This is a genomic window from Micromonospora sp. NPDC049101, from assembly GCF_040648675.1.
In the GTDB taxonomy this organism is placed as follows: Bacteria; Actinomycetota; Actinomycetes; order Mycobacteriales; family Micromonosporaceae; genus Micromonospora.
In genome coordinates this window covers 258,756-314,533 of the sequence record NZ_JBEZED010000005.1, presented here as the reverse complement: position 1 = coordinate 314,533, position 55,778 = coordinate 258,756, and the positions used below count along the sequence as shown (strand labels likewise).

The 55,778-nt window shown below is 71.6% G+C and carries 55 protein-coding genes and 2 pseudogenes (1 of these 57 only partly in view); 28 read left to right on the top strand and 29 right to left on the bottom strand.

Features of this window, described 5'->3' with window-relative positions:
* Window positions 1–83, bottom strand: partial view of a CBS domain-containing protein gene (locus AB0B57_RS09345; protein WP_357067067.1) — the 5' end (the start) only. 334 nt of this gene lie to the left of the window's left edge; 83 of the gene's 417 nt are visible here — the first part of the coding sequence; it begins with the start codon at window positions 81–83; its stop codon lies beyond the left edge, outside the window.
* 73 nt (window positions 84–156) lie between these two features.
* On the bottom strand, window positions 157–855 hold the full coding sequence (locus tag AB0B57_RS09340; protein WP_357067065.1) for a TMEM175 family protein: 699 nt from the start codon (window positions 853–855) through the stop codon (window positions 157–159).
* 299 nt (window positions 856–1,154) lie between these two features.
* On the opposite strand from AB0B57_RS09340, the gene AB0B57_RS09335 reads away from it, so the two are divergent.
* Window positions 1,155–1,736, top strand: a complete 582-nt coding sequence (locus AB0B57_RS09335; protein ID WP_357067063.1) for a nucleotidyltransferase family protein — start codon at window positions 1,155–1,157, stop codon at window positions 1,734–1,736.
* Window positions 1,737–1,754: 18 nt separating this feature from the next.
* Here the strand turns inward: AB0B57_RS09335 and AB0B57_RS09330 are convergent, their stop codons facing one another.
* The 4 genes from AB0B57_RS09330 to AB0B57_RS09315 form a co-directional block, all read right to left on the bottom strand.
* Window positions 1,755–2,195, bottom strand: coding sequence for a PPOX class F420-dependent oxidoreductase (locus AB0B57_RS09330; RefSeq protein ID WP_357067061.1), 441 nt, complete (start codon window positions 2,193–2,195; stop codon window positions 1,755–1,757).
* A gap of 188 nt (window positions 2,196–2,383) precedes the next feature.
* Entirely contained in the window at window positions 2,384–3,409 is a 1,026-nt protein-coding gene (locus tag AB0B57_RS09325; RefSeq protein ID WP_357067059.1) for an aspartate-semialdehyde dehydrogenase, read from the bottom strand.
* Between the two features lie 254 nt (window positions 3,410–3,663).
* Window positions 3,664–5,001, bottom strand: a complete 1,338-nt coding sequence (locus tag AB0B57_RS09320) for a pitrilysin family protein (RefSeq protein ID WP_357067057.1) — start codon at window positions 4,999–5,001, stop codon at window positions 3,664–3,666.
* A complete protein-coding gene (locus AB0B57_RS09315) occupies window positions 4,998–6,287 on the bottom strand; it encodes a pitrilysin family protein (RefSeq protein ID WP_357067055.1) in 1,290 nt (429 codons plus the stop codon). The genes AB0B57_RS09320 and AB0B57_RS09315 overlap by 4 nt, the downstream gene beginning before the upstream one ends.
* A gap of 100 nt (window positions 6,288–6,387) precedes the next feature.
* Here AB0B57_RS09315 and AB0B57_RS09310 point away from each other — a divergent pair, with 100 nt between their 5' ends.
* Entirely contained in the window at window positions 6,388–7,125 is a 738-nt protein-coding gene (locus AB0B57_RS09310) for a phosphodiesterase (protein WP_357067053.1), read from the top strand.
* On the opposite strand, the gene AB0B57_RS09305 is transcribed toward AB0B57_RS09310, so the two are convergent.
* Window positions 7,092–7,310 (bottom strand): hypothetical protein, encoded by a 219-nt coding sequence (locus tag AB0B57_RS09305; RefSeq protein ID WP_357067051.1) that lies wholly within the window; start codon window positions 7,308–7,310, stop codon window positions 7,092–7,094. The genes AB0B57_RS09310 and AB0B57_RS09305 overlap by 34 nt on opposite strands.
* 274 nt (window positions 7,311–7,584) lie before the next feature.
* Between AB0B57_RS09305 and AB0B57_RS09300 the strand changes: the two genes are divergently transcribed.
* From AB0B57_RS09300 to AB0B57_RS09290, 3 genes are all read left to right on the top strand, one after another.
* A complete protein-coding gene (locus AB0B57_RS09300) occupies window positions 7,585–8,679 on the top strand; it encodes a 3-deoxy-7-phosphoheptulonate synthase (RefSeq protein ID WP_357067049.1) in 1,095 nt (364 codons plus the stop codon).
* A gap of 520 nt (window positions 8,680–9,199) precedes the next feature.
* Window positions 9,200–9,424, top strand: a complete 225-nt coding sequence (locus AB0B57_RS09295; protein ID WP_357067047.1) for a hypothetical protein — start codon at window positions 9,200–9,202, stop codon at window positions 9,422–9,424.
* Between the two features lie 59 nt (window positions 9,425–9,483).
* Window positions 9,484–9,678, top strand: a complete 195-nt coding sequence (locus AB0B57_RS09290; protein WP_091405645.1) for a hypothetical protein — start codon at window positions 9,484–9,486, stop codon at window positions 9,676–9,678.
* 56 nt (window positions 9,679–9,734) lie between these two features.
* Here AB0B57_RS09290 and AB0B57_RS09285 read toward each other — a convergent pair whose 3' ends face one another.
* The 3 genes from AB0B57_RS09285 to AB0B57_RS09275 are packed head-to-tail and all read right to left on the bottom strand — an operon-like array spanning window position 9,735 to window position 11,012.
* Window positions 9,735–10,277 (bottom strand): DUF1360 domain-containing protein, encoded by a 543-nt coding sequence (locus AB0B57_RS09285; RefSeq protein ID WP_357067045.1) that lies wholly within the window; start codon window positions 10,275–10,277, stop codon window positions 9,735–9,737.
* A gap of 55 nt (window positions 10,278–10,332) precedes the next feature.
* The gene (locus tag AB0B57_RS09280) at window positions 10,333–10,671 is read right to left on the bottom strand and encodes an SRPBCC family protein (RefSeq protein ID WP_357067043.1); all 339 of its coding nucleotides are present in this window, start codon (window positions 10,669–10,671) and stop codon (window positions 10,333–10,335) included.
* Window positions 10,671–11,012 carry a DUF6158 family protein gene (locus tag AB0B57_RS09275; RefSeq protein ID WP_357067041.1) on the bottom strand — a complete coding sequence of 114 codons (342 nt, stop codon included), beginning with the start codon at window positions 11,010–11,012 and terminating at the stop codon, window positions 10,671–10,673. The genes AB0B57_RS09280 and AB0B57_RS09275 overlap by 1 nt, the downstream gene beginning before the upstream one ends.
* A 131-nt stretch (window positions 11,013–11,143) precedes the next feature.
* On the opposite strand from AB0B57_RS09275, the gene AB0B57_RS09270 reads away from it, so the two are divergent.
* A complete protein-coding gene (locus tag AB0B57_RS09270; RefSeq protein ID WP_357067039.1) occupies window positions 11,144–11,566 on the top strand; it encodes a hypothetical protein in 423 nt (140 codons plus the stop codon).
* A 26-nt stretch (window positions 11,567–11,592) separates the two neighbouring features.
* On the top strand, window positions 11,593–11,922 hold the full coding sequence (locus AB0B57_RS09265) for a DUF3817 domain-containing protein (RefSeq protein ID WP_357067037.1): 330 nt from the start codon (window positions 11,593–11,595) through the stop codon (window positions 11,920–11,922).
* 49 nt (window positions 11,923–11,971) lie between these two features.
* Here AB0B57_RS09265 and AB0B57_RS09260 read toward each other — a convergent pair whose 3' ends face one another.
* Complete coding sequence (locus AB0B57_RS09260; protein WP_357067035.1) at window positions 11,972–12,472, bottom strand: DUF6232 family protein; 501 nt, start codon at window positions 12,470–12,472, stop codon at window positions 11,972–11,974.
* A 509-nt stretch (window positions 12,473–12,981) separates the two neighbouring features.
* Here AB0B57_RS09260 and AB0B57_RS09255 point away from each other — a divergent pair.
* Window positions 12,982–13,959: an NlpC/P60 family protein gene (locus tag AB0B57_RS09255; protein ID WP_357067033.1), complete on the top strand. Its 978-nt coding sequence runs from the start codon at window positions 12,982–12,984 to the stop codon at window positions 13,957–13,959.
* A gap of 74 nt (window positions 13,960–14,033) precedes the next feature.
* Here the strand turns inward: AB0B57_RS09255 and AB0B57_RS09250 are convergent, their stop codons facing one another.
* From AB0B57_RS09250 to AB0B57_RS09235, 4 genes are all read right to left on the bottom strand, one after another.
* Entirely contained in the window at window positions 14,034–15,023 is a 990-nt protein-coding gene (locus tag AB0B57_RS09250) for a sigma-70 family RNA polymerase sigma factor (protein WP_357067031.1), read from the bottom strand.
* A 377-nt stretch (window positions 15,024–15,400) separates the two neighbouring features.
* Window positions 15,401–16,342: an N-acetylmuramic acid 6-phosphate etherase gene (gene murQ / locus AB0B57_RS09245; protein WP_357067029.1), complete on the bottom strand. Its 942-nt coding sequence runs from the start codon at window positions 16,340–16,342 to the stop codon at window positions 15,401–15,403.
* Complete coding sequence (locus AB0B57_RS09240; RefSeq protein WP_357067027.1) at window positions 16,339–17,253, bottom strand: MurR/RpiR family transcriptional regulator; 915 nt, start codon at window positions 17,251–17,253, stop codon at window positions 16,339–16,341. Before AB0B57_RS09240 ends, murQ begins: the two co-directional genes overlap by 4 nt.
* A gap of 75 nt (window positions 17,254–17,328) precedes the next feature.
* The gene (locus AB0B57_RS09235; RefSeq protein ID WP_357067024.1) at window positions 17,329–18,345 is read right to left on the bottom strand and encodes an NAD-dependent epimerase/dehydratase family protein; all 1,017 of its coding nucleotides are present in this window, start codon (window positions 18,343–18,345) and stop codon (window positions 17,329–17,331) included.
* Between the two features lie 173 nt (window positions 18,346–18,518).
* Between AB0B57_RS09235 and AB0B57_RS09230 the strand changes: the two genes are divergently transcribed.
* Window positions 18,519–19,211, top strand: a complete 693-nt coding sequence (locus AB0B57_RS09230) for an SDR family NAD(P)-dependent oxidoreductase (protein ID WP_357067022.1) — start codon at window positions 18,519–18,521, stop codon at window positions 19,209–19,211.
* Here AB0B57_RS09230 and AB0B57_RS09225 read toward each other — a convergent pair.
* Window positions 19,196–19,867: a thymidylate kinase gene (locus tag AB0B57_RS09225; RefSeq protein WP_357067226.1), complete on the bottom strand. Its 672-nt coding sequence runs from the start codon at window positions 19,865–19,867 to the stop codon at window positions 19,196–19,198. The two genes, AB0B57_RS09230 and AB0B57_RS09225, sit on opposite strands and share 16 nt — an antisense overlap.
* 182 nt (window positions 19,868–20,049) lie before the next feature.
* Between AB0B57_RS09225 and AB0B57_RS09220 the strand changes: the two genes are divergently transcribed.
* The 5 genes from AB0B57_RS09220 to AB0B57_RS09200 all read left to right on the top strand — a co-directional run bounded on the left by AB0B57_RS09220 (window position 20,050) and on the right by AB0B57_RS09200 (window position 22,485).
* A complete protein-coding gene (locus tag AB0B57_RS09220; protein ID WP_357067020.1) occupies window positions 20,050–20,634 on the top strand; it encodes a nucleotidyltransferase in 585 nt (194 codons plus the stop codon).
* Window positions 20,631–20,906 carry a hypothetical protein gene (locus AB0B57_RS09215; RefSeq protein WP_357067018.1) on the top strand — a complete coding sequence of 92 codons (276 nt, stop codon included), beginning with the start codon at window positions 20,631–20,633 and terminating at the stop codon, window positions 20,904–20,906. The genes AB0B57_RS09220 and AB0B57_RS09215 overlap by 4 nt, the downstream gene beginning before the upstream one ends.
* A gap of 10 nt (window positions 20,907–20,916) precedes the next feature.
* Entirely contained in the window at window positions 20,917–21,693 is a 777-nt protein-coding gene (locus AB0B57_RS09210) for a metallophosphoesterase (protein WP_357067016.1), read from the top strand.
* Window positions 21,684–21,827, top strand: a complete 144-nt coding sequence (locus tag AB0B57_RS09205) for a GPGG-motif small membrane protein (RefSeq protein ID WP_007464364.1) — start codon at window positions 21,684–21,686, stop codon at window positions 21,825–21,827. Before AB0B57_RS09210 ends, AB0B57_RS09205 begins: the two co-directional genes overlap by 10 nt.
* 163 nt (window positions 21,828–21,990) lie before the next feature.
* Window positions 21,991–22,485, top strand: a complete 495-nt coding sequence (locus AB0B57_RS09200) for a TspO/MBR family protein (protein ID WP_357067013.1) — start codon at window positions 21,991–21,993, stop codon at window positions 22,483–22,485.
* Window positions 22,486–22,533: 48 nt separating this feature from the next.
* On the opposite strand, the gene AB0B57_RS09195 is transcribed toward AB0B57_RS09200, so the two are convergent.
* Window positions 22,534–23,307, bottom strand: coding sequence for a peptidoglycan DD-metalloendopeptidase family protein (locus tag AB0B57_RS09195; RefSeq protein ID WP_357067011.1), 774 nt, complete (start codon window positions 23,305–23,307; stop codon window positions 22,534–22,536).
* Window positions 23,308–23,554: 247 nt separating this feature from the next.
* Here AB0B57_RS09195 and AB0B57_RS09190 point away from each other — a divergent pair, with 247 nt between their 5' ends.
* The 5 genes from AB0B57_RS09190 to AB0B57_RS09170 all read left to right on the top strand — a co-directional run bounded on the left by AB0B57_RS09190 (window position 23,555) and on the right by AB0B57_RS09170 (window position 29,808).
* Entirely contained in the window at window positions 23,555–24,901 is a 1,347-nt protein-coding gene (locus AB0B57_RS09190; RefSeq protein ID WP_357067009.1) for an ABC transporter substrate-binding protein, read from the top strand.
* Between the two features lie 70 nt (window positions 24,902–24,971).
* A complete protein-coding gene (locus AB0B57_RS09185) occupies window positions 24,972–26,018 on the top strand; it encodes a sugar ABC transporter permease (protein ID WP_357067007.1) in 1,047 nt (348 codons plus the stop codon).
* Between the two features lies 1 nt (window position 26,019).
* Window positions 26,020–26,988, top strand: coding sequence for a carbohydrate ABC transporter permease (locus tag AB0B57_RS09180; protein ID WP_357067005.1), 969 nt, complete (start codon window positions 26,020–26,022; stop codon window positions 26,986–26,988).
* Between the two features lie 67 nt (window positions 26,989–27,055).
* Window positions 27,056–28,102: a LacI family DNA-binding transcriptional regulator gene (locus AB0B57_RS09175; RefSeq protein WP_357067003.1), complete on the top strand. Its 1,047-nt coding sequence runs from the start codon at window positions 27,056–27,058 to the stop codon at window positions 28,100–28,102.
* A gap of 32 nt (window positions 28,103–28,134) precedes the next feature.
* Window positions 28,135–29,808: a glycoside hydrolase family 13 protein gene (locus AB0B57_RS09170; protein WP_357067224.1), complete on the top strand. Its 1,674-nt coding sequence runs from the start codon at window positions 28,135–28,137 to the stop codon at window positions 29,806–29,808.
* 341 nt (window positions 29,809–30,149) lie between these two features.
* On the opposite strand, the gene AB0B57_RS09165 is transcribed toward AB0B57_RS09170, so the two are convergent.
* From AB0B57_RS09165 to xylA, 3 genes are all read right to left on the bottom strand, one after another.
* Window positions 30,150–31,583 (bottom strand): MFS transporter, encoded by a 1,434-nt coding sequence (locus AB0B57_RS09165; protein WP_357067001.1) that lies wholly within the window; start codon window positions 31,581–31,583, stop codon window positions 30,150–30,152.
* Window positions 31,584–31,711: 128 nt separating this feature from the next.
* Complete coding sequence (xylB, locus tag AB0B57_RS09160) at window positions 31,712–33,139, bottom strand: xylulokinase (RefSeq protein ID WP_357066999.1); 1,428 nt, start codon at window positions 33,137–33,139, stop codon at window positions 31,712–31,714.
* Window positions 33,140–33,148: 9 nt separating this feature from the next.
* Window positions 33,149–34,336 (bottom strand): xylose isomerase, encoded by a 1,188-nt coding sequence (gene xylA / locus AB0B57_RS09155; protein WP_357066997.1) that lies wholly within the window; start codon window positions 34,334–34,336, stop codon window positions 33,149–33,151.
* A 78-nt stretch (window positions 34,337–34,414) separates the two neighbouring features.
* On the opposite strand from xylA, the gene AB0B57_RS09150 reads away from it, so the two are divergent.
* Together AB0B57_RS09150 and AB0B57_RS09145 are read left to right on the top strand one after the other, a co-directional pair.
* Entirely contained in the window at window positions 34,415–35,653 is a 1,239-nt protein-coding gene (locus AB0B57_RS09150) for an ROK family transcriptional regulator (RefSeq protein WP_357066995.1), read from the top strand.
* Between the two features lie 211 nt (window positions 35,654–35,864).
* On the top strand, window positions 35,865–37,469 hold the full coding sequence (locus AB0B57_RS09145; RefSeq protein WP_357066993.1) for a GAF domain-containing SpoIIE family protein phosphatase: 1,605 nt from the start codon (window positions 35,865–35,867) through the stop codon (window positions 37,467–37,469).
* A 126-nt stretch (window positions 37,470–37,595) separates the two neighbouring features.
* Here AB0B57_RS09145 and AB0B57_RS09140 read toward each other — a convergent pair whose 3' ends face one another.
* Window positions 37,596–38,261, bottom strand: a complete 666-nt coding sequence (locus AB0B57_RS09140; RefSeq protein ID WP_357066991.1) for a MarR family transcriptional regulator — start codon at window positions 38,259–38,261, stop codon at window positions 37,596–37,598.
* A 58-nt stretch (window positions 38,262–38,319) separates the two neighbouring features.
* On the opposite strand from AB0B57_RS09140, the gene AB0B57_RS09135 reads away from it, so the two are divergent.
* Window positions 38,320–39,450: a PP2C family protein-serine/threonine phosphatase gene (locus tag AB0B57_RS09135; protein WP_357066989.1), complete on the top strand. Its 1,131-nt coding sequence runs from the start codon at window positions 38,320–38,322 to the stop codon at window positions 39,448–39,450.
* Between the two features lie 10 nt (window positions 39,451–39,460).
* Here the strand turns inward: AB0B57_RS09135 and AB0B57_RS09130 are convergent, their stop codons facing one another.
* The 7 genes from AB0B57_RS09130 to AB0B57_RS09100 form a co-directional block, all read right to left on the bottom strand.
* Window positions 39,461–40,942 (bottom strand): sugar transferase, encoded by a 1,482-nt coding sequence (locus AB0B57_RS09130; RefSeq protein WP_357066987.1) that lies wholly within the window; start codon window positions 40,940–40,942, stop codon window positions 39,461–39,463.
* A gap of 210 nt (window positions 40,943–41,152) precedes the next feature.
* Window positions 41,153–42,910, bottom strand: coding sequence for a substrate-binding domain-containing protein (locus tag AB0B57_RS09125; RefSeq protein WP_357066985.1), 1,758 nt, complete (start codon window positions 42,908–42,910; stop codon window positions 41,153–41,155).
* A gap of 128 nt (window positions 42,911–43,038) precedes the next feature.
* Window positions 43,039–44,076, bottom strand: a complete 1,038-nt coding sequence (locus tag AB0B57_RS09120; protein WP_357066983.1) for a lactonase family protein — start codon at window positions 44,074–44,076, stop codon at window positions 43,039–43,041.
* 87 nt (window positions 44,077–44,163) lie between these two features.
* Entirely contained in the window at window positions 44,164–44,766 is a 603-nt protein-coding gene (locus AB0B57_RS09115; protein ID WP_357066981.1) for an ATP/GTP-binding protein, read from the bottom strand.
* Window positions 44,747–45,136 carry a DUF742 domain-containing protein gene (locus AB0B57_RS09110; RefSeq protein ID WP_357066979.1) on the bottom strand — a complete coding sequence of 130 codons (390 nt, stop codon included), beginning with the start codon at window positions 45,134–45,136 and terminating at the stop codon, window positions 44,747–44,749. The genes AB0B57_RS09115 and AB0B57_RS09110 overlap by 20 nt, the downstream gene beginning before the upstream one ends.
* Window positions 45,126–45,548 carry a roadblock/LC7 domain-containing protein gene (locus AB0B57_RS09105; RefSeq protein WP_357066977.1) on the bottom strand — a complete coding sequence of 141 codons (423 nt, stop codon included), beginning with the start codon at window positions 45,546–45,548 and terminating at the stop codon, window positions 45,126–45,128. The genes AB0B57_RS09110 and AB0B57_RS09105 overlap by 11 nt, the downstream gene beginning before the upstream one ends.
* A complete protein-coding gene (locus AB0B57_RS09100) occupies window positions 45,548–47,896 on the bottom strand; it encodes a nitrate- and nitrite sensing domain-containing protein (protein WP_357066975.1) in 2,349 nt (782 codons plus the stop codon). Before AB0B57_RS09100 ends, AB0B57_RS09105 begins: the two co-directional genes overlap by 1 nt.
* A 368-nt stretch (window positions 47,897–48,264) precedes the next feature.
* Between AB0B57_RS09100 and AB0B57_RS09095 the strand changes: the two genes are divergently transcribed.
* From AB0B57_RS09095 to AB0B57_RS09075, 5 genes and pseudogenes are all read left to right on the top strand, one after another.
* A complete protein-coding gene (locus tag AB0B57_RS09095) occupies window positions 48,265–48,858 on the top strand; it encodes a hypothetical protein (protein WP_357066973.1) in 594 nt (197 codons plus the stop codon).
* Between the two features lie 356 nt (window positions 48,859–49,214).
* Window positions 49,215–49,403: pseudogene (locus AB0B57_RS09090) on the top strand (hypothetical protein); the annotation flags it as partial.
* A gap of 627 nt (window positions 49,404–50,030) precedes the next feature.
* Complete coding sequence (locus AB0B57_RS09085) at window positions 50,031–51,689, top strand: sodium:solute symporter family protein (protein ID WP_357066971.1); 1,659 nt, start codon at window positions 50,031–50,033, stop codon at window positions 51,687–51,689.
* A 15-nt stretch (window positions 51,690–51,704) separates the two neighbouring features.
* Entirely contained in the window at window positions 51,705–52,013 is a 309-nt protein-coding gene (locus AB0B57_RS09080; RefSeq protein WP_357066969.1) for a hypothetical protein, read from the top strand.
* A gap of 89 nt (window positions 52,014–52,102) precedes the next feature.
* Complete coding sequence (locus AB0B57_RS09075) at window positions 52,103–52,489, top strand: hypothetical protein (protein WP_357066967.1); 387 nt, start codon at window positions 52,103–52,105, stop codon at window positions 52,487–52,489.
* A gap of 122 nt (window positions 52,490–52,611) precedes the next feature.
* Here AB0B57_RS09075 and AB0B57_RS09070 read toward each other — a convergent pair whose 3' ends face one another.
* Window positions 52,612–54,414 carry a glycoside hydrolase family 6 protein gene (locus AB0B57_RS09070; protein WP_357066965.1) on the bottom strand — a complete coding sequence of 601 codons (1,803 nt, stop codon included), beginning with the start codon at window positions 54,412–54,414 and terminating at the stop codon, window positions 52,612–52,614.
* 615 nt (window positions 54,415–55,029) lie between these two features.
* Between AB0B57_RS09070 and AB0B57_RS09065 the strand changes: the two are divergent.
* Window positions 55,030–55,778 (top strand): annotated as a pseudogene (locus tag AB0B57_RS09065) (hypothetical protein); the annotation flags it as partial.

Genomic DNA, 55,778 nt, shown 5'->3' with positions numbered 1-55,778 from the left:
ATCTCCTGCGCGGCGGCGATGAGCGTCTCGTTGCCGTCCATCGTCACCAACCGGGTCGTCATGAACTCTCCGACCGTTGTCATGGTGCTCCCCTCTCGGTGTCGGCACGACCCGTCTACCCGCCGCCCGGGAGGGGGTAACGCCGACCGCCGGTGGCTATCCGCGCGAGTGCGGGTGCCGTGGGTGCCGCAGGCGCCGCAACTCGTACAGGCCGCTGCTGGTCAGCGAGAAGAAGATCGGCAGCAGCAGGAAGATCACCAGTGCGAGCAGCGGGTTGGCCAGGTATCCGACGAGAACCGCCAGCCCGTACCCCAGGACACCGGCCGCGGCCCGCGCCCGTTCGCTGGGAAAGAACGCATCCGACACGGCCTCGTCCAACAGATCACGGTTTCGGGCCAGGTAGTGGTACAGCCCCAGCCAGGTCAGCGAGAGAAACCCGCCGGCCAGGCCGTAGAGGACCACGCCGGCCCGCTGGTCCGCCCGGTCCCCCTCCCGCAGCGCCTGCGAGAGCACCGAGGTGGCGAACGGCAGCAGCGCGGTGCTGAACAGCACCCCGAGGTTGTACCACTGAAGGCCCTTACCGCTGCTGGTCACCCGGTTGAAGGTGGCCCGGTGGTTGATCCAACTGACCGCCACGAACACGTACGACGTCACGTAGGCGAGGTACGCCGGCCACTGCTCGATCAACGCGGCCAGCAGTTGACCGCGTCCGACCCGAGGTGGCTGGAGGTCGAGCACCAGCAGCGTGATGATGATGGCGAAGACACCGTCGCTGAACGACAGCAGACGGGACGTTTCCCGGCGCAGGGGCGGGCCCCCGGGGCGGGCCTCGTCGCTGCTCGTGTCGGCACCCATCCCGCTCCTCCCCGCGTTACCGCCTTCCTGCGGTCCTGCCTTCCTGCGGTCCTGGCCTCCTACGGACCTGCCTTCCTACGGTCCTGGCCCCCGCGTCCCGTGGCCGCCGGGTTCACGGCCGCCCCGTGCCCTGGCCGCCGGGTTCACGGCCGCCCCGTCCCCCGGCCGCCGGGTTCACGGCCTCCCCCTCCCCCGGCCGCCGTGTTGGCGGGTCGGCGCGGCAGCGCGTTATACCCGTCGCCGGCCGGCACACCCACCCGTGGGCGACAGACCTCGGCTCCGCTGCCTACCGTGGGCGGATGATGCCGGGCGAGGAGGACTTGCGGGAACTGGTCATCGGCAGCCGTTGGCTGACCCGGGCGCTGGGCGTGGTGCGTGACTCCGGGCTGCCGGACGCCTGGATCGGCGCGGGCGCACTGCGCGACCTCGTCTGGGGCGAGCGCTACGGCGACGGGTTCGACCCGACGACGGTCCGGGACGTGGACGTGGTCTTCTTCGACCCGACGAGGCTGACCCGCGACGACGACCAGGAGGCCACCGCCCTCCTCGCGCGGGCGTGGCCGCAACCACCGTGGGAGGCACGCAACCAGGCGGCGGTACACACCTGGTACGCGGCGAAGTTCGGCGGTGACCCGATCAGCCCGTACCGCAGCGTGGCCGAGGCGATCGCCACCTGGCCGGAGTACGCGACCGCGGTGGCCGTCCGCCTGGACTCGGCCGATCGGCTGGAGGTCTGCGCCCCGTACGGTCTGACGGATCTGCTGGGCGGGATCTGGCGGCACAACCCGGCCCGGGTGGACGTTGCCGCGTCTCGACAACGGTTGGCCCGCCTGCGCCCGACCCGGCGCTGGCCCGGGGTGACCGTGATCGAACCAGGCTGACCAGCAGAGCCGGGCGCGTCAGCTCTGGGGCGACATTCCGTAGATCCGCTCCACGTGCAGGCGCAACACCAGCCGCCTGTCGTCGACCATGGCCTGGCGGTACTCGTCCCAGTTCGGGTGTTCGCCGCGCAGCCCCCGGTAGAGCGCCACCAACTCCTCGACCGTCGCGTCTCCGGGCTCGACGGCGGGCGGGGTCAGCTCGGCGCGCCCGTCGACCACCGCGTACGCCCAGCCGTCCTCGCTGCTGACGTGGAAGGTGGCCCGCGGGTCCCGGCGAAGGTTGGCGGTCTTGGCCCGCCCGTCGGTGACCGACACCCGGATCAGGCCCGCGTCTCGGTCGAAGGCGTGGACCACCGTGGACAGTTGTGGCCGCCCGTCCCGCCTGATCGTCGCCAGCACGCCCATCGGACGGGCAGAGATCAGGTCGGTCAGCGCCTGCTGCGTGCGGTCATCCGGCACGGTTTCCTCCAGGGGTCGGCTTCATCCCATCCAAGCACGCCCGGCCGGCCACCGCCTCGCCCGAACACGACCCCAGCCTCGCCGACCGCCTCGCCCGGACGTGGCCGAGCCCCCGCCGACCGCCGCCTCGCCGGGACACGACCGAGCCCTCGCCGGTCGTCGGCGAGGGCTCGGAGTGACCGTGCCGGTCAGCGTCGTTCGGCGGCAACCAACTCGGCAAGTTGTACCGCATTGAGTGCGGCGCCCTTGCGCAGGTTGTCGTTGGAGCAGAACAGGGCCAGCCCGTACTCCACGGTTTCGTCGGCGCGGATCCGGCCGACGTAGGTCGGGTCCTGCCCGGCGGCCTGCAACGGCGTCGGCACGTCGGTCAGCGCCACCCCGGGCGCGTCGGCCAGCAGCTCGTGGGCGCGCTGCGGCGTGAGCGGCCGGGCGAACCGGGCGTTGATCTGGAGCGAGTGGCCGGTGAAGACCGGCACCCGGACGCAGGTGCCGGAGACCCTGAGATCGGGAATCTCCAGGATCTTGCGGCTCTCGTTGCGGAGCTTCTGCTCCTCGTCGGTCTCGAACGAGCCGTCGTCGACGATCGAACCCGCGAGCGGGAGGACGTTGAAGGCGATCGGCTGGGCGAACGAGCGCGGCGCGGGAAACTCCACGGCCGACCCGTCGAAGGCCAGCCCTGCGGCGTGCTCCGCGACCTTGCGGACCTGCTCGTCCAGCTCGGCAACGCCGGCCAGGCCGGCACCGGAGACCGCCTGGTACGTGGAGACGACCAGACCGATCAGCCCTGCCTCGGCGTGCAGTGGGCGGAGCACCGGCATCGCGGCCATCGTGGTGCAGTTGGGGTTGGCGATGATGCCCTTCGGGCGGTCGAGGGCCGCGTGTGGGTTGACCTCGGCGACCACCAGCGGCACCTGCGGGTCCATCCGGAACGCCGAGGAGTTGTCGATCACCACGGCCCCGGCCTCGGCGACCCGGGGCGCCAACTCCCGGGCAGTGCCCTTACCTGCCGAGAAGAGCACGATGTCCAGCCCGGAATAGTCCGCGGTCGCGGCGTCCTCGACGGTCACCTCGCCGTCGCGCCACGGCAGCGCACGCCCGGCGGACCGCGCCGAGGCGAACAACCGCACCTGCTCCGCCGGGAACTCCCGCTCCGCCAGCACCTGCCGCATCACGCCACCGACCTGGCCGGTGGCCCCCACAATGCCGATCCTCATGCCCCGGAGGCTACCGACCCCACCCCCGAACCCGGCACCCCTTTCCCACGCCCGGGTCCGGCATCACACCCACACCCACACCCACCCCGAACCCCCCAACCCCCAACCCGTCCCACCCCCTCCCACCCCCAAACCCTCCGTTGATCATGGAGTTATTGCCGCGACACGCCGGTCGGACGGGCAATAACTCCATGATCAACCGGGCGAGGGGGCGCGGGCGGGGGGCGGGGGTGGGCGGGGGGCGGGGGTGGGTGTTAGGGGAGGAGGGTGCCTAGGGCGGCTGCCGTTAGGTCGTCGCGGATTACTGCCGCGTCGCCCTCGATGACCAGGGTCAGCGCGTCCGGGTGCAGGTGGGTGGCCGCCGCCGCGGAGACCTGGTCCACATCGGCGGCGAGCAGCGACTCCCGCAGCCGGGCGTGGTAGTCGTCCGGCAGGTCATGCACCACGAGCGTGGTCAGCGCGGACGCGATCGCCCGGGGGCTCTGCAACTCGACCGAGAGCTGCCCGGCCCGCCAGGACCGGGCCACCTCCAGCTCGTCCTCGGTCACCCCAGCGGCCTGGGTACGGCTGATCTCACCCACCGCCTCGACCAGGGCCGGCACGGTGACCGCGGTCTGTACGCCGGAGCTGACCCCGAACCGGCCGAAGCGCCGGGACGAGGCGAAGTCACCCCGAACGCCGTAGGTGTAGCCGTGCACCTCGCGCAGCAGGTGGTTGAGCCGGGAGGTGAACGCACCGCCGAGCACCGTGCCGGCGAGCGTCATCGCCACGTGGTCGGGGTGCGCCCGGTGCGGCGACGGGTGGCCCAGCCGCAGCGTCGACTGCACCGAACCGGGCCGGTCCACCAGGATGATCCGCCGTCCGGCCTGCAGCGGCACCTCGATCGGGCCACCCCGCTCGGCCGGGCCGCCGCCGGTGCCGGCGAACGCCGCGGCGGCCAGCGCGTCCAGGTCGATCCGGTCCAGGTCGCCGGCGACGATCAGGGTGCCGGGGCGCAGGAACCACTCGGAGTGGAAGACCGTCACGTCCTCCACGTCCAACGCGGCGACCGACTCCGGGTCGCCGTACATCGGCCGGCCCCAGCGGTTCTGGGCACCGAACAGGTCCGCGCGCAACGCGGCGTCGGCCCGGGGGCCCGGGTTGGCCCAGTCCATCCGCAGCGCGGTCGCCTCGTCGTCGCGGACCCGACGTACGTCGGCGGGATCCAGCCTGGGCGTCCGGACCGCCTCGGCGAGCAGCTCCACGGCGGCGCTGAGCCGGTCCACCGGGACCACCACGCTGGCCTGGAACGAGTCCCAGTCCAGTCCGGTCGTCAACGCGGTGCCGAGCCCCTCGACGGCGAGCGCGTACGCGGCGGCGTCCCGCTGTGCGGTGCCCTCCTCCAACGCCTTGGCCAGTACCCCGGACAGGCCCTCCTTGCCGACCGGCTCCTGGCTCGCGCCCACGTCGAGCAGCAGCAGGGCCACGGCGAGGTTCTGCCCCGGCAGGTGCGCGGCGACGACCCGGCCGCCGGCCACGGCGCGGCGAACCACCGGCGGGAACCGGTACGGGCGGGCCGCGCCCGGGCCGGGACGGTCGGCGATCAGCGTCATGAGGTCTCCTCGGGCAGGTAGGTCAGCAGCACCCGGTCGGTGGCGAGCACCTCGGCGGCGGCCTCGGCGATCTGCTCGGCGGTGACCGCGAGCAGGCCCGGCAACTGGTCCGCGATGCGGGCCGGGTCACCGAACTGCGTGGCGTACCGGCCGAGCAGGTCCGCACGACCGTCCACGGTGGACAGCTGACGCCACCAGCCGGTGCTCAGCAACGCCTTGGCCCGATCCAGCTCGGCGGCGGTGACCGGCACGGTGGCCAACTCGTCGACGACCTCGGCCAGCCCCTCGGCGAGGCGCTCGGCGCTCACTCCGGTGCGGGCGGTGGCGGTGGCGATCAGTGGTGCCGGGGCGTGCGCGAGGTCCACCCCGTACGCCCCGACCAGGTCCGGCTGGGCGATCCGTTCACCGTCGGCGAGCCGCTGGTAGAGCCGGCTGCCCCGGCCGCTGCCGAGGATGCTGGCGAGCACGGTGACCACGTCGTACCCGGGGGTGCCGAACGGGTAGGTGCGGTGGGCGATGTAGACCCGCGGCGCCGGCACGTCGGCGCTCACCGACTCGATGGCCGTCTGCCCGGTCGCCGGGACGCTGCGCCCGTCCGGGGCCGCCGGGATGTCGACGCGTGCCGGCAGCGCGCCGAAATACTTGTCGGCGAGCGCGAACACGTCGGACGCGGTGGCGTCGCCGACGACGGTGAGCACCGCGTTGTTGGGCGCGTAGTAGGTCCGGTGGAACGCCTGGAAGGTGGCCAGGTCGGCGGCGTTCAGGTCGGCCATCGAGCCGATCGTCGCGTGATGGTAGGGGTGCCCGGGCGGGTAGAGCAGCGGCAGCAGGCGCAGCCAGGCGTCCCCGTACGGGACGTTCTCGTACCGCTGCCGGCGCTCGTTCTTGACCACGTCGCGTTGGTTGTCCAGCGTCTCCTGGGTGAGCGCGGGGACCAGGCCGCCCATCCGGTCGGCCTCCAACCAGAGCGCCAACTCCAGGTGTTCGGCCGGGACCGTCTCGAAGTAGTTGGTGCGATCCGGATTGGTGGTGGCGTTGAGCGAGCCGCCGGAGCCCTGGATCAGCTTCATGTGCTCGGTCTTCGCCACGTTCACCGAACCCTCGAACATCAGGTGCTCGAAGAGGTGGGCGAAGCCGGTCTGCCCGGCCGGCTCGTGCCGGGAGCCGACGTCGTACCAGAGGTTGACGGCGACGGCCGGGGCGGTGCGGTCCTCACTCACCACCACGCGTAGGCCGTTGTCCAGTCGGGACGTCTCGATGGGCCATGGGTAACCGCTGTCGGGCATACCCCGACGCTATCCGATCTCGCGGGCCGAAAGGTGACGTGTGGTCGGCCGGCGAGGCGACCCCGGGCATCGAGGCCGCCGCTCGGGGTACCGGAGGGCCATGACCGTCACTCCGCGCCCGTCCCGGGCCGCCGCCGCCGTCGAACGGGCCAGCGCCGCGCTCGGCCGGCTGCGCCGCGGCCGGCTGCTGCATCCGGCCGGTCGCTCGTTCGCCGGCGAGGTGGTGATCTGGGGTACGCCCGGACCACCCACCGGGGTCGATCTGCTGGACGCCCCCGGCCGGTATCGGGCCGCCGTCCGGCTCTCCAAGGGCACCCCCACCCCCGGCGGTTGGCCGGACGTGCTGGGCCTGGCGCTGCGCCTGCACCGGGACACCGGCCGGCCGTTCGACCTGCTGGTCAGCTCCAGCGGCGCGGCCCCGGTGCTGCGTCACCTGCCGCTGCCGCGACGCGCGTTCACCGGGACGTACAGCACGATCGTGGGGTTTCGCGTGGGCCGGCGCCGGCTGTGGCTGGCCGCGCTGCCCGACCCCGATTCGGTCGGCCTCGGGCGCAGCCTGAGCACGGTGGCCGCCGCGACCCGGACGGACACGCCGCGCCTGGTGCTCGCGGTCGCGTCCGCCGTCGGGCCGTGGCGGCCGGTGGGGCAGGTCAGCATCGGTACCCAGCTCAGCGCCGAGGAGGACGCCGCGCTCGCGTTCGACCCGGTGGGCAACCTGCCGCCCGAACTGCGGGCGGCAGGCCTGCTCGCCTGGCTGCGCGAGCAGACCTACCGGGGGTCCCGCCGGGCACGCGGGGCCACTGCTCAGTCCGGCGGCTCGACCGCGACCACTGTCTGATCCGAGGTACGACGTTCCAGCACGGTGTCCGGCGCCGCGTTCTGGTCTGCCTCCCGGATGTCCGACTCGGCGAGGATGGCCGCGGCCTGCGCCTCCGGGTCGTCGCTGCCCACGGCGGCCTCTTCGGGCAGGAGGTGGTGGGCGCGGGACTCCACCCGATCCTGATCGCTCTGCTCGTCAGTCATGGCACCCCTGTTACCCCGACCGCACCTCGGGCACGCGGTGTCCGCCCCGCATCTTGGGACGACGGACCGGTCGATCGCGCCGGGTCGGGTACGCTTGCCCCCGTGACGCGTTCCTATCGATGGTTTAGGCAGCCGGCTCGCACGCCGGTGACTTCACCATGAACTGACGTCACCGCGGACCGAGCCGGCTGGGCAGGAGCTGTCGTTCCTGCCCTTTTGCGTACGAGCAGCCGGCTCGTCCCGGGCACCGGCCCCGGGCACGGTCGGCGGAAGGATGCCCACCGTGACGACCCCGGAGACCGATCGGGTCAGCGATCAGCGGATCGACCGTGTCGTGCCGTTGACCACGCCCGCCCTGCTGCACCACGAGTTGCCCCTGGACGCCCCGCTCGCGGCGGCCGTGCTGACCGGCCGTCGTGCGGTGAGTCGCGTGCTGGACCGCGAGGACGACCGGCTGCTAGTGGTGGTCGGCCCCTGCTCGGTGCACGACCCGGCGGCAGCACTCGACTACGCGCAGCGTCTTCGTACGGCGGCCGACCGGCTGGCCGACGACCTGCTGATCGTCATGCGGGTCTACTTCGAGAAGCCACGCTCCACGGTCGGCTGGAAGGGCCTGATCAACGATCCGGGCCTGGACGGCAGCGGGGACGTCAACACCGGCCTGCGGCTGGCCCGGGCGCTGCTGCTCGACGTGCTGCGCGTCGGTCTGCCGGTGGGCTGCGAGTTCCTCGACCCGATCACTCCGCAGTACATCGCGGACACGGTGGCCTGGGGCGCGATCGGTGCCCGCACCGTGGAGAGTCAGGTGCACCGCCAGCTCTCCTCCGGTCTGTCCATGCCGATCGGCATGAAGAACCGCCCGGACGGCAGCATCGGCACGGCGGTGGACGCGATCCGCGCCGCCGGGGTGCCGCACGTCTTCCCCGGCATCGACTTCTCCGGCACCCCGGCGATCATGCACACCCGGGGCAACACGGACGGTCACCTGGTGCTGCGCGGTGGGGGTGGCCGACCCAACTACGACGCGGATTCGGTGGCCGGAGCGCTCGACCTGCTTCGCGCGGCCGACCTGCCGGAGCGACTGGTGATCGACGCCAGCCACGCCAACAGTGGCAAGGACCACCGCAACCAGCCCAAGGTCGCCGCCGACGTGGCCGCCCAGTTGGCCGCCGGCCAGCGCGGGATCACCGGCGTGATGTTGGAGTCGTTCCTGCTGCCCGGTCGCCAGGAGCTCGACCCGACCCGCGAACTGGAGTACGGCCGGTCGGTCACCGACGCCTGCCTCGGTTGGGACGACACCGCCGAGGTGCTCGACCACCTGGCCTCGGCCGTGCGGGCCCGTCGCGCCACCCTGCCGACGGCGGTGTGACCGTCGACACTTCGCCGCACGGAACACGAGCGGGGGTCGGCTCGTTGACAGGGGTGTCGGTGTGTCCAGTGTCCCCGGGCCTCACCTAAATAGCCTTCGCGGAATACCGTCCGGCTGGAGCCGCGTAGTGCCACTCGCCGAGAGGCGACCTGCACACCGACACCAGCGCCGCCCCCGGCTCACGAGGCCGGGGGCGGCGCTGTCTCTGTCGACCTGCCCGAACTCAGGCCTGCTCGACGGCCTGCCCGAACTCCGGCCAGACCGGACGGGCCGAGACGACCGGAACACCCACCATCCGCTCCCGCTCCCTTTGCTCTGCACCCGCCCATGCACCGCCTACGGTCCGTAACCGGCGCATCCGCGGGTGCAGAGCAAAGGGGGCCCCGTGGCACGGGTGCAGAGCAAAGGCACCCCCGTGCACGGGTGCGCAGCACAGGGAGCCTCGCAGGGCCATCGTCCGGCGGCGCAGACGAGCCACCGGGGTAGGTTTGACCGATTCCGACCCGGGTAGCTGATCGGCGTGACCGACGACGCATCCCAGGCAGGCGAGCCGGACACCCGAGCCCTCGACGACCTGCTCGACGACATCTACCGGGCGCAGGAGCGGGTCGAACAGGCGGAGATCTACCGCCACGCGGTGGCCGCCGAACTCCCGCCGGACCTGCTCGCCCGCATCGACGCGCTGCCCGAGGGCGAGTACTCGGTGGACGAGGCCAGCGACCTGCTGGGCGGTTCGATCGGCTGAGCGACCTGGGCGATTCCACCGCTGGGGCCCGCCCGAGCCACCGCAGAAGGGACACCGACATGACGCACCACGAGGACCACGACGAGAAGGTGCCGGCGCTGGGTCAACCGCCGAAGGGCAGGGACACCACGCCCGAGCCGGACTTCGCCAACGAGCACGACCGCACCGCGGTGGACCGGGACATCATCACCGGGGCGGACGAGGACGAACGGGAGCCGGAGTCGCCGCACGGCTGGTCCGGCATGCAGCGCTGAGGTACGTGCGACGAGGGGGGCCGACGTCTGCCGGCCCCCCTCGCGCGTCTACTCGATCAGTCGTCGTCGTGGTGCCCGCCCTCGGCGGCCTGCTGCGCCATCGCGTACGCCATCTGAAGGAAGTCGGATGCGGCGACCGCCGTCAACGCGGTGGCCACCAGCCGGGTCAGCCGGGGCGCGAGCACCAGGCCACCGGTCAGCCCGGTGGCCACCCAGACCGCCAGGCAGAACGGGCAGCTCAGCAACTCGCCGATGGCGTGCCGGGTGGGGCTCCCCGAGTCGCGGACCTGCTCCATCACCTCACCGCTGCCGATCGGGCGGTCGTAACGGGTGAACGGCGCCCGCAGCGGGCTGGTCACCGCGTCCTTGGACAGCAGCCGGCTCAGCTTGTGCGTGGCGATCGAGAGCAACACCACGTCGGACGAAGTGGGACGCTCCGGCACCGGTCGACCGGTCGCCTTGACCAGACCGGCGAGTGCACCGGTCACCCCGGCGTAGGCGCCCATCGCCACGAGGTAGCCGCCGAGCGGCCGGTGTTCGTGCGGCGCGTACGCCCGGCGCAGCCGCGTCGCCTTCTGTCGCAGGCCAGTGTCGCTCACCCGGTCTCCTTACCTTCTTGTGATGGGGTGCGGGAGCGGCGGCCGCGTGGCCGCCTCAGCCGGCCTGGAGGTTGTCGGCGACCTCGCGCGCCAGGTTGGTGAGCGCCTCGTCGGCCAACTGGTCCGGGGCCGGCCCGCTCGATCCGTCGGCAAGGTCGAGCTGGATCCGGGCACCGCCGGAGTCGCCCGGCTCCACCCGGATCTCGGCGGACCAGTCCTCGGCGTCGCCATCCCCCCACCGGGCCCGCAGCTCCGCAGCGCTGATCTCCGCGGCGGGACTGCCGTCACCGCGCAGCGGCTCCGGCAGCCAGGCCGAGGCACGGTCGGGGTCGGTGGCGGTGTTGAACACCACCTCGGGTGGCGCGGACATCCCGCGCACCGCACGCGCCGGCATCAGGAGTCCCGCAGACGGTTGGGGTCGACCTCCCGGCCCGGGTGACGCGCCAGGTATTCGGTCTCGAGCTCTGCGGTGCGCCGCAGGTGGTTGGCGAGCGCCGAGTCCGCCGCGTGCCGCAGGGTGTCCAGGCGGGTGCGGTGCAGGCTGTGCATCTCGCGGATCAGATCATCGTCGGTCAACTCTGTCGGGTCGATGCCGAGCACGTCGCCGTCGAGATCCGTGGTGCCCGCCGGGTCGGCGAGCTGATCTCCGCCCCACTCGGGCACCCGCTGCTCCGGGCTCATGTCCGTGCTGCCGCTGGACGCAAAGCCGTCCTCACGTACCGATCCGGTCATCATCGCCCCCCTTGATCTCGTTTGGGCTGGCGTCTAGACGATTGCCCAGGCGTGGTGACGCCAAACCATCCCGGCCGCGCGACAACTACGACACGGTGTCGGAGACCCACGGCGCCCCCGGTACCCTCGGTGCCATGAGGCGGCTCTGGACCCCGGCGTGGATCGCACGTCACGTGGCCATGGTCGTGCTGGTCGTGGGCTTTCTCGGGCTGGGCTGGTGGCAGATCAGCCGGGCCGCCGCAGGCAACAGTCTGAGCTGGGGGTACGCGGTCGAGTGGCCGATCTTCGCCGGCTTCGTGGTCTACGTCTGGTGGCGTGAGGTGAAGTTGGCCCGCCGCCGGGCGGCCGACACCGACGCGCCACCGGCGCAACCGGCCGCCGAGCCCGAGCCAGCGGTCACCGCGGGATCCCGACCGGCGGTACGCCGACCGGTGCGGGTGTCCCGGGTGCCGTCCGGTGGCGACGCCGTCGAGGACAGCGACCTGGCCGCCTACAACGACTACCTGTCATGGTTGAGCGCCAATCCGGGCGCCCGACCCGGTGACTATCCCGGCTGAGCCGGGCTCGGAAGGACGGAACCAAGGTGGGCGCTGCCCTTACCCGGTACCGCGCGATCGCCTGGATCGTGGGTGTCGTGCTGATCCTGCTGGTCGTGATCGGTATGCCGCTGAAGTACGTGTTCGACAACGCGGTGGTGGTGGAGACGGTGGGGCCGGCGCACGGCTTCCTCTACATGATCTACCTGGTGGCCGCGTTCGACCTGAGCCGTCGGGCGGACTGGCCGCTGAAGCGGATGCTGCTGGTGATGCTGGCCGGCACCGTGCCGTTCGTCTCGTTCTACGCCGAGCGTCGGGTCAGCGCCTGGGTGGCCGCGCCGCAGGAGCAGCGGGCTCCGGAGCCGGTCGCCCGTTGAGCGCCGGGTGGGCCGACGCCCCGCCCGGCGCGGGCCCACCGTCGTCGCGTCAGCGGCTGGGCCGCCACGGTTCGGTCGAGGCGAGCGGGTCGACCCAGCCGCCGTACCGGTTCATCTCCCGGGCCCGCAGCAACGCCCGGGTGACCTGACCGAACTGCCGCTCGTCGTCGGCGCTGAAGAGCAGCGTCTCCGCTCCCCCGTACCACCCCCACAGCTCGTGTGGCGGCGGACGCCAGCGATCGCCGGCCAGGGCGAGCGCACCGGGCAGCAGGAAGACCGCGCCGAGGATGAGGTACGCCCCGGCGGTCAGGTGTTGCAGCCCACCGGTGAAGCCGAGCAGCAGCCCGACGCCGCCGATCATGCCGGCGGTGATCGCGACGGCCCGGACGGCGATCCGGTCGTGCGGGCCCCGGGTGGTACGCAGATGGGTGAGGTCGGCGACCCGGTAACTGGTTCGGCCGACGGTGAACCGGTCGACGGTCACGATGATGCCGGGCCGCGCGTACAGCAGGGTCGACCGGGCGCCCGGCACCGTTCGCGGCGGTCGCACGTTTGCGCCTTCACGATTCACGGTTCCTCCCGCGGGGGACGGTTGGCCGAGTGACCCGGCGGTGGCAGATATCGATACCTGCCGACGGGATTCCCGGCTTCAGCCTCATTGTGTTGGGGCGCGGCCAGCCGACCTGGGCATTTGCCGGCTTCCCAGCGCTCACCCCGGCGAGGGATATCGTCAGGAAACCGCGTCCATTTCGTCTTTTATCGGTTATGGCGGTCGGGGATCCGGCGGTATACGCCCGGAACGACGAAAGTCGTATATCCGTCACCAGCCGCGAAACAGGCTTTGTCCGCGTCCCAGCAGGTGTCAGCAGCGCCACGGACCGCAGCGGCACGAGCCGCCACTCTTCCCACATTCGCCCCTGCTTCAACTGCGAGCGACATCCGTCCCGGGTTAGGTTGGGTGAGCCGGTCTGGCCCAGTGCCGTCCGCCCGGGTGGCCCCGGCCGGTGTCGCCGAGGGCGTCAGCAGCCCCAGCGGCCGTGGGAGAGGGGCCTTCCGCTCTTGTCATCCCTGAGAAACCTGCTGCGTACCGTGGCGCTGGCCGGCATGTCGGCCGCGCTGATCGCTCCGACGGCGGTGGCTCACGCCGAGCCGTCCCCCGCCGACCTGACCCGCCGGATCGAGACGTCCTCGGCCGAGTTGGAACGGGTCGTGGAGTCGTACAACAAGTTGCGTGAGGAGATCAAGACCAACGAGGCATCGGCGGCCCGATTACAGGCCCGCATCGGCCCGCTGGAGCAACAGGCCGAGCAGAGCCGGGCCGACGTGACCGAGTTGGCCACCACCGCGTACAAGAGCGGCGGCCTGCGCACCGCGGACGCCCTGCTGCGTCCCGGCGGCTCCGCCGCGCTGCTGGACCGGCTGAGCACGCTCGACCAGCTGACCCGTCAGCGGCAGGAGCGCATCTCCGGCTTCACCGCGGACCAGCGGCGACTGCTGGACGAGAAGGCCGGCCTGGACGCCACACTGAAGCGGCAGGCCGCGCGGGCCCGTCAGCTCGCGGCGGGCAAGAAGCAGATCGAACAGGACCTGGCCAAGCTGTACGAGCTGCGTCGGCAGGCATACGGAGCGGCGACCGAGCGTCCCGAGCCCAAGGCGGCGGTGGCCGAGGCCAAGAACGTGCCCGCGGTGGCCGGTGCTGCCGGCACCGCCGTGCGCTACGCGTTCGGAGCCGTGGGCAAGCCGTACGTCTGGGCAGCCGACGGGCCGAACGGCTACGACTGTTCCGGGCTGACCTCGGCGGCCTGGCGGGCGGCCGGAAAGTCCCTGCCGCACAACACCCGAATGCAGTGGGGTGCCGTCGCGCACATCGGTCGGGGCGACCTCCGCCCCGGTGACCTGGTCTTCTACAGCGGGCTCGGGCACGTCGCCCTCTACGTGGGCGACGGCCAGGTGATCGACGCGCCAAGCGCCGGCCGTAACGTGCTCAGGCGAGGCATGAACATGATGGCGATCCAGGGCTACGGCCGGGTTCGCTAGTCACCCGACCGGCAACGGCGAACGGCCGGCGTCCCCCTATCGGACGCCGGCCGTTCGCCGTCATTACTACCAGGTCAGGCTGCCTGCAGCCCCTCCGCCCGGGCCAGCTCGCGCAGTCGGCCGAGGGCCTGGATCTCCAACTGTCGGATCCGCTCGCGGGACAGCGAGAACCGGGAGGCGACCTCGGTGAGCGAGTGCTCCCGGCCGTCCTCCAGCCCGTAGCGGGCCCGCATGATGCCGGCGGACCGGTCGTCGAGGTGGTTGAGCAGGCCCTCGATGCGCTGCCGCTCCAGACCGCTGAGGACGATGTCCTCCGGCGACGGCGCGTCACTGTCGGCGACCAGGTCGCCGAGGCTGGTGTCGCCGTCGTCGCCGACCGGGGTGTCCAGCGACACGGTGTCCTGCGACCAGCGACGCAGCTCGTTGACCCGCTCGACGGTTACGCCGAGGGAGGCCGCGATCTGCTCCGGCTCCGGGTCGGAGCCCAGCTCACGGGTCAACTGCCGGGCCACGTTGCGCATCCGGTTGACGTCCTCCACCAGGTGCACCGGCAGGCGCACGGTGCGCTCCTGCTGGGCGATCGCCCGGCTGATCGCCTGGCGGATCCACCAGGTGGCGTAGGTGGAGAACTTGTAACCACGCTCGTAGTCGAACTTCTCGACCGCCCGGACCAGGCCGGTGTTGCCCTCCTGGATCAGGTCCAGCATGGGCATGCCCGAGCGCACGTAGCGGCGGGCGATCGACACGACCAGTCGGAGGTTGGCGCGGATGAAGAGGTCCTTCGCGCGCTCGCCCTCGACGACCAGCCACTCCAGGTCGGCCCGGTCCACACCGGCGCGGACGGCTTCCTCACCGAGCAGGTGCTCGGCGTAGAGGCCGGCCTCGATCGCCTTGGAGAGTTCGACCTCCCGAGCGGCGTCCAGCAGTGGCGTCCGGGAGATCTCGTGCAGGTAGACGCCGACCAGGTCGCGCTCTTCGGCCACCTGATCGGTTCGCATGCCGATGTTCTTGTCCACGTTGCCCACGGTCCCCTCGCTCGCGCCGGTTGCCCGGTTCCTTGCCATTCCCCACGTCCGTCAACCCCTGGTAACTTCTGCTGTGCCCACCGGTGCTGACACCTACACAACAGATGAGACGTGTCGGGGATTCCATGTCGTGAGTCGAAAGTGTCACGAATGCCTGAGTAATAGCTGAGAGCCCGGTCCATGTTTGCTGTCAGCATCCCGCCGGGTGGCTCGCCGCTGGGCACCACGCACGGGTTACGCTCCATGGCAACACCGCCCGCCGTGGGGGCACAGCGACCCGGGTCACCACCACGCTGCGATCCTGGTCACTGCCAGATACGCACCGAAGGACCGCTCGGTTCATCCTCGAGGGTGTTATTACCCCCCGGCCAGATGAACAATCCGAGGCTTTGTTCGCTTCCCGGGGGCGCGTGCGGCTAGGACGCGAGCAGGGCGAGCGCCCCGCGTACCTGGTCGGCGGAGCGGGCCAGCGCGGCGCGGGCGGCGTCCACCTCGGCACCGGAGACCAGGGCGACAAGTGCCGTCTTCAGGTCACCGTCGGCCGCCACGAGCGCCTGCCGGGAAACCTCCTCCGCGCAACCGGTGGCCTCGACCAGAATCGAGATCATTCGGCCGCGGAGTTTCGCATTGGTGGCCACCATATCGATCATGAGGTTCGAGTAGACCCGCCCCAGGCGCACCATGACGGCTGTCGAGAACGTGTTGAGCACCAACTTCTGCGCCGTGCCCGCCTTCATCCGGGTCGACCCGGCGACCACCTCGGGTCCGGTGTCCACCCCGATGAACACGTCCACCGACCGGGCGGCCTCCGCCTCCGGATTGGCGCACAGCAGCACCGTCGAAGCGCCCTTGGCGCGGGCCGCGGCGAGCGCCCCGAGGACGTACGGGGTGCGTCCGCTGGCCGCCAGACCGACCACCAGGTCACCGCCGCGTACACAACTGGCCGCCTCGACCGCGGCACCCCGGTCGTCGTCCTCGGCGTCCTCCACGGCCCGCCACATGGCGTCCGGGCCCCCGGCGAGGTGGGCGCAGAACCAGTGTCGGGGCGAGTTGAAGGTGGGGGCCAGTTCGGCCGCGTCGAGCACACCGAGCCGACCGGAGGTGCCGGCACCGAAGTAGTGCACCCGATGGCCGCCGCGCAGGGCCTCGACCGCCAGGTCGACGGTGGTGGCGATCTCGTCGAGCACCGCGGCGACCGCCGCCGGCACCCGCCGGTCGGCTTCGTTGATCACGGTGAGGACGTCCCGCGTCGACATCAGGTCGAGGTCGACGCTGAGCGGGTTGCGCCGTTCGGTGGGTGCGCCCACCCGGACCGTCGGGCGAACGGGCGTTGCGGGCAGGTCCGCACCGGCCGTCATGCCCGCCTCCGGTTCGCACCCACCCGGTGCGACTGGACCGCCTCGGCGGTCGCCTCCAGGGCCTTGCGGGCCCGCGCCCGGTTGCGGGCGGCCACCCCGACGAAGAGACAGTCGACCACGGTGAGCTGGGCCAGCCGGCTGGCCGTCGCGCCGGAGCGGTAGGTGGTCTCCCGAGCCGCCGTGGTGAGCACGAAGTCGGCCACCTCGGTGATCGGCGAGCGGGGGAAGTTGGTCAGCGCCACGGTGCCGGCACCCCGCGTGCGGGCCTGCTCCAGCACCTCGATCACGTCGGAGGTCGTGCCGCTGTGCGAGATGCCGATCGCCACGTCGCCCCTGCCGAGGAGAGCGGCCGAGGTCAGCGCCGTGTGCACGTCCGGGAAGTAGAAAGCGATCCGACCGATGCGGTGCAGCTTCTGCTGGAAGTCCGACGCGACGAATCCGCTGGCACCGGCACCGTAGATGTCGATCCGGCCGGCGCTGTTGATCGCCTCGACCACCTGCTCACAGACGGCGGGGTCGAGCTGCTCGGCAGTCTCCTCGACGGCGCGGGCGTCGTTGAACGCGATGGTGGCGATGATCTGGGCGAGGTCGGCGCCGGGCGGGATGTCGCCGCCGACCACCCGGGCGTCGGGTGGCTCGATCCGGCGGGCGGCCTCGGCGGCGAGCCGGATGCGGAGTTGGGGATAGCCATCCATGCCGACCGAGCGACAGAACCGGATGACTGTCGCCTCCGACGTCTCCGCCGCGGTGGCGAGGTCGGTGATGGTCCGCCGGGAGGCGGCGGCCGGGTCGGACACGACCAGCCGGGCAACCCGCTGCTCGGCAGGAGACAGCGACGGCAGCAACCCGCTGATGTGGACGATCAGCCCACCGGGCTCCTGACTCGCAGAAATCTTCGGACTCTTCGCCACGGGTGAAACTTACTTTCACCAAGCGTGAGCGTCAACCATGACTGGCCGGGACGAACGAAACGGCCGACGGCCCGATCACCGATCCCGCACAGCCTGCCACTCCCGCAATACCGCCGCCTCATCCGCCGGGTCGAGTCCGCCCTGCCGTACGGCGGCCGGCTCCGCTGCCATCCAGGCCGCGGTCGCCCGAACAGTGTCCGACAGTGGACGGATCGCCAGCCCGGCACCCAGAGCCGGTGCGGCGTCCCGGTCCATCAGACCACCGGTCTCCGGCAGCCGCACCCAGAGTGGCAGGGCCCGCTCCCCGGACCACTCGCGGACGTCGTGGGCCAGCAGGAACTCCTGGTCGACCCAGGTGAGGACCGGATCGGTGACACCCAGCCCGGCGGCCACCCCGTGCAGCAGGTCAGCCCGGGACATCGCCGGCCCGGTGCCGTCGTACGTGCCGGTGAGGCCGGTGCTGGCGGCGTGCAGCAGCCAGCCCGCCAGATCGGCCACGTCCACGAACTGCACCCGGTCGGTCGGGCGGCCGGGTGCGAGCACCTCCCCACCCGCCGACAGCCGCCGCACCCAGTACGGGAAACGATCGCTCGGGTCCTCCGCACCGACGATCAACCCAGCCCGGCAGATGAACGAACGGTCCACGCCCATCCGCTCCCGGACCAGCTCCTCGATGCTCACCTTGCACTCGCCGTACCAGCGGTGGTCCGGGCCGACCGGACCGTCCACCTCCGGTGGTGCCGGCGGCAGCACCGGTGCGTCCGAGGCGGTCTGACCGGGGGTGGTGTGGTCCGCGTACACCGAGATCGTCGACACGAAGGACCAGTGGCCGACCCGCTCGGCGAGTGCGTCGAGCGCGTACCGGGCGTGACTGATCTGGCGGGTCACATCGATCACGGCGTCGAAACCCTCGCCGGCGAGCTGCGCCAGAGCCTGGGGACCGTCCCGGTCCACCGGCACGAACCGGGCCCCGGCCGGCGCGACCCCGGACACGCCCCGGGCCGCGCAGGTCACCTCGTGACCCTGCTCGACGGCGAGCTGGGCCGTCGCCCGGCCAAGGAATCGAGTGCCACCCAGAATGAGAGTTCGCATCAACCGATCCTGCGCCCCCAAGGTCCGTTTCAACGACCCACTCTGCCCACGGCAGACCGTGATCATGAAGTTGTTGCCACTCACCTCGGCGTATCGCAGCAATAACCCCATGATCAACGGAGGGGGCTGAGGGGGAGGCGGTCGGGGGTGGGGTGGGGGGTTAGCGTGGGTGCATGGTGGCGCGCAGTGTTTTGGTTACTGGGGGTTCTGGTGGGCTTGGTGGGGCGGTGGTGGGCGCCTTTGTCGAGGCGGGTTGGCGGGTGGTCGTACCGGAGCGGACCGCCCGGCCCGGAGCGGAGCCGGCGGCGGAGGGGCTGGTCCGGCTGGTCGCGGACCTGACCGAGCCGGCGGGCGCCGCGCGGGCGGTCGAGGTCGCCGCCGGTGAGTCGGCGGCGCCGCTGCGCGCGGTGGTCAACCTCGTCGGTGGGTACGCCAGCGGCGGCCTGGTGCACGAGACACCGGTCGAGGACTTCGAGCGGATGCTCACCGTCAACCTGCGGCCCACGTACCTGGTCACCCAGGCCGCGTTGCCGCACCTGTTGGCGGCCGGCGGCGGCGCGGTGGTCTGCGTCGCGGCCCGCGCGGCGCTCACCCCGTTCCCCGGCGCGGCCGGCTACGTGACCGCCAAGGCGGCGGTGCTGGCCCTCGCCAACGCGGTCGCGGTGGAGTACAAGTCCCGCAACGTGCGCTGCAACACAGTGCTGCCCAGCGTCATCGACACCCCGGCGAACCGGGCCGCCCAGCCCGACGCCGACCACTCCCGTTGGGTGGCCCCGGCCGAGATCGCGTCGGTGATCCGGTTCCTCGCGTCGGCGGAGTCCGCGCCCACCAGCGGCGCCACCGTGCCGGTCTACGGGCGGGCCTGAGCCACCAGCGGGCCCTCGTCCCCCCGCGCCGCCCCGGGGGACGCCGGCAGCCAGGTCCCCAGGTGCGCCTGGATCTGCTCGGTCACCTCCTCGGCCGGGCGACCCGCGTCCACCAGCACGAAGCTCGGATATTCGGGTAGCGCCCGGTAGGCGGTGTCCGCCGCGGTCAGCCAGCCCATCGTCTCGTGGTCGGTGCCGCGCTCCTCGATGCGCCGGTACGCCTCCGCCGGGTCGACGGCCAGCAGGAAGGTCACCTGCGGGGTCGGGAACAGTCGGTAGCCGGCCCGGGCCAGTCGCTCCCAGCGGTGCCCGCCATGCGCGCGGATGCTCGCGTACTGGCAGGCGGAGTAGCGGTCCATCACCGCCGTCCGGCCGGTGAGCAGGCAGCTCACCAGGGCCATGGCGATGGCGAGCCAGCGCAGCACGGACTCCACCGCCAGCACACCGTCGCGCCCGACGAGCCGCTGCGCGTCCGGTCGCCCGAGGCGGTGGGCGAGGCGGCCCAGCCAACGACGGCCGCTGGCGTTGCGGCGGTACTTCGCGGGGCGGCCGGCGGCGGTCAGCGCGTCGGCCAGTCGGTGTGCCTGAGTGGTCTTGCCGGAACCGTCGATGCCGATCAGGGCGACGGTGCGCAACCGGGCCCTGCCGCGTCGCATCCCCGATGATCTGGCCACCCTCCACAGGTTATCCGACCCATGCACCTACTCCGTGAGTTTTGTACTGTTTCGTTCCTGTTGGCACCTCACCGCGACACAAGGAGGTGTGGCCGACCGGAATGCCGGGTACCGGACCTTTGAAACCCAACCGCCGGTCCACCACATGACGACGGGAGAAGCAGATGGCTGAGCGCGGGGACGAGAGTCTGGTGCACACGCTCAAGAAGGTCGCCGCCGTGCTCAAGCAGTCCGAGATCCCGTTCGCCCTGGGCGGCAGCTTCGCCGTCTACGCCCACGGGGGCCACTCCAGCGAGCACGACGTCGACTTCCTGATCCGGGAGGCCGACGTGGAACAGGCGCTGGAGGCCCTGGTGGCCGCCGGCTTCGTCGCCCAGCGCCCCCCGGAGGACTGGCTGGTCAAGGTCTTCGACGACGGCCGGATGGTGGACCTCATCCATCGGCCGATCGAGACGCCGGTAACCGAGGAGACGTTCGCCGACACGGTCATCCGGCCGGTGGACGCGATCCACATGCCGGTCCTGTCGGCCACCCAGCTGATGGTGCACAAGCTGCTGAGCTTCTCCCAGCACTACTGCGACTTCGCCCGCGGTCTGCCGCTGGCCCGCTCGCTGCGGGAGCAGATCGACTGGGAGAGGGTACGCAAGGAGACGCAGCACTCGCCGTACGCCGAGGCGTTCCTGGTGCTGCTGGACCGGCTGGAGGTGGTGCCGGCCGTCGGCACCCAGCCAGGAGAGGGGACATCGTGACCCATCATCGCGACATCGGCGCCGGGCCACCGGACGAGTACGTCGACGCGGAGATCCAGCGGCTGCTCGCCGAGGACCCCGCCGTCGCCGAGCAGGGGATCACCGTGGTCCGACGCGAACGCGCCCTCGTGCTGCACGGCGAGGTGGAGAGCCCGCACCGGCGTGCGGAGATCCTGCGCCTGGTGTCCGAGCGCTTTCCCGACGTACCGATCACCAGCGACATCGGGGTGATCCGCGCCCAGGCGCCCACGGAGATCGAGCAACTGCCCTGAGGGAGGTTCCATGGTGATCCGGATCGCCGCGGTGGGTGACGTGCATCTGGACGAGGACGTGGTCGGACGGTTCCGACCGGCGTTGGAAGAGCTGCCGGAGTGCGCCGACGTGCTGCTGCTGGCCGGGGACCTGACCCGGCACGGCACCGAGGCCGAGGCGCGCTGCGTGGCGGAGGAGTTCGGCGGGCTGGCCGTACCGGTCGTGACCGTGCTGGGCAACCACGACCACCAGTGTGACCAGGTGCCCCAGGTGGTCAAGGTGCTGGAGGACGCGGGCATCACCGTGCTGGAGGGCAACGGCGTGGTGCTGGACTGTGCGGGCGGCCGGCTCGGCATCGCCGGCGTCAAGGGCTTCGGCGGCGGGTTCGCCGGGCGCTGTGCGAGTGACTTCGGCGAGCCGGAGATGAAGGCTTTCGTGCGGACCACCACCGAGAGCGCCGACAGCCTCGGTGCCGCGCTGCGCGCACTGGACTGCGACATGCTCGTCGCCCTCACCCACTACGCGCCGGTGCCGGACACGCTTGTCGGCGAACCGCTGGAGATCTACCCGTTCCTCGGGTCGTACCAGCTGGGGCAGGCGATCGACTCGGCACCCACGGCGCTGGCGCTGCACGGGCACGCGCACGCCGGCAGCGAGCGCGGCACGACCCCCGGCGGGGTACGCGTCCGCAACGTCGCGCACCCGGTGATCAAGCAGGCGTACAGCGTCTTCCACGTTGGCGATCAACTTGATACGGATCAGGTTTCCCCGCTCGGACCGTCGGGTATTCAGAGGTCATGGAGCTGATTCTTTGGATTCTCGCAGTCGTACTCGTGGTCGCCGGCATCCTCGCGCTGTTCCGCCGGCAGATCCTGTGGGGCATCGTCCTCATCGTTGTCGGGCTGTTGGTCGGCCCGGGTGGTGTCAGCATCTTCAATTAGCGCTCGTACGTCATAAAACCGGGACCCGCCGGGGTCGCCGTGGCCGGAGCTTCGTCCTCCCGACAGAAGCATCGGCCGTGGTGATCCCGGCGCTTTTTGTCGGCGGTCGGGCCGCGGTCGGCGGCGGCGTTTGAGCTGACGCCAGGCGGAAATTATCTCGACCATGGAGATAACCCGGAACGCCACGAGGACCTCCGGACGGCGACGGTGGTGGGCCCTCGTCGGCTTCGCCGCGGCCGTCTTCGTCGCGGCCGCGATCGGCGGGCTGGGGGTGCAGGGCACCACCGACGAGTACGCGAGCCTGCGACAGCCCGACTGGGCGCCGCCCTCGGGGCTGTTCGGGCCGGTCTGGTCGGTGCTCTACGCGCTGATCGCCGTGACCGGCTGGCTGGTGTGGCGCCGGGTCGGTTTCGCTCCCGCCCTCTGGGCGTGGACCGCCCAGTTGGTGCTCAACGCGATCTGGACCCCGCTGTTCTTCGGCGCGGGGCAGTACGGGCTGGCGTTCGCCGAGATCGTGGTGATGTGGCTGGCGATCGGGCTCACCGTGGTGCTCTTCGCCCGGGTGTCCCGGGTGGCGGCCGCGCTGCTGCTGCCCTACTGGGCCTGGGTCACCTTCGCCGCCGCGTTGAACCTGTCGATCTGGCAGCTCAACAACTGACCCACCGGCCCCCGGCGACTCCCGCCGGGGACCGGTGCCGTCTCCGGGTCAGCAGCGGGGCACGCCCGGGATGTAGCCGTCGGAGCCGGTGTACACGTACGCGTCGGCGATGTACCGACCCGAGCCGATGCGGTCCCAGATCGAGCTGGTGCCGTACGTGCCGGTGACCGTGGTGCCACTGGTCTGGCAGGCGATGGTCACGCGGGTGCCGTCGGCGACGGTGCCCACCGAGGCGTACCCGGTGCCGGGGCCGGAGCGGACGGTCAACGCGGTGCCGCTGGTGTCGACAGTGCCGTTGCCGCCGCCCGAGGAGCACCCGTTGTCGCTGGTGTAGGTCTTGCTGCCCCAGTAGAGGCCGAGGGCGCCGTTGAAGCGGACCTGGATGTCGCTGCCGTTGAGGCGCTGCTCGTAGTGCAGGTGCGGGCCGGTGGAGCCGCCGGTGCTGCCGACCCAGCCGAGCACCTTGCCGTAGGCGACGGTCTGCCCGACCGAGACGTTGAAGCCGCTGAGGTGGGCGTAATAGGTGCTGTAACCGCCGCCATGGTTGATTCGGACGTATTTGCCATAGCTGGTGCCGCCGAGGTCGGTCACCCGGTCGACGGTGCCGGGGGCGCTGGCCACCACCGGGTCACCGTTGTCGTCGGTGCGGTTGAAGTCGACGGCGTACGCCGGGCTGTGGTCCGACCTGGTCTGCCCGGACCAGGACTGGCCGCACGGGAAGGGCACCTTGAAGGTCGGCGCGGCCAGCGCCGGGCTCGCCGGCACCAGCGCTCCCCCGACGAGCAGACCCGTCGCCAGCAGGCTCATCCACCGCTTGCGCATGCAGCTCCTCCTATGTCGAAAACCTTCGATCCGAAGTGCTCAGCCTGACAGATATCGTCAATCTTCGAAAGAGTCCAGGATTCGGGACGGCAACGCGCCCACCAGGCAGCCCGCAGGTTTCCGGATTGTTACTCGCTCGTGTCTGACTGGGGGTGGACCGGGCCGGATGCAAGCGCTTACATGTGTGCACGCCCAATCGGACCGGCGACGGGTGACCAGCACCGCGCCGGCTAGGAAGGAGGACGGCATGGCGGTCTTTACCAGACCACGCCAGGCCTTCGTGATCGCCGGCGTACTCGGGCTGGCGCTCAGCGCCACCGCCTGCGGTACCGGCGACGACAAGAAGAGCAACAACGCGGGCTCCGCCGAGTGCGCCGCATACGACAAGTACGAGGGCCACGACGGCAAGAAGGTCTCGATCTACGCGTCCATCCGTGACGCCGAGGCCGACCTGCTGGAGCGCTCCTGGTCGCAGTTCACCGAGTGCACCGGCATCGAGATCGACTACGAGGGCAGCGGCGAGTTCGAGGCGCAGCTCCCCGTCCGGGTCGACGGCGGCAACGCCCCCGACATCGCCTTCGTGCCCCAGCCGGGCCTCGTGAAGCGCTTCGCGGACGCCGGCAAGCTGAAGAACCTGAGTGCCGACACCAAGGCCCTCGCCGAGCAGAACATGCCGGCCGACTGGCTGAAGTACGGCACCGTGAACGGAACGCTCTACGGCGTGCCGCTCGGCGCCAACGTGAAGTCCTTCGTCTGGTACTCGCCGAAGACGTTCAAGGAGAAGGGCTGGGAGGTCCCGACCTCCTGGGACCAGCTCATCGCCCTGAGCGACAAGATCGCCGCCAGCGGCATGAAGCCGTGGTGCGCGGGCGTCGAGTCCGGTGACGCCACCGGTTGGCCGGCCACCGACTGGATCGAGGACGTGATCCTGCGGACGGCGGGCCCCGAGGTCTACGACCAGTGGACCACCCACGCCATCCCGTTCAACGACCCGAAGGTCGTCGACGCGGTTGACCGCGCCGGCAGCATCCTCAAGAACGACAAGTACGTCAACGGCGGCTTCGGCGGCGTCAAGAGCATCACCACCACCGCCTTCCAGGAGGCGGGCCTGCCGGTGACCACCGGCAAGTGCGCGATGCACCGACAGGCGTCGTTCTACGCCAACCAGTTCCCCGAGGGCACCAAGGTGGCCGAGGACGGCGACGCGTTCGCCTTCTACTTCCCGACCATCGACCCGGCCAAGGGCAAGCCGGTGCTGGGCGCGGGCGAGTTCGTCGTCGGCTACGCCGACCGCCCCGAGGTCCAGGCGGTGCAGACCTACCTGGCTTCGGCCGAGTACGTGAACAGCCGCGCGAAGCTCGGCAACTGGGTCACGGCGAACAACAAGCTGGACATCGCCAACGTGGCCAGCCCGATCGACAAGCTCTCCGTCCAGCTCCTCCAGGACAAGTCGGGCACCTTCCGCTTCGACGGATCCGACCTGATGCCGGCAGCCGTCGGCGCGGGAACGTTCTGGAAGGGCATGGTCGAGTGGCTGAACGGCAAGCCGACCGCCCCGGTGCTCCAGGGCATCGAGAGCAGCTGGCCTAAGTGATCCCGGCGGTGGCCCGGCCCGCGCTCGCGGGCCGGGCCACCGGACGAGGTGGACCCGGAAGGGAGGGTTGATGAAGTTCGACTTCGCCGATCAGCAGCCGAAGTTCCTCATGCTGATGTACGGGCTGGTCGCCTTCGTGGTGGTCGTGGGTGGTCTGCTCCTGTTGCTCGACGTGGTGCCGGCCTGGTTCGCCCGTCGGCGGGAGGCTCAGCTCGTCGCCGCCTCCGTGGGCGGGGGCCCGCTGCCCCGCCGACGCAAGCAGCGGGAGGGGCTCTTCGCGTTCTTCTTCCTGCTGCCGACGCTGCTGTTGCTCATCATCGGCCTGGTCGTGCCGGCCATCCGCACCACGCTGCTCTCCCTGATGGACGGAAGCAGCACCAACTGGGTGGGGCTGCGCAACTACGGCTGGATGTTCTCCGACGACTCGATCGTCCGGGTCCTGATCAACACCCTGGTCTGGGTGCTCCTCGTCCCGTTGGTGGCGACCGGGTTCGGCCTGATCTACGCCGTACTCGTGGACAAGGCCCGGTTCGAGGCGGTGGCCAAGTCACTGATCTTCCTGCCGATGGCCATCTCCTTCGTCGGCGCCAGCATCATCTGGAAGTTCGTCTACGCCTACCGAGGTGAGGGCGACCAGATCGGTCTGCTCAACCAGATCGTGGTCAGCCTCGGCGGTGAGCCGAAGCAGTGGCTCCTCGAATCCCCGCTGAACACGCTGCTGCTGATCGTCATCATGGTCTGGATCCAGGCCGGTTTCGCCATGGTGGTGCTCTCCGCCGCGATCAAGGCCATCCCCGACGACATCGTGGAGGCCGCCCGGCTGGACGGCGTGAGCCCGTGGCAGATGTTCTGGCAGATCACCATGCCGAGCATCCGGCCGGCGCTGATCGTCGTGGCGGTGACGCTCACGATCGCCACGCTCAAGGTCTTCGACATCGTCCGGACCTCGACAAACGGCAACTACGACACCAGCGTGATCGCCAGCGAGATGTACAACCAGGCGTTCCGGTACGGCCAGAACGGGCAGGGCTCGGCGCTCGCCGTCTTCCTCTTCATCCTGGTCATCCCGGTCGTGATCTACCAGATCCGCAACCTCCGTCAGCAGCGGGAGGGCTGAGATGACCACCGCAACGCCCACCGTCACCGTCGGCACCCAGAAGACCGACGGCACCCCGACGACCACCGCCGGACGGGTCCGCAAGCGGTTGAACAGCCGCACCGCGACGCTCGTCTCGATCGTCATCGCGGTGGTCTGGACCATCCCGACCTTCGGCCTGCTCGTCTCGTCCCTCCGACCGGAGGACGAGATCAAGACCACCGGCTGGTGGACCGCGTTCACCAACCCGCAGTTCACCTTCGAGAACTACCAGCAGGTCCTGTTCGGGCGGTCGGCGTCCTCCGGGCAACTCGCCGGTTCGTTCATCAACTCCCTGGCGATCACCATCCCGTCGGTACTCTTCCCGCTCGCCTTCGCGTGCCTGGCCGCGTACGCGCTGGCCTGGATCAACTTCCGCGGCCGGGACTGGGTCTACATCGCGATCTTCGCGTTGCAGATCGTGCCGTTGCAGATGGCCCTGGTGCCGCTGCTGAAGTTCTTCTCCACCGGCGTCACCCTCGGCGGCGTCACGCTGATGCCGGCCTGGGACCTCGTCGACGAGCAGAAGTTCGCCCAGGTGTGGTTCGCCCACACCTGTTTCGCGCTTCCGTTCGCCGTCTTCCTGCTGCACAACTTCATCTCGCAGCTACCCGGAGACCTGATGGAGGCGGCCCGGGTCGACGGGGCCACCCACCCGAAGATCTTCCGTAGCATCGTGCTGCCGCTGATCACCCCGGCGCTCGCGGCGTTCGGCATCTTCCAGTTCCTCTGGGTCTGGAACGACCTGCTGGTCGCGCTGATCTTCGCCGGCGGCGGCAACGAGACCGCCCCGCTCACCGTCCGACTCGCCGAGATGGCCGGCACCCGGGGCAACGAGTGGCAACGGCTCACCGCCGGAGCGTTCGTCTCCATCGTCGTACCGCTGATTGTCTTCCTGTCCCTACAACGCTTCTTCGTGCGAGGTCTGCTCGCCGGGAGCGTCAAGGGCTGACCCGCTTGCCCGCCGTCGCCCGGCCCCTCGGGCGGCGGCGGGCGTTCTGGCACCGAGCGGGGGAACCGTGACGAAGATCGATGATGTCGCCCGGCTGGCCGGTGTGTCCACGGCCACCGTCTCGCGGGCCCTGCGCGGGCTCCCGACGGTCTCCGCCGCCACCCGGGGCCGGGTGCTCGCCGCCGCCGAGCAACTCGACTACGCGGTCTCGCCGAGTGCGTCCCGGCTCGCCGGCGGCCGGACCGGCACGGTCGCGGTGGTGGTCCCCCGGATCACCCGCTGGTTCTTCAGCACCGTCGTCGAGGCGGTCGAGGAGCACCTGCACCAGTCCGGCTACGACCTGCTGCTCTACAACCTGGGCGGCCGGGAGCAGATCCGCCAACGGGTCCTGCGCACGGCCAACCTGCACAAGCGGGTGGACGCGATCATGCTGGTCGCCACGCCACTGCGGCCGTCCGACCTGACCGCGCTCGCCACACTGGACCTGCCCGGCGTGACAATCAGCTCGGGCAGCAGGGTGCCCAACTGGCCCTGCGTACGGATCGACGACGTCGCGGCCGCGCGGGCCGCCACCCGGCACCTGATCGACCTCGGCCATCACCGGATCGCGCACATCTCCGGCGACCCGGACGACGAGTTGGCCTTCACCACCCACCTGGACCGACGCCGCGGCTACCAGGCGGAGCTGCGCGCCGCCGGCCTGCGGCCCGACCCGAGCCTGGATGTCGAGTCCACCTTCACCATCGACGGCGGCATCCGGGCCGCCGCCGAGTTGCTGGTCCGCGGGGATCCGCCGACCGCGATCGTCGCCGCCTGCGACGAGATGGCGATGGGGGCGATGACCGCGGTACGCGACGCCGGGCTGCGGGTGCCGCACGACGTCAGCGTGATCGGCATCGACAATCACGACCTGGCCGGTGTGCTGGGGCTCAGCACCATCGCCCAGCCCGCCGCCGAGCAGGGTCGGCTCGCCGCCCGGATGCTGCTCGACCCGCTCGGGGCACGCCCCCCGGGCCCCGTCGTGGACCAACGCGACGCCGGCGGCGACACACCGGTGATCCTGCCCACTCGGCTGGTCGTCCGGGACTCGACAGCACCACCCCGGGCACACTGAAATCCACCCACCGCGCGACACGGGAGAAGACCCTGAACACCGATCCGACGCAGCAGACCCCCTCCGGTCACCCAGTCACCGGCTGGTGGACCGAGGCGACCATCTACCAGATCTATCCCCGCTCGTTCGCCGACTCGGACGGCGACGGGATCGGTGACCTGCCCGGCATCACCGCCCGCCTCGACCACCTGGTCGAGCTGGGCGTGGACGCGGTGTGGCTGTCGCCGTTCTACCCGTCACCGCAGGCCGACGCCGGCTACGACGTGGCCGACTACCGCGACATCGACCCACTGTTCGGCACCCTCGCCGACGCGGACAAGCTGATCGCCGAGGCCCGGTACCGCAGCCTGCGGGTGATCGTCGACCTGGTCCCCAACCACACCTCGTCCGCGCACCGCTGGTTCCAGGCCGCGCTGGCCGCCGCGCCCGGCAGCCCGGCACGGTCCCGGTACATCTTCCGGGACGGCCTCGGGCCCACCGGGGACCAGCCGCCGAACGACTGGCAGAGCGTCTTCGGCGGTCCGGCCTGGACCCGGACGGTGGACCCCGACGGGCAACCCGGCCAGTGGTATCTGCACCTGTTCGACACCGGGCAGCCGGACCTCAACTGGGAGAACCCGGAGGTGCACGCGGAGTTCCTGGACGTGCTGCGGTTCTGGCTGGACCGCGGGGTGGACGGCTTCCGGGTCGACGTGGCACACGGCCTGATCAAGCAGGCCGACCTGGCCGACTGGCAGGAGCCGCAGGAGATCCTCTCCGGCAACGAGATCGACAAGCCGCGCCCGCCGATGTGGGACCAGGAGGGCGTGCACGAGATCTACCGGCAGTGGCGGCAGGTTCTGGACAGCTACCCCGGCGAGCGGGTGCTGGTCGCCGAGGCCTGGGTGGAGCCGGCCGAGCGGCTGGCCCGCTACGTCCGCCCGGACGAGATGCACCAGGCGTTCAACTTCGAGTACCTGCTCGCGGCGTGGACCGCACCGGCCCAGTACGCGGTGATCACCCGTTCGCTGGAGGCGACCGACTCGGTCGGCGCGCCGACCACCTGGGTGCTGTCCAACCACGACGTGGTGCGGCACGCCTCCCGGCTCGGCCTGGCGATCGGCGGCGGCCGCCCCAACGGCATCGGCATCGGCGACCCGCAGCCGGACGCCGCGCTCGGCCTGCGCCGGGCCCGGGCGGCCACCCTGCTGATGCTCGCCCTGCCCGGCTCGGCGTACCTCTACCAGGGCGAGGAGTTGGGGCTGCCCGAGCACACGACCCTTGCCGACGAGGCTCGGCAGGACCCGACCTGGGAGCGCAGCGGGCACACCCAGCGCGGCCGGGACGGCTGCCGGGTGCCGATCCCGTGGGAGGCCGACGCCCCGTCCTACGGTTTCGGGCCGACCGACGCGAGTTGGCTGCCGCAACCGCCAGTGTGGGCGGAGTACGCGCTGGACCGCCAGCGCGACGTGCCCGGCTCGACGTACGAGCTGTACCGCACGGCGCTGCGGTTGCGCCGTGCGCACGGGCTGGGTCGCGGCACCCTGGAGTGGTTGTCCTCCGGCGACGAGACGCTGAGCTTCCGCAACGGTGAGCTGACCGTGCTGACCAACTTCGGTGCCGCCCCGGTGCCGGTGCCGACCGGTGCCGAGGTGCTCGCCACCAGCGCACCCCTGGACGACGACGGCGCGGTCCCGACCGACGTCACCGTCTGGCTGCGCGGCTGATCTCGCGCCGACCGGCCCGCTCCGCGGTACTCGCGGGTGGGCCGGTCGGGGCGGACCGCCCCGCTGTGGAGCTGATGTCGTAGACGATTCACCCCCACCGGGCCGCGCCAACGCCCCCAAGCCGCCCTGGAAACCGCACCGAGAGTCCCGCCGCGCCGATCTTGCAGTTCCGGTCGCCGGTATGGACTCGATGCCGCTTATGTCGGGGCAGCAAGCGCAAGATCGCGAGACCGGGGGTGGCTTGGCCTGGTCGATCATGGACTTGTGGTGCCCGATCTGTCGTTTCTCGGGTCATTTGTCACCCACCACAACTCCATGATCGACGGGGGGGTGGGGTGGGGTTAGAGGCGGGTGGCTCGGGTGTTCAGGAGGCTGTGGACGTTGTCGATGTCTTCCGGTGAGGTGCGGGAGGCTAGCCAGTACATGACGCCGGTGGGGATGAAGAAGAGCTGGAACGCGGCAAGCCCGACCGCGAAGTTCAGCGGCGGCGGGAATGCCGCCCGCAACCCCTGGAACGCCACCCCCACCAACCCGTTGCCGGCCGCGCGACCGACCCCGTTGACCAGGTTGCCCAGGCTGTAGACGGTGCCGCGGTGCTCCGGCGGGTTCACGTCGGCGATCAGGGCGAACCAGTTCGGCGAGTTGGCCGAGGTCAGCGCGAGCGCCACGACCGCGGTGAGCAGGCTCAGCCCGACCGACGGCTCGGTGAACACGCTGGCCAGCACCGCGCCCACCACCGCGCCGCCGCCGGCACCGTCCGGCACGTCGATGGTCACCGGGACGAAGAACAACACCAGGTAGAACGGCAGCGCGGCGAGGATGCCGACCGCGGCGACCAACGCCCGACCCCGAGGGGTACGCCGTTGCACCGCGTCGCCGATCAGGCCGCCCACGATGGACAGCACCCCGCCGAGCTGGAACAGGGTGGCGAAGACGCTGCCCACCACCACCGCGGTCGACGCCGAGTAGCCCTGGGCCTCGGCCCGCTCGGCGAAGAGCACCGGCAGCCACACCAGCGAGCCGAACGCGGCCTGGGCGGTCAGCCCCTGCAGGATCAGCCACCGGTTGGTCCGTCGGGCCAGGATGCGCGGCAGGTCGGCGCGGCTGATCCGATAGTCGTACTCGGCGCCGGCGTCCAGCCGGTCGGCCAGTTCCGGCTCGCTCTGGCCACGCCGGACGTCGTACGTGAACAGGTAGGCCAGGGTGGCGACCAGGCCGACGCCGGTCAGCATCAGGAAGGGGCGCCGCCAGTCGGTCGACCCGAGCAGCCCACCGACGAGCGTGCCCGCCAGGGTGCCGACCCCCTGGGAGAGGCCCCAGAAGCTCATCACCAGCCCCCGCCGGGTGGGTGAGATCAGATCGGTGACCACGGAGAAGCCCACCGAGCCGACCGCGCCGAGACCGATCGCCGCGACCAGCTGTGCGAGCAGGAAGGTCAGGTAGCCGCCGGCAAGAGCGCTGCCTCCGGTGCCCGCCGCCCAGAGCAGCGTGCCCACCATCAGCAGCGGCTTACGGTTGGTCCGGTCACCGACGTACGCCCAGCCGACCGCGGCCACCGCGCTAACCAGGAAGCTGACCGCGGTGACGAGACCGAGCAGCCGCCCGGACACGTCGAACGCGTCGGAGATCGGGCCGTACAGCGGCGGGACCAGCCCGATCGCCACGTTGTCCAGTGAGGCGAGCAGCACGAACACCACGACGCTGTACAGCCGGTGCGCCGGGCCACCGCCGCGGCCGTGCGGGCGCTGGCCGGGCCCGCCACTGGTCACCGTCATGACCGGCAGCCAACCAGACTCCGCCGAGGGTGCCGTCACGCGGGTGGGTGCCTGTCGACGTGCACCGGCACCCACCCGCGTCGATCCCGACGCCCAGGCGCTCCGGGACCGCTGGCCGAACTACCCGGTCAGCGCCGGTCGAGCACCAACCCGCGAGCCGCCGCGTACTGCTCGCGGACGGCGGGGACGGGCTCGGCCGTGTACTCCTCGGTGCCCTCGACCGCCCAGACCGGCGGCGTCGGACCGCCCAGGGCGACCCAGGCGGCCTGCCGGGCGGCGCCGTCGGCGACGTACTCCCCGGCCGGCGGCACGACGACCGGGCAGCCGAAGACCTGCGGGGCGATCTGGCGCACCGCGGCCGACCGGGCTCCGCCGCCGACCAGGATGACCCGGCGGACGGTGGCCCCCTGCGCGGTCAGCGCGTCCAGGCCGTCGGCGAGCGCGCAGAGCATGCCCTCCACGGCGGCCCGCGCCAGGTGCGCGGGGGTCGACGTGCGCAGGGTCAGCCCGTGCACCGCGCCGGTGGCGAGTGGGCGGTTCGGCGTCCGCTCGCCCTCCAGGTACGGAACCATGACCAGCCCGTCCGCGCCGGCTGGCGCGGAGAGCGCCAACTCGGCCAGCTCGTCCAGGCTGACGCCGAGCATCGCGGCGGCGGCGTCCAGCACCCGGGCCGCGTTGAGCGTGGCGACCAGCGGCAGGAAGCGACCGGACGCGTCGGCGAAGCCGGCGACGGCACCGCTCTCGTCGGCGGCCGGCACGTCGGCGACGCTGAACACGGTGCCGGAGGTGCCGATCGAGACGACCACGTCACCCGGCCCGGCGCCGACACCGAGCGCGGCGGCGGCGTTGTCCCCGGTGCCCGCACCGAGCAGCGCGCCGCCCGGCTCACCCAGTACGTCGGACAGCTTTCCCGCCGAATCCGCCGGACCGAGCACCTCGGGCAGCACCAACCGCCGGCCGAAGCCCCGCTCCAGCAGGTCCAGCCGGTATTGCCCGGTGGCCGGCGACCAGTAGCTGGTGCCGCTGGCATCACCCCGGTCGGTACGCAGCGCGTCCAGCCCCGGTGCGCCGGCCAGCCGCCAGGTCAGCCAGTCGTGCGGCAGGCAGACGGCCGCCACCTGGGCTGCCCGCTCCGGCTCGTGCGTGGCCAGCCAGCGCAGCTTGGTGAGGGTGAAGCTGGCCACCGGAACGCTACCGGTGGCCTCGGCCCAGAACCGACGCCCCGCCGCGCCGCCGCCGGCCTCCTCGACGAGGTCGGCGGCGGCGTCGGCGGATCGGGTGTCGTTCCACAACAGTGCCGGGCGGACCACCCGGCCGTCCTCGTCGAGACACACCATGCCGTGCTGCTGGCCGGCGACGGAGATCGCCGCCACGTCGGCCAACCCGCCGGCCTGGTCGACGGCGCTACGCAGCGCCTGCCACCAGGCTTCCGGGTCGACCTCGGTGCCGTCCGGGTGCGGTGCGCGGCCCTGCCGAAGCAGGGCCCCGGTCTCCGCGTCCCGGATGACCACCTTGCAGGACTGGGTGGACGAGTCGACGCCTGCGACCAACGGCATGGCGGGGCCTCAGCGAGCGCCGAGCAGGTGCTCGACGGCGAGTTGGTTGAGCCGGACGAAGGCGAAGCCCCGCTCGGCCACCGCGTCGACGTCGACGTCCTCGAACGCGGACCGGTCGGCCAGGAACTCCTCGTAGCCCTCGCCGTCGTTGAGCGTCGGCGTGTTCAGGTCGCCGACCTTGCTGGCGGCGAGCGCCTCGACCACCTCGGGGTCGGCGCGGAACGCCGCGGCCCGCTCCTTGAGCAGCAGGTAGGTGCTCATGTTGGCCGCCGCCGAGGCCCAGACACCGTCCATGTCCTCGGTGCGGGAGGGCTTGTAGTCGAAGTGCCGGGGGCCGTCGTAGGCCGGGCCGCCGTTCGGGCCGCCGTTCTCCAGGAGGTCCACCAGGGCGAACGCGTTCATCAGGTCACCGTGGCCGAAGACCAGGTCCTGGTCGTACTTGATGCCGCGCTGGCCGTTGAGGTCCAGGTGGAACAGCTTGCCCTGCCAGAGCGCCTGGGCGATGCCGTGGGCGTAGTTGAGCCCGGCCATTTGCTCGTGGCCGACCTCCGGGTTGAGGCCGACCAGCTCCGGGTGGGCCAGTTGGGAGATGAAGCCGAGCGCGTGCCCGATGGTCGGCAGCAGGATGTCGCCGCGCGGCTCGTTGGGCTTGGGCTCCAGGGCGAACCGCAGGTTGTAGCCCTTGTCGATGCTGTACTGGGTGAGCAGGTCCACGGCCTCGCGGTAGCGGTCCAGGGCGGCGCGGACGTCCTTGGCGAGGTCGTACTCGGAGCCCTCGCGGCCGCCCCACATCACGAACGTGCTGGCGCCCAGCTCGGCGGCCAGGTCGACCTGGCGCAGCACCTTGCGCAGCGCGAAGCGGCGGACGTCGCGGTCGTTGCTGGTGAAGCCGCCGTCCTTGAAGATCGGGTGGGTGAAGAGGTTGGTGGTGACCATGGGCACCACGAGGCCGGTCTCGTCGAGAGCCTTGCGGAACCGGGCGATGTGCTGGTCCCGGGTGGCGGCGTCGACGCCGAACGGGATCAGGTCGTCGTCGTGGAAGGTGATGCCGTACGCGCCCAGCTCGGCGAGCCGGTGCACCGCCTCGACCGCGTCGAGCTCGGGGCGGGTGGCGTCACCGAACGGGTCGCGGGCTTGCCAGCCCACGGTCCAGAGCCCGAAGGAGAACTTGTCGGCGGGGGTGGGACGGGGTGCCATGAGCGACCTCCGGGGTGGTGTTGTCCGCTATTTGTTCAGCGATTGAATTATTTGCTCACCCTATGGCACTGTCAAGGGGTGAGCCTCACCCACGCCCCGGCCGGCGCGGTCCGTCAGGGCAGTCTGCGCGAGCTTAACCTCGCCCTGGTCCTGGGCCGGATCGCCGCCGCCGACCGACCTCCGTCCCGGGCCGATCTGGCGACCGCGACCGGCCTGACCCGAGCAACCGTGTCCGCGGTGGTCGAGGACCTGCTCGCCGGCCGGTTGGTCAGCGAGTCCGACCCGGCGCCCCGCGCCGGCGCCGGCCGCCCGGCCCGCGGGCTGGTCCTGGCCGACCAGGGGCCGGCGGGGCTCGGCCTGGAGGTCAACGTCGACTACCTGGCGGTCTGCGTGGTGGACCTCGCCGGACAGGTCCGGCACCGCATCGTGCACCGGGCCGACCTACGCCCGGTGGCACCGGCGGACGCCCTCGCCCGGCTGGTCGAGATAGCCGGGGATGCCCGCGACGAAGCCGCCCGCGAGGGCCTCACCCTGGTCGGGGCCGCACTCGCGGTGCCCGGCCTGGTGGACGACGCCGGGCTGGTCCGGCTCGCGCCGAACCTCGGTTGGCGCGACGTGCCCGTGCCCGCGCTGCTCGCCGAGCACCCTCCGCTCGTCGAGCAGGTGCCCGGCGTCCCGGCGCTGGTGGTGGACAACGAGGCCAACCTCGCCGCACTCGGCGAACTGCACTCCCGGCCACCCGGCCCGTCCAGCTTCCTGCACATCTCCGGAGAGGTGGGCATCGGCGCCGGCATCGTGCTGGACGGCGCACTGTTCCGTGGCGTGCGCGGCTGGAGCGGCGAGATCGGGCATCTCCCGGTACACCCCGAGGGCCGTCCGTGCCGCTGTGGCGGGCAGGGCTGCCTGGAGCAGTACGCCGGCCAGGAGGCGATCGTGACCGCCGCCGGGCTGGCCCGGGCGGAACTCCCCGCGGACACCGCGACGGCGCGGCTGGCCGAGTTGGCCGAGGCCGGTGACCCGGACGCGCTGCGGGCGCTGCACGACGCCGGGACGGCGCTCGGTGTCGCGGTGGCCGGTGTCGTCAACCTGCTCGACCTGGACACCGTGGTGCTCGGTGGCGGGTACGCGGCGCTGGCACCCTGGCTGTGCCCGCCGGTGCTCGCCGAGATCGCCAGTCGGGTGCTCACCGCGGCCTGGTCGCCGGTCACGGTCCGGCCGTCGAGGCTCGGCGCGGAGGCCGCCGCGGTCGGCGCCGCCGGCTCGGTGGCCCGCCGGATCGTCGCCCAACCCGCCGGCTGGCTGGCCCGCTCCGGCTGATCGCCACCCTGCGTGCCGCCGCGCGTCGGCTCCGCGCCCTGCGCTCAGGGTGCGCGTCAGCGCCGCGCCCTGGCGCGCGTCGGGTCCGCGCCCTGCGCTCTGGGCACGTGTCCGAGGGGGTCGGTAGCCTTGCCCCGCAGGCAGCGATCCGCGGCGAGGAGGCGAGAAGCAGCATGCGCACAGGTCGTCAGACGTGCGGTGGCGTCCGACGGTGACCGCGACCCGGCACCCCAGCGGCACCGCGCAGCCGGCCGACGCGAGACTGGCCCGCGAGCTGCTCGACGGGCTCACCGAGGCCGTGCTGACGACCGACGAGACCGGTCGGGTCACCATGGCCAACGCCACGGCGGCGGCGCTGCTCCCGGAGATCACCGTCGGCAGCGACCTGGCCAGTTGCCCGGTGACGGCCCTGGCGCGAGCGGTCGCCGCCAACGCCGCGGCCTTCGACACCGAACACCACGGCCGGCGACTGCACGGCACCCGGCGACAGCTCACCGGCTCCCGGTTCGCGTGGTATGTCCGGGACGTCACCGAGGAGCACGCCCAGGCTGATGCCCTGCGCGCCGAGCGTTCCCGCACCGCGTTCCTCGCCCACGCCGGCAGCCGGCTCGGGCTCTCCGTGCACCGCGACCAGGTGCTCCTGGCCACCATCACCCTCGCGGTGCCCTACCTGGCCGACGTCGCCGTGGCACTGCACCGACCGGCCGTCACGGCCGAGCCGCCCACCCGGTGGATCCGGTACGCCGACGGCGAGCCGGCCCCGGTCACCGGGCTGGCCGGGGCGACGCTGACCGCCAGCGTGCCCGGTCTCGCCGAGGCACTGGCCGGCGAGCCCGCCGAGCCGGGGCGCTGGCTGGACGCCGAGCCCGCCGACCTGGCCCCCCTGCTGCCGCCCGATTTCGGCGCCCCGGGCACCGTGCTGGTCAGCCCACTGCTGAGCGCGGACGGGTCGGCCGGTGCCCTGCTGCTCGTCCGCCGTGCCGGGCGGGCCGGCTTCGACAGGCGCGAGATCGAGCTGGCCCGTGAGTTCGCCGCCCGGGCCGGCGCCGCACTGGGCACCGCCGACCTCCACGGTGAGCAGGCCCACCTGGCCCAGGTGCTACAGGCCAGTCTGCTGCCACCCGAGCTGCCCACCGTGCCCGGTGTGACCATGGCCGGCGGATACCGGGCCGCCGGGGACAGCCTGCGCATCGGCGGCGACTTCTACGAGGTGTTCCCACACCCCCACGGGGCCCTGTTCGCGCTCGGCGACGTGTGCGGCAAGGGGGTGGGCGCGGCCGTCCTGACCGGCCGGGTCCGCCAGTCGTTGCGGACGCTGCGGCTCGTCGAGCGGCGTCCACTGGAGCTGATCAACCTGCTCAACGGGGCGTTGTTCGACGCACCGGAGGCGACGCGGCGCAGCCAGTTGACCACCCTGCTGCTCGGCTCGATCGACCGCGGGCCCGCCGGGCTGGACGTCCGGCTCGCCGGCGGGGGTCACCCGGCGCCGCTGCTGGTCACCGCCGACGGCACTGTCACTCCGGTCCCGGTCGGCGGCATGCCGGTCGGCGCGCTGACCGTCGCACGATTCACCGAGACCCGGGTGCACCTCGATCCGGGCGACCTGCTGCTCGCGTACACCGATGGGGTGACCGCGGCCCGCGGCCCGCGCGGGCTGGCGACGTTCGGTGCGGCCCGGCTGCACGCCGCGGTCGCCTCGGCGGCCGGGCGGTCGTCGGCGGCGCTCGTCGACCGGGTGCTGCGGGCGGTCGACGACTGGCTGGCCGGGGAGGCCCACGACGACATCGCGATGCTGGCCCTGGGTGCGCCGGCGTGATCGCCGGCCCGCACCGAGGGCGGCGTGCCGGCCCCGGCCAACGGGATCCGGGCGGCCTGCCGGCCCCCGCCAACGGGATCAGGCCGCTGGCGCGCGGGGGGCTGCGTGCCGCCCGGGCGGTGGGGATCAGGCGGTACGCGCCACCGGCGGTTCGCCGGTCGGCCACTCCCGGGTGGTGCGGACGGACCGTTCCGGGTCGCCCGACGAATCCGCCCAGGCCGCACGGGTCTGCCGTTGGCTGTCGCGCGACCAGTCCCCCGACCGCCCACCGGGCCGGTCCGGGTCGTCCGGCCAGCCCTCCGGCCTTGTCGGGTCGTCCGCCGCCGGTGTGCTCCGCGCCTGCTGCCGGCGAGCGACCTCGTCGAACTCCCGCATGCCGCCCAGCAGCGCGTCGCGGCCTTCCGGGCTCATCTCGGCCAACACGACAGCCAGCTGCGCCCGACGGTCGGCCCGTAGCTCGGCGAGGAGCCGGCGACCCTCCGGGGTGAGGTGCAGCGAGATCTCCCGCCGGTCGAAGCGGCCCGGCTCGCGCTCCAGCATGCCGGCGGCGACCAACCGGTCGCAGAGGCGGCTGGCGGAGCTGAGCAGCATGTCGAGCCGGGTGGCCAGCCGCCGCAGGTTGATCCCGTCGTGCCGCTCCACCACCATCACCGCTCGTAGCTGGGCACCGGACACCCGGTGAGCGGTGCCCTCGCGGGCGGATTCCCAGATGCCCAGCAGGGCAGCGGCCGCCTCGTCCAGCGCGGCAGCCATACTCGTCTCGGGGTCCGTCGGACCGTGAAGTTCGGCCATGGTGGCCCGAGACTACTCCGAACCCACTGGTGGTCGAGCTTTCAGCGAGGGAGCGACGATGAGCGAACCGGTCAATCAGGCACGCCGTGCCCTGAACCAGGCACCTGCCGACCGGCTCGTGGGCGGTATCGGGGAGGTGCTCGCCCGGTCGTACGGGATTACCGACGTCGAGCTGTACCAGGTCGACTACAAGCTCTCGGAGCTGCTGCCGCTCACCGAGGGTGACTCGATCACCAGCCCCGGGCACCCCGCCTGGCGTGCTTTCGATCACCAGTCGCCGCTCCTGACCGACGGCACCGCCTGGTTCCCGGTGAGCATGCGGGGCGAGCGTCGGGGGGTGCTGTGCCTGGCACCCGTCCCGGACGATCGGGAGGTCGTCGCCGAGCTGGCCGACATCGCCGCCGCGCTCGCCCACGAGGTGGCGGCGGTCTCCGCCGGCACCGACGTCTACCGGGCGGCGCGGCGCGCCCAGCGCCTCACCCTGGCCGCCGAGATGCAGTGGGACCTGCTCCCCGGCCGCAGCCGGATCCGTCCCGCGTTCAGCCTGGCCGGGCAGTTGGAGCCGGCGTACGCGGTACGCGGCGACAGCTTCGACTGGTCCGACGACGGGCAACGGCTCTGGTTGTCCACCATCAACGGCACCGGGGAGGGTGTGGCCGCCTCCCTGCTCACCTCGTTGGCCACCCACGCGTTGCGCAACGCGCGTCGGGCCGGGCTGAGCCTGGCCGACCAGGCCGCCCTCGCCGACCAGGCCCTCTTCGACCTGTACCGGGGTGAGCAGCACCTCTCCGCGTTGCTGATGGAGCTGGACCTGCGGTCCGGGGTGATGACAGTGGTCGACGCCGGGTCACCCCGGCTCGTCCTGCTGCGCGACGGGGAGGTCACCGAGCAACCCCTGGACGCGCAGTTCCCCCTCGGCATGTTCGAGGAGACCGACTACCACGAGCAGACGTTCCCGATGGAACGCGGCGACCGGGTCTTCGTCGTCAGCGACGGGGTGGTGGAGGCCACCGGGCAGCACGTGCGCTACGGGGAGACGGCACTGGACCGGTTCCTGCGGCGGACCGGGCCGATGGCGCCACTGGACGCCGTCCGGTCGCTGATCGGTGATCTGCGCGCGTTCGTGGCCGGTGACCTGGTCGACGACGCGGTGGTCGTCTGCCTCGACTGGAACGGCCCGCAAGCCTGACCGGCGGTCGTCAGTACGCTCCGCGGCCGTTCAGGACCGCACCGAAGGTCTTCCAGAGGATGGTGAGGTCGGCGGCGAGGGACCAGTTCTCCACGTAGTAGAGATCGAGCCGGATGCCGTCCTCCCAGCTCAGGTCGGACCGGCCGCTGACCTGCCACAGCCCGGTCATGCCGGGCTTGACCAGCAGCCGCCGGGCCACGTCGCCGTCGTAGCGGGCCACCTCGGAGGGCAGCGGCGGACGGGGGCCGACCATGCTCATCTGACCCAACAACACGTTGACCAATTGCGGCAGCTCGTCAAGTGACCACTTGCGCAGCAGCCGGCCGACGCGGGTGACCCGGGGGTCGTGGCGCATCTTGAACATCAGGCCGTCGGTCTCGTTGCGCGCGGTCAGCTCGGCGAGCAGCGCGTCGGCGTTCACCACCATGGTGCGGAACTTGAACACGCCGAACTCCTGCCCGCCCCGGCCGACCCGGACCTGGCGGAAGAGCACCGGGCCGCGACTGTCCAGTTTGATGGCCAGGGCGATGAACGCGATCAGCGGCAACAGCAGCGCCAGCGCCAGCGACGAGGCCGACCGGTCGACGAGCCCCTTCACCAGCTTGCGCGCACCCCGGAACTCCGGTGCCTCGACGTGGATCAGCGGCAGGCCGGCGACCGGGCGGGTGTGGATGCGTGGGCCGGCGACGTCGGTCAGCGCGGGCGCCACGACCAGGTCGACGCCGGTCCCCTCCAACTGCCAGCCGAGGCGCCGCAGCCGGGTCGCGGTCAGCTCGCCGGAGGCGGTCACCGCGACCGTGTCCGCCCCGATGGCGGTGGCGGCCTCCGGGATACCACGGAACGAGCCCACCACCGGCACGTCGCCCAGTCGCTGCGCCACCGGCGCGAGCAGCGCGTCCGGGATGCACGCGCCAACCACCTGGTAGCCGGCGTACGGTTCGCGGCGCAGCGTGTGCACCAACTCCAACACGTGGGCGGTGTCACCGACCACCAGCACCCTGCGGGACCAGCCGGCACCCATCGAACGGGCCCGGTGCAGGCGCTTGCGGGCGCCGAACCGCGCCACCTCCAGCCCGACGGTGCCCACCGCGAAGGAGATGCCCAGGAAACCCCGCGAGACGCCGAGGTCGGTGATGTAGCCGATGATGGCCATCGCGCCGGCCAGGCGCAGGCTCGCGGAGCTGACCCGCCGGTACTCGTCGGCCCCGTAGCCGATCACCCGGTCGTCGTAGCAGCCGAGGGCCTTGAGCGAGATCAGCCACGCCAGCACCAACCCGGGAGCGACGAGCACGTACGGGACCTCGGACCCGGTCGGCTGGTCGTCGCCGAAGCGGGCGACGTATCCGATGAGCAGCGCGATGATGAGAACGGTGGTGTCCAATACCACCATGACCCGAACGTAGGACCGCTCGTCGGCGCGCGCCACGAGCCCGGCCCGGGGGCCGTTCGGCTCCGCCGACGTGGCGGGGGTCAACAGTGTCGCCGCGGTCACCGGCCCTCCCACTCTGCTCAGGGTGGCCCCGGCCAACAGGTCGGACCGGAGGCGGGCCGACCGTGCCGGAACTGTCGACATCCTGCCCTGATAACTATGACTGCCGATTGCTTCGGACGTATTGCCGTCACTTTTCCTCAACCTGGAAGCCAAAAAGAGGCCTGCCCAACGAATACCCGGCGGGCAGGCCCCTGACTCCTTCGCGGCGGCTCAGCGCGGCGCTGGTGGGCGCCGCGCGATGGCGCTGAGGAAGATGCTGCCGATCTCGCTCGGGTCCTTGGTGACGAAGACATCGCCCCCGGTCACCTTCGTGATCGACTCAAGCTCGGCCTTGCTGACGCCCTCGCCGATGCCGATCATGATGACCTGGACCGGCCGCTCCGGGTCGGCGATCTGCTTGAGCTTGGCGAGCAACTGCTGCTGGTTGAGGCCGTTGTCATCCTCGTTCTTGCCGTCGGTGAACAGCACGATCGAGTTGACCCGACCGGGCTGCCAGTTTTCCTGCACCGCCTGGTAGGCGGCAAGCATGGTGTCGTAGAGGCCGGTGTCGCCGCTGGACGGCTTCACGGTGGCGAGCGCCCCCTCCAGCTGGGCCCGCTGGCTGGAGAGCGGCCCGATGGGGACCAGCTGGCGGTAGTCCCGGTTGCCGACCAGCCTGGTGGAGAAGGTCCACAGCCCGATCGACCAGGAGTCGTCGAAGAGGCCCAGGCCGCGGCGTGCCGCGTCCACGGTGACCTCCTCCCGGCTCCGGTTGTTGGCCGACGGCACCGGGTCCTTCATCGAGCCGGAGACGTCGATCACGGCCAGCATCCGGCCGGACTGGGTGGCGATCGACCAGCTGGACACGACCCGCTGGATCGCGGCCGGGTCCAACCCACCCGCGGCGGTGCCGCCGTTCGCCGGCGCGGTCGGCGCGCCGCCGGCCGGGCTCGGGGCACCCTGCGGTGCCTGGAAGCCGGCACCCCAGTTGCCGTCCGGCGCGCGCAGCGACTGCGCCGCGAGCCGGTCCCGGAAATTGGGGCTGGTGAGCAGCTCGAACAGCACCCGGGCCGCCGAGGCCTTACTCGGCTCGATGCCGGGCAGCACCGCGTACGGGTAGTCCAGCGGCATCGGGGCCGGCTCCATGTAGAGCGCGGCGAGCGGCACCGGCGGCTTCTTGCTGTTGTAGGCGATCACGTCCTCTTCGGACAGCGCCGCCGCGCCGAGGCCGCTGGCGATGGAGGTCGCGTCGTTGGCGGTCGGGAAGCGGGCCAACAGGTCGTTGCGGAGCGAGGAACGCCCGGTGGCCAGCGCGCGAAGCGCGCCGACGGTGTTGCGCTGGGCGTCCCCGCCCGCGCCGTTGGCGGCGGCGGTCAGCGAGAGCAGACCGGACAGGCCGGCGGCGTCGCGGGTCGGCTCGACGATCCCGGTACGCAGCGGCGCGTTGGTGTTGTTGAGCTGCTTGAGCAGGTCGGTCCAGTTGAACTTCTTGTCCGGCCAGCCCAGTCGGGTGGCGATCGGCTCGGGCATCGCGACGACGATGGGGCTGCGCGCGATGGACGCGCCGTTGGTCGGAGCGAACGCGGTCGCGTCCTTCTTCAACCGCAGCAGCCAGGTCGAGGAGTCCGGCACCCACACGTCCGGGCTGACGGCCGTGCCGCTGGCCTGCCCCACACCGGCGAGGACCGCGCCGTGCTTCGCCGCCACCACGGCCGCCACGTCGACCGGGTCGGATGCGGAGACATCGACCCGGATGCAGGTCGGACCCACCGCGGCGCCGTCCTTGACCCACTGGGACGCGGCGGCGTCCACCGCGGGCGCCAACTCGGAGGCGACAGCCACCGCGAGTCGGATCTCCCCCGAGCAGTTGGACTGGACCAACTCCCGGTAGCCGAACCACACGCCGGTGGTGACGACGAGCACCGTCGCCATCGTGGCGGCGGCTGCTAGGTGGAGTTTCGAACGCATGCGATGGCGGCCTGCTGACACGGTGACCATCTTGCGTACAAGGTGCCGTCTCTGCCACATCCGTTCGGACTAAAGTTACGGAGGAGAAACAGTTGACCACCATTTAGCAACACAGCGTGACAAGCCAGCCCCGAGGTGTTGCCAAACCCTCACGGCAGCACACAGGTCGGGCTCGGCACCAGCACCGGCTCTCCGGCCGCCGCCGGAACGCCGGTCTCGATGTCGCGCCGGAAGATCCGCACCATGTCCGCCCGTTCGTCGGCGACGTAGAGGTGCTCCCCGATCAGCGCGAAGTGCCGGGGCCACTCACCGCCGGTGTCCACCTCGGCCACCAACTCGGGCAACTCCCCGGCCAGGGTGAAGGCGGCCAGCGTCCCCACCCCCCGGTTGGCGACGTAGAGGAACCGGCCGTCCGGGCTGACCGCGACCTCCGACGGCTGGACATGACCGGACCGCTCGCTCGCCTCGACCCGACCCCGCTGGTGCAGCGCGCCGTCGTCGGTCAGCTCGTACGCGGTGACCGAGGCGTCCAGCTCACCGACGAGATACAAGCGTCGTCCGTCCGGGTGACGGGCCAGGTGCCGGGGCCCGGTGCCGGGCGTCGTACGGACGCGTGGCGCGCGGGGCACCAGCCGCCCGGTCGCGGCGTCCAGGTCGTACCGGTAGACCGAGTCGGTGCCGAGGTCCACCGCGAGCAGCGGCCCCCGGCCCGCCACCGGGGAGACCATGTGGGCGTGTGCGTGGTCCTGCCGTTCCGAATCGGGACCGTGCCCCTCGTGCACCACCAGGTCGCTGCGCTCGCCGGGCACGCCCCGCGGGTCGAGTGGGAAGACCGCGACGCTGCCGCTGCCGTAGTTGGCCGCCACGAGGTGACCGCCGTCGGGCGACACCGCCAGATGGCACGGCTCGGCCCCACCTGTCGACCGGCTGCCCAGCGGGTCCAGCCCGCCGTCCGGCCCGACCCGCCAGGCGCTGATCTCCCCGTCCGTCAACTCGTTGACCGCGTAGAGCACCGGCTGGGTGGGGTGCCGCGTCAGGAAGGAGGGGGACGGGGTGACCGCCACCGTGCCGAGCGGGGTCAGCGCCCCGGTCGTCGGGTCGCGGTGTGCGGCGACGATGCCGCTGCCCCGCCCACCACTCTGCGCGGTGTAGCCCCCGATGTGGACGACCTCACCCTGACCACTCACGTCCCACTCCTCCGCCGGCGTCCTCCGCTGATCCAACCAGAGGCTGCCCGCATTGCCCGCCGGTTAACCGGCTTTGCCGACCGGACTTCAGGCCGCCGGCACCGGCTCCCCGCGCTGCCGGGCGACGTGTTCGACCAGGGAGATCAACACCATCTTTCCGGACTGCCGGTCCCGGGCGTCGCAGAGCACCATCGGCACGTCCGGGTCCAGGTCGAGTGCTCGGCGTACGGTCTCCAGGTTGAAACGACGGGAGTCGTCGAAGCAGTTCACCCCCACCACGAACGGGATGCCACGCTGCTCGAAGTAGTCGATGGACGGGAAACAGTCGGCCAGTCGACGGGTGTCGGCGAGCACCACCGCGCCCAGTGCGCCGAACGCCAACTCGTCCCAGAGGAACCAGAACCGGTCCTGGCCCGGGGTGCCGAACAGGTAGACCTGCAGGTCGTCGTTGATGGTGATCCGGCCGAAGTCCATCGCCACGGTGGTGGTCGACTTGCCCTCCACCCCGGAGGTGTCGTCGGTGCCGACCCCGGCGCCGGTCAACACCTCCTCGGTCTGCAACGGACGCACCTCGCTCAGGGCACTGACCAGCGTCGTCTTGCCAGCCCCGAAGCCACCCGCGATGAGGATCTTCAGCGCCAGCGGGATGCTGGTGCTGGTGCCCACCTGGTCATAGCGCACGGAGTCCACTGACCACCGCCTTGAGGATGTCGTCATCGGGAAGAATTCCGGCGGCCGGCGGCTCGTGCACCGCGACCAGGCCCGCACCCAGGAGATCACCGAGGAGCACCCGGACCACACCGACCGCGAGGTCCAGTTCGGCTGCCAACTCGGCCACCGACACCGGCCGGAGGGCCAACGCGATCAGCCGTCGATGCTCCGGGAGCAGGTGCGGATGCTCCGCCGCGTCGACGTCCGATCCCGCCAGCACGAACGCGACGAGGTCGAACCCGTCGACGGCGGAGCGTACCCGCCCTTTGGTGAGCGTGTACGGGCGCACTACCGGGCCGGCCTCGCCGTCCAGCCACTCGTGCTGCGGCCCGGGCGGCTCAGCCCGCATCACCGGCACCCACCGACGATCGGGGCGGCGCGGCGAGGCTCTCCCCCACCCGGATGACAAGCATCGCCATCTCGTACGCGACCAACCCGATGTCCGCGTCGGCGTCGCTCACCACCGCCAGGCAGGCCCCCTGCCCAGCGGCGGTGACGAAGAGGTACGCCGACTCCATCTCCACCACGGTCTGCCGGACCGGCCCGCCGTCCACGTGCCGGCTGGCACCCCGCGCCAGGCTGGAGAAGCCGGAGGCGAGCGCACAGAGGTGCTCCGCGTCGGAGCGTTCCAACTCGGCCGAACAGCCGAGCAGCAGACCGTCAGCGGACAGCACCACCGCCTCCCGGGCGGCCGGCACCCGTTGCACCAGTTCGTCGAGCAACCAGTCCAGGCCGGCGCTCTGCTTCGTCGATTGCCGCACTAGGCGTCCCTCTCAGTCGCGGTCGGGGGTTCGGGGGTCGTCGCGGGGCCGGCAGGGGCGCCCGACGCAGCCCGGTCGTCCGGCACCGCGGGCGCCGCCGGAGCGGGCGGGGTGGTGACGGTGGCGCGGCCACGCGCCGTGCCGGCCTGTAGGGCCGCCATCACCCGGCGCACCTCCTCGGGAGACCGGGGCGCCGGGGTGTCGGTGACCGTCGACCGGGGCTGGGCGACCGGGGTACGACGTCGTACCCGGCGGGGCAGGCCGTCCAGCTCCTCGTCCACTGTCGATCCCGCGTCGACCGCCACGCCGCCCGGGGTGGGTGCTGCGGCGGGCGGAGCGGTGCCGGCGCGGGCGGCCGTGGGTGGGCGGGTGCGGGGCATGGCGCCCCGGCGAGCCGTCCGGGCCAGCCGCCGGGCCGGGTCGGCCGACGCGGCGACAAGCGTGGCGGGGTCGGGGCCGGCCGGTGGCTCGGCGGTGATCAGGTCGGCGGGGACCAGCACCACCGCGGTCACCCCGCCCTTCTCGGAGGGGCGCAACTCGACCCGTACGCCGTGTCGGGCCGCCAGCCGGGCCACGACGAACAGGCCGAGTCGGGCGCTCTGCGCCGGGTCGAACTCGGGCGAGCTGGCCAGCCGGGTGTTGGCGGCCTCCAGGGCTGCGGCGGACATGCCCAACCCCTGGTCGGTGACCTCCAGGGCGTACCCGTTGGCCACCTGCTCCCCGGTGATGGTGACCCGCGTGTCCGGCGGGGAGAAGGCGGTGGCGTTCTCGACCAGCTCGGCGAGCAGGTGGATGACGTCGCCGACCGCCCGGCCCAACACGCCGGCGGGCTGCGTGGCGGTGATGTCCACCCGGTCGTACGCCTCGACCTCGGAGATCGCGCCGCGGACCAGGTCGACGATCGCGACCGGGTTCCGCCAACCGCGGCCGGGCGCGGAGCCGGCAAGGATGACCAGGTCCTCGGCGTGCCGGCGCAGTCGGGTCGCCAGGTGGTCGACCTGGAACAGCTCGGCCAGTTCGTCCGGGTCCTCGGCGCGGCGTTCCATCCGGTCCAGCAGGTGCAGTTGGCGGTGCACCAGGCTCTGGCTCCGGCGGGCGATGTTGAGGAAGACCTCGTTGAGCCCACGACGCAGGGTGACCTCGTCCACGGCGGACTGGACGGCGGTGCGCTGCACCTCGGTGAAGGCGCGCCCGACATCGCCGATCTCGTCATGGCCGTACTCCAGTGGCGGCGCCTCCCGGGCGACGTCCACCTGCTCTCCTCGACGCAGCCTGGTCACCACGTCCGGGAGGCGGTGCTCGGCCAGCTCGAGCGCGGCGGTGCGGACGCCGCTGAGCCGCTGGACCAGTGTGCGGCCGAGCCGCAGCGCCACCAGCACCGAGACCACCACGGCGACGAGCCCGAGCACCCCGGCGGCGGCGAGCCGCACCAGGATGCGTACCGCCATCGGCACCGAGCGGTCGGTGAGGCCGTCGGCCTCGGCCAGCTCGAAATCGCGCAGCTGCTGCTGCACCGTGTCATGGCTGGCCTGCCAGGCCGCCGCGTCGATCGGCGGCCGACCGGACCGGTTGGCCAGGAGCAGCGTGTCCTGCATCGTGCGCAGCCGGGTGAACGCCTCGCTCTCGGTCAACCGTTGGTACGCGACCCGCCCGGCCTCGGGGAGGTCGGCCACGGCGCTCTCGGTGAGCCACCGTTGGTTGCCGATGGCCTGCACGAGTTGGGTGTGCTCCCCCTCGGCGAACCGTCCGGCGGCCAGCGCGCCGGTCAGCAGCGCGTCGCTCTGGCCGAGCAGCTCCCGGGAGCGGCCCAACGCGGTGAGCGCCAGTGCCTGCCGGTTGAGGTCCGGGTCGTTGAGGGTCGCCATCGCGGAGAACGCCTGGAAGGCCGCGGTGACCATGCCGCTGTACAGGCCGATCGCGCCACTGCGGTCCAGACTGCGGTCGTCGATGAACTGCCGGCCGGCCGGCAGCGCCGCCAGGGCGGTGGCCAGGTGGTCGATCCGGGCTTCCAGCGGGTCGTTCGCGGCGTCGCGCAGGGCTTCCCCGTCGACCCGGCGGCGCAGTTCGGCGACGGCCCGGTCGGTGCGGGCCCGTTGCTCGGCCAGGACGGGCAGCCGGGTGGTGCCCGCGAGTTGCACCACCGAGAGTCGGCGCTCCCGTTGCAGCTCGGTGACCACGACCTCGCCGGGGCGACCCAGGTCGTACAGCAGGGTGCGGGCCGAGAGCAGGTCCAGGGCGGGCCCGAAGGTCAGCGTGGTCGCGAAGATCCACAGCGCCAGGAGCGCGGTCACCGGCGCGACGACCAGCGCGGTCAGCTTGGAGCGGATCGGCCAGTCGCGGGTTCTCATCAGACCTCGCCCGTACAGGGGTGGCAGGAGGGGTGCCGGCACCGCCGGGCAACGCGTCGGCCGGCTGTGTGCCCGGCGGAACTCCGGGCACCGGCGCGGGCGCCTTGGGCAGGATACGTAATCGGGGGCGGTTGCACTACCGCCCGTCGCGCCGACATCGACGCTCCGAGATGTGCCTCACAGGGCGCCGACGGATCCGCTCATGATCGACCTGGGCCGACGCGTTTTCTGGACTGGGTCAGGTCTGCGCCGGTTGGCGGAACCGCGGCCCTTTTCCCGCTCCCGCCCGCAAGCCATCCAGGAAAGTACCCCGGATCGGGATTGGCGATCAGTGCGCGGAGGGAATACCAGGTGACGAAGGAGGAGCCATGTCGCCCACGCAGGTAATCGTCATCGTGCTCGTCGTGCTCGTGATCGTCGCGGTGCTGGCGGTGGCCGCCCGGTCGCTCAGCCGCCGTCGCGCGCTGCGCGACCGGTTCGGGCCGGAGTACGACCGGGTGGTGGAGGAGCAGGACAGCCGGTCCGCCGCCGAGCGCGAACTGCGCGACCGGGAACGCCGGCACGCCGAGCTCACGCTCACCCCGCTCAGCCCGGAGTCCCGGGCCCGCTACAGCGCCGCCTGGGAGGAACTCCAGGTGCGCTTCATCGACTCGCCCGGCGAAACGGTTGGCGACGCGGACGAACTGGTCACCCGGCTCATCGAGGAGCAGGGCTACCCGACCGGCGACTTCTCCGACCAGATCGCCCATCTCTCCGTCGAGCACGCTCGCACGCTCACCAACTACCGCGACGCGCACGACATCCACCTGCGCAACTCCCGGGGCGAGGCGAGCACCGAGGAGTTGCGGCAGGCGGTCGTGCACTACCGGGCACTCTTCGCCGACCTGCTCGGCGAGGAGCCGGTTGGCCGCCGTACGCCCGAACAGCGCCACCACCCGGACCACGACTCCACGAGCCGCTGAGGAGGCCACCGATGCGCCAGGAAGAACAGCAGGTGAGCAACGACCACCCCGAGGCCGTCCGGTCCGCACCCGTCCCGGTGCCTCCCACCGGCGACCGGGCCGGCCGCTCGGACGTCCCGGAGGACGCCCTGGACGACCGGGGCACCTTCGACGACCGGACCGCCCCGAACGAGCGGGACGCCTCCGACGAGCCGGCCGGCTCGAACGAGTGGACCGCCCCCAACGAGCGGGCCGGCGACACCGCACGCGTCGACGACGCCGACCGGGATGCCGCGTACGACCCGGTCGACGACGAGCGTGCCGACGACACCGACCCGCGCCACCGGCGGGACGACCGGTCCGCCGACGAGGGCGGTTTCCACGAGCCGGGGCCACTGCCGACGGCGTTCGGCGCCACCACCGTCGCCGACGCGGTGGCGGCCTCGGCGCTGGCCAGCCCACACCCGCAGGATCAGCCGGACGCCCGGGCCGAGCGGACGGCCCAGCCGGGCGACGGTGCCGAGGACGGCGAGCGCGAGGGTCTGCGCGCCGACCCCACGGCCGACCTGCACCGCAGGGATGCCGCCCCGGGCACCGATCCGGACGCCGTGACCGCCGGCGCGGCCGGTTACGGCAGCGCGACACCGGAGATGGTCGACCCGGACGCGGACGGCGAGCCGGTCGACAGCGAGAGCGACGGCACGCTGGGCGCCGCCGGGACGTCGCGGCCCGCCGGGTCGACAGTCGCGGCCGAACCGGCCACCCTCCTGGACAGCGACACCGCGCAGGGCTTCCGGGACCGCTGGCGGGACGTGCAGCTGCGTTTCGTCGACGATCCGCACGCGGCGGCCGGCGAGGCGCAGTCGCTGGTGGAGGAGGCCATCCAGGCCCTCTCCTCGGCGCTGGCCGCGCAGAAGAACACGCTGGGCGGGTGGCAGGACGCCGGCTCGGCCGACACCGAGCAACTGCGGATGGCGGTGCGCAACTACCGGGACTTCCTGGACCGCGTACTGGGTCGCTGAGCGACGCACCAGGGGCGCCCCGGCCGGTCGGCCGGGGCGCCCCTCGCGCTGCGGGGCCGGCCCGATTCACCCGAAACCAACTCAACAGACGTCGAGGCGTGAAACCGTCCGCACAGGGGTAATACGGCGCGCGCGGCAAGCAGCGCGGACCGCGGGACGAGGGGTGACGGGATGGACGGCGACGGTCTTCGGCTCAACATGAACGGCCTGGACTACCTGATCCTGGCGCTGTACTTCGTCACCGTCCTCGGCGTCGGCATCGCCGCCCGCCGGGCGATCCGGACCAGCGTCGACTTCTTCCTCTCCGGCCGGTCCCTGCCGGCCTGGGTGACCGGGCTCGCCTTCGTCTCGGCGAACCTGGGCGCGTTGGAGATCATCGGGATGGCCGCGAACGGCGCCCAGTACGGCGTCATGACGGTCCACTACTACTGGATCGGCGCGGTGCCGGCGATGGTCTTCCTGGGCATCGTGATGATGCCCTTCTACTACGGCTCCAAGGTCCGCAGCGTGCCCGAGTACCTGCGGCTGCGGTTCAACCGTCCCACCCACCTGCTCAACGCGCTCAGCTTCGCCGTCGCCCAGGTGCTGATCGCCGGGGTCAACCTCTACGCGCTGGCCCTGGTGATGCAGGCACTGCTCGGCTGGCCGCTCTGGACCGCGATCGTGGTGGGCGCGGCGATCGTGCTGGCGTACATCACCATCGGTGGTCTGACCGGCGCGATCTACAACGAGGTGCTCCAGTTCTTCGTCATCCTGGCCGGTCTCATCCCGGTCACCGTGATCGGCCTGGTCAAGGTCGGCGGGGTGAACGGCCTTATGGACGCGGTACGCGACTCCAAGCTCGGCGAGGCGGGCCTGCACGCCTGGCAGGACACCGGCAGCACGGCCAACCCGCTGGGCGCGCAGTGGATCGGCATCGTCTTCGGCCTCGGCTTCGTGCTGTCCTTCGGCTACTGGACGACGAACTTCGCCGAGGTGCAGCGGGCGCTGTCGGCGAAGAACATGAGCGCCGCCCGGCGTACGCCGATCATCGCCGCGTACCCGAAGCTGTTGATCCCCCTGGTCACGATCATCCCCGGCCTGGTGGCCCTGGTGACGGTGAAGGGCCTGGGCGCGGAGAGCGGCGACCTGCAGTACAACAACGCGATCCCGCTGCTGATGCGCGACCTGCTCCCCAACGGCGTGCTCGGGGTGGCCGTCACCGGCCTGCTCGCCTCGTTCATGGCCGGCATGGCGGCCAACGTGAGTGGCTTCAACACCGTCTTCACCTACGACATCTGGCAGGCGTACATCCGCCGCGACCGGCCGGACGACTACTACGTGCGCGTCGGTCGGTGGGCGACGGTCGCCGCCGTGGTGATCGGCATCGGCACGGCGTTCATCGCGGCCGGGTTCAGCAACATCATGAACTACATCCAGGCGCTCTTCTCCGTCTTCAACGCGCCGCTGTTCGCCACCTTCATCATCGGCATGTTCTGGAAGCGGATGAGCGCGCTCGCCGGCTTCTGGTCGCTGCTGCTGGGCACCCTGGTGTCGCTGAGCCTCTACCTGCTCTACAAGGGTGGCGTGATCGACTTCAACTCCGACCTGGAGGAGAGCTTCTGGGGCGCCGGTCTGGCGTTCGTCACGGCGGTGGTGGTCGCCGCGATCATCACCCCGCTCACCGCACCCAAGCGCGACGAGGAACTGCGCGGGCTGGTCTACGGCATGGGCGGCGTCGACCTGAAGGGCGACGTGCTCGCCGGGGACGCCGTCTGGTACCGCTCCCCCGTGCTGCTCGGCGTGATCGCGGTGGCGCTCGCCGCCCTCTTCTACATCCCGGTCTTCTAGGAAAGGAGTCGGCAGATGAGCAACGACGGCCAGCCGGCGCAGGATCCGCTTATCGACGAGACGCAGGCGGAGCAGCGCCGCTCCGCCGCCGCCCGGTTGTTCGACGTCCGCCGGGTGATCGGTGGCCTCTTCGTGGCGTACGGGATCATCGTGACCTTGATCGGCATCTTCGACAGTGCGGCCGAGATCGACAAGGCCCAGGGTGTCCGGATCAACCTGTGGGCCGGGTTGGTGATGCTCGTCTTCGGCCTGCTCATGCTGTTCTGGCAGTGGCGGCGCCCGGCGGAGCCGCCGGCCCCCAACGAGCAGCAACCCGGCGCCTGACGCCGGACCTGGTCGGCAGGAGCATGAGCCCGCCCCGAGGGGGTACGCGACGGGGATCAGGCACCGTGTCGGACACAGGAGGCACCACCATGACCGATCGCGATCGCCAACCGCCGTTGGAGGACAGCCCGGAGGTGGCCGCGGCGGTGGACGATGACACCACCGTCCCGCAGTTTCGTGGCGGGGGCGGCCCCGACCACGACAACCCCGGCTTCGCCGAGCCCCGCGACCGGCCGGACGACCTCGCGCCGGACACCGACGAGCTGATCGGCGACCCCTACGCCGCCGGCTCGGGGGCCACCGGGACGGGCACCGGCGCCGGCGGCGACAACATCCGTACCGGGGCGGAGCAGCCCTGGGAGCCGGAGGACCTGGTGATGGCCCGCGGCCAGGACCTCACCCCGGAGAATCTGGACAAGGCCCGCCGTGACCTGGCCGAGCAGGGTCGGGCGGCAATCGAGCGCACGGTGCCCTGAGCGGGCACAAAGGGGGGGGGTCCCCGACCCGACCTGTGACGGTCGGGCCGGGGACCCGGGGGACCTGCCGCCGGCAGTGCCTCACCAACTGCCGGTGGCGGGTGGTTATTGACGCGTTCCGGTCAGAGCGCCGGGTACGCGTTGCGCATGAGCTCCTGGAACTGGGCGGAGAACCACGCACCGGAGATCGGCGCGTCGCCCAGGGCCCCGGACGGGTTGTTGCCGTTGCGGGCGTTACCGGGGTACGTCGGGTCACACATCCGGTCGAAGCCCTTGCCCTCGTTGTTCGGGATCTCCTTGCTGGAGCCGTCCGACTCACCCGGCGGCTTCACCCAGACGTACGCGTCGATGCCCGGCTCCGGGTTGACCCGCGGCCGCTCGCCGAGACCGGCACCGGCCTGGTTGCACCAGTTGCCGAGGTGCGCCCGGCGGTCGATGCGACCACCGTTGACGTAGGTGTCCACGCTGGTCATCGCGCCCGGCCCGGTGGGCCGCGCGGAGCCGCCCCAACCGTTGCGGGAGGTGTCGATCAGCATGCCGATGTTCGAGTTGAAGCCCAACGAGACCAGCTTGGTCCGGAAGGCCTGGGCGAAGGACAGCTCGTCGACGTAGAAGTTCCAGTCGACCCACTTGGCCTGCCGCACCGTCTGACCGTTCACGTTGTCGGTGACCTTGAAGTACGGCTCCCGCAGCGCCGAGTAGTTCGACGTGTTGGTGATGAAACCGTGCACGTTGTTGACAGTGCTGCCGGAGGCGACAGCGGCGGTCTTCAGGATCTCGGCGGTCGGGCCGAAGTTGCTGTCCCAGCCGAGCCAGCCGTGGTGGCCGGCGTCGATGTAGTTGTAGACGTTGCCGAGGGAGCCCAGCTTGGCCAGCGCGTAGCCGACACCGTTCACGTACGCGCCGTTGGCCTTGACCGTGTCACACATGACCGTGCCGCCGGGCTGACCCGAGGTGTTGGTCACGATGTTCGGCAGCGAGTCGATCTCGATGACGTTGATGATCCGCAGGTTCCGGTACTTCGCGTCGCCCTGGATCGCGGCGATCGGGTCGATGTACTGGGCCTTGTACTTGGGCAGCTCGTCCGGGCCCAGCTCGCCGTTGGAGGAGAGCGCGGAGCAGTCCCGGCCGGGCAGGTTGTAGATCACGAACTGGATGTAGCCCGCGCCCTGGCGCAGCGCCTCGTCCAGGTGGTCACGCACGCCGAACGCGCCGTTCGAGCTGCTGTCCGGGGTGCCGTTGATCGCGGCGATCCGGTCCAGCCAGATGGCGGTGGGGTTGTTGGAGATCCGGCTTCCGCCCGGCTCGGCGTCCGCCTTGGCCTTCCACTCCGGGTTCACGTAACCCGGCACCCCGACGTACGGGTTGTCCACCTTCTGTCCGGGCGGCGGGCTCGTCGGCGGCGCGGAGGTCGGCGGCGCCGAGGTGGGCGGCGCGGACGTCGGCGGCACGTCAGTCGGCGGCACGGAGGTCGGCGGCGCGGAGGTCGGGGTCACACCGCCGTTGCAGACCACGCCGTTGAGGGTGAACGAGGTCGGCTTCGGGTTGCTGCCGCTCCAGGCGCCGTTGAAGCCGAGGGTCGTCGACGCGCCGGCGGCGAGGGTGCCGTTGTAGGACATGCTCCGGGCGGTCACCTGGCTGCCGGACTGATTGAACGTGGCCGACCAACCCTGCTGCACCCGCTGGCTGGAGTTGGGGAAGGTCCAACCCAGCGTCCAGCCGTTGACCGGGTCGCCGAGGTTCTTGATGGTGATGCTCGCGGTGAAACCGCCGGACCAGTCGTTCGTCGTGTAGCCGATCTCGCACTGCGTCGCGGCCTGCGCCGCCGTAACCGGAATCGTTACCAACCCACCGGCGACCAGGGCACCCGCGCCGGCGAGCGCGAGGGCCCGGCGTGGGCCGGACAGCCTTCTCCACACATTCATGCCACTGATCTCCTTGGGCGAGACCGGGCCCGCGTACGGCCCGGCGAGACGGCCCGGTGGGCGTCCTGCACGGACGGCCGCCGGCGCCAACGGGATTCTTTCGGGGACGCCCGACCCGGACGGGCGATGGTGGTGGTGGTGCACGACCGACACGGCGGCCGGTCGAACGGCGGCGGGATGTCGCCCCGGTTGACCGGGTGCCCTCGACTGCCTGCCTGCGCGGTGTGGCTCCCCGAACCGCGTGCGCCGATTCTTACATGGGAGCGCTTCCATGGCAATGGCTCGATGCGTGGCGGCGAGGTCAGCGCGCGGTTCGGTTTCGGACGATACCCCCGAGTTCGCCCGAGCGGCACGTAGGAGGCCGGCCCCGGCGCTACCGGATGGCCGAGCCGGGCGGGCACGACGGGCGAGGAACGCCGTCCCGCACCCGCGGAAGCCCGGGGTGCCCGAGAAGACGCGCATCGCATTGAAAGCCGCGTAGCAGCCCTTCGCCTCTCACTCCGACCAAAGGTCAAAACGCGAATCTTTCACTTCATAAGTCATGAAACGGTCTAACGTCGGTCTTAGCTCGGTTGTCGCCGAGCTCAGGACAACAGGGATGGAGTGACGCAGGTCATGGCTAAGAAGATGCTCGGGAAGGTCGTTGCGGGCGCCGCGCTCGGCGGCGCATCGCTCCTGGTGTTCGCACCGGGGATCGCCTACGCCAACGGCCACGACGACGGCAAGGACCACGACGGCAAGGTCTATGCCAAGCCGCACGTCGTCAAGGCCGGCGAAGAGGTCAAGCTCCTCGAGATCTGCCCGGATCGGCAGGAGCACGCGTTCGTGTGGTCCAAGGTCACCGGCAAGGTCAAGCTCGACCCGGCGAAGGAAGACCGGGGCGAGGACCGCGAGTGGGGCGAGGAGGAGGACTCCTACGACCACGAAGACGGCAAGGACGAGCACGGCAAGGACGACGAAGGCAAGGACGACGAGGGCAAGGACGAGCACGGCAAGGACGACAAGGGCAAGGACCACGAGGGCAAGGACGAAAACGGCAAGGACGACAAGGGCAAGGACGAGCACGGCAAGGACGACAAGGGCAAGGACCACGAGGGCAAGGACGACAAGGGCAAGGACGAGCACGGCAAGGACGAAGAGGACAAGGACAAGTCGCAGCCCGGCGGCCAGGGTGGCGGCGCCGCCGCCGACGCCTACGAGGACGAGGGCGGCAAGGACTGGAAGGGCGAGGAGCACGGCCAGGACGCGGATGACAGCCGCGACGAGAAGGACTCGGGCTCCAAGGACGAAGACAAGAAGGACTGGGAGTCCAAGGACGAGCACGGCTCGGACGAGGGCCGCGACGAGCACGGCTCCGACAAGAG

Coding starts and splice junctions, on each gene's coding strand:
- AB0B57_RS09340 (WP_357067065.1), bottom strand. CDS start 855: ATGGGTGCCGACACGAGCAGCGACGAGGCCCGCCCCGGGGGCCCGCCC.
- AB0B57_RS09335 (WP_357067063.1), top strand. CDS start 1,155: ATGATGCCGGGCGAGGAGGACTTGCGGGAACTGGTCATCGGCAGCCGT.
- AB0B57_RS09325 (WP_357067059.1), bottom strand. CDS start 3,409: ATGAGGATCGGCATTGTGGGGGCCACCGGCCAGGTCGGTGGCGTGATG.
- AB0B57_RS09320 (WP_357067057.1), bottom strand. CDS start 5,001: ATGACGCTGATCGCCGACCGTCCCGGCCCGGGCGCGGCCCGCCCGTAC.
- AB0B57_RS09315 (WP_357067055.1), bottom strand. CDS start 6,287: ATGCCCGACAGCGGTTACCCATGGCCCATCGAGACGTCCCGACTGGAC.
- AB0B57_RS09310 (WP_357067053.1), top strand. CDS start 6,388: ATGACCGTCACTCCGCGCCCGTCCCGGGCCGCCGCCGCCGTCGAACGG.
- AB0B57_RS09305 (WP_357067051.1), bottom strand. CDS start 7,310: ATGACTGACGAGCAGAGCGATCAGGATCGGGTGGAGTCCCGCGCCCAC.
- AB0B57_RS09300 (WP_357067049.1), top strand. CDS start 7,585: ATGCCCACCGTGACGACCCCGGAGACCGATCGGGTCAGCGATCAGCGG.
- AB0B57_RS09290 (WP_091405645.1), top strand. CDS start 9,484: ATGACGCACCACGAGGACCACGACGAGAAGGTGCCGGCGCTGGGTCAA.
- AB0B57_RS09280 (WP_357067043.1), bottom strand. CDS start 10,671: ATGCCGGCGCGTGCGGTGCGCGGGATGTCCGCGCCACCCGAGGTGGTG.
- AB0B57_RS09275 (WP_357067041.1), bottom strand. CDS start 11,012: ATGATGACCGGATCGGTACGTGAGGACGGCTTTGCGTCCAGCGGCAGC.
- AB0B57_RS09270 (WP_357067039.1), top strand. CDS start 11,144: ATGAGGCGGCTCTGGACCCCGGCGTGGATCGCACGTCACGTGGCCATG.
- AB0B57_RS09250 (WP_357067031.1), bottom strand. CDS start 15,023: ATGGCAAGGAACCGGGCAACCGGCGCGAGCGAGGGGACCGTGGGCAAC.
- murQ (WP_357067029.1), bottom strand. CDS start 16,342: ATGACGGCCGGTGCGGACCTGCCCGCAACGCCCGTTCGCCCGACGGTC.
- AB0B57_RS09235 (WP_357067024.1), bottom strand. CDS start 18,345: ATGCGAACTCTCATTCTGGGTGGCACTCGATTCCTTGGCCGGGCGACG.
- AB0B57_RS09230 (WP_357067022.1), top strand. CDS start 18,519: ATGGTGGCGCGCAGTGTTTTGGTTACTGGGGGTTCTGGTGGGCTTGGT.
- AB0B57_RS09225 (WP_357067226.1), bottom strand. CDS start 19,867: ATGCGACGCGGCAGGGCCCGGTTGCGCACCGTCGCCCTGATCGGCATC.
- AB0B57_RS09220 (WP_357067020.1), top strand. CDS start 20,050: ATGGCTGAGCGCGGGGACGAGAGTCTGGTGCACACGCTCAAGAAGGTC.
- AB0B57_RS09210 (WP_357067016.1), top strand. CDS start 20,917: ATGGTGATCCGGATCGCCGCGGTGGGTGACGTGCATCTGGACGAGGAC.
- AB0B57_RS09205 (WP_007464364.1), top strand. CDS start 21,684: ATGGAGCTGATTCTTTGGATTCTCGCAGTCGTACTCGTGGTCGCCGGC.
- AB0B57_RS09200 (WP_357067013.1), top strand. CDS start 21,991: ATGGAGATAACCCGGAACGCCACGAGGACCTCCGGACGGCGACGGTGG.
- AB0B57_RS09195 (WP_357067011.1), bottom strand. CDS start 23,307: ATGCGCAAGCGGTGGATGAGCCTGCTGGCGACGGGTCTGCTCGTCGGG.
- AB0B57_RS09190 (WP_357067009.1), top strand. CDS start 23,555: ATGGCGGTCTTTACCAGACCACGCCAGGCCTTCGTGATCGCCGGCGTA.
- AB0B57_RS09185 (WP_357067007.1), top strand. CDS start 24,972: ATGAAGTTCGACTTCGCCGATCAGCAGCCGAAGTTCCTCATGCTGATG.
- AB0B57_RS09180 (WP_357067005.1), top strand. CDS start 26,020: ATGACCACCGCAACGCCCACCGTCACCGTCGGCACCCAGAAGACCGAC.
- AB0B57_RS09165 (WP_357067001.1), bottom strand. CDS start 31,583: ATGACGGTGACCAGTGGCGGGCCCGGCCAGCGCCCGCACGGCCGCGGC.
- xylB (WP_357066999.1), bottom strand. CDS start 33,139: ATGCCGTTGGTCGCAGGCGTCGACTCGTCCACCCAGTCCTGCAAGGTG.
- xylA (WP_357066997.1), bottom strand. CDS start 34,336: ATGGCACCCCGTCCCACCCCCGCCGACAAGTTCTCCTTCGGGCTCTGG.
- AB0B57_RS09140 (WP_357066991.1), bottom strand. CDS start 38,261: ATGGCCGAACTTCACGGTCCGACGGACCCCGAGACGAGTATGGCTGCC.
- AB0B57_RS09135 (WP_357066989.1), top strand. CDS start 38,320: ATGAGCGAACCGGTCAATCAGGCACGCCGTGCCCTGAACCAGGCACCT.
- AB0B57_RS09110 (WP_357066979.1), bottom strand. CDS start 45,136: ATGCGGGCTGAGCCGCCCGGGCCGCAGCACGAGTGGCTGGACGGCGAG.
- AB0B57_RS09100 (WP_357066975.1), bottom strand. CDS start 47,896: ATGAGAACCCGCGACTGGCCGATCCGCTCCAAGCTGACCGCGCTGGTC.
- AB0B57_RS09095 (WP_357066973.1), top strand. CDS start 48,265: ATGTCGCCCACGCAGGTAATCGTCATCGTGCTCGTCGTGCTCGTGATC.
- AB0B57_RS09085 (WP_357066971.1), top strand. CDS start 50,031: ATGGACGGCGACGGTCTTCGGCTCAACATGAACGGCCTGGACTACCTG.
- AB0B57_RS09080 (WP_357066969.1), top strand. CDS start 51,705: ATGAGCAACGACGGCCAGCCGGCGCAGGATCCGCTTATCGACGAGACG.
- AB0B57_RS09075 (WP_357066967.1), top strand. CDS start 52,103: ATGACCGATCGCGATCGCCAACCGCCGTTGGAGGACAGCCCGGAGGTG.
- AB0B57_RS09070 (WP_357066965.1), bottom strand. CDS start 54,414: ATGAATGTGTGGAGAAGGCTGTCCGGCCCACGCCGGGCCCTCGCGCTC.